The organism is Paenibacillus sp. FSL R10-2788 (genome assembly GCF_038003885.1).
GTDB classification, from domain to species: domain Bacteria; phylum Bacillota; class Bacilli; order Paenibacillales; family Paenibacillaceae; genus Paenibacillus_AQ; species Paenibacillus_AQ odorifer.
The window spans coordinates 3978763-4036433 of sequence record NZ_JBBOQA010000001.1 but is presented as its reverse complement, the minus strand read 5'-3'; the positions used below and the strand labels follow the sequence as shown (position 1 = coordinate 4036433).

48 protein-coding genes and 1 other annotated feature (2 of these 49 only partly in view) are annotated in these 57671 nt (G+C 44.1%); of the genes, 40 read left to right on the top strand and 8 right to left on the bottom strand.

The genetic code is table 11. From position 1 onward, the window contains the following. The 7 genes from NSQ50_RS17830 to NSQ50_RS17800 form a co-directional block, all read left to right on the top strand. Positions 1–168 carry the 3' end of an extracellular solute-binding protein gene (locus NSQ50_RS17830; protein WP_036688263.1) on the top strand. It extends 1419 nt beyond the left edge of the window, so the window shows 168 of its 1587 coding nt (coding positions 1420–1587); its start codon lies beyond the left edge, outside the window; its stop codon occupies positions 166–168. 107 nt (positions 169–275) lie between these two features. Further along, positions 276–1712, top strand: coding sequence for a glycosyl hydrolase family 28 protein (locus NSQ50_RS17825; protein ID WP_076225182.1), 1437 nt, complete (start codon positions 276–278; stop codon positions 1710–1712). Positions 1713–1743: 31 nt separating this feature from the next. Then, a complete protein-coding gene (locus NSQ50_RS17820) occupies positions 1744–7263 on the top strand; it encodes a discoidin domain-containing protein (RefSeq protein ID WP_076225183.1) in 5520 nt (1839 codons plus the stop codon). A gap of 213 nt (positions 7264–7476) precedes the next feature. Beyond that, a complete protein-coding gene (locus tag NSQ50_RS17815) occupies positions 7477–7899 on the top strand; it encodes an SRPBCC family protein (protein WP_076225184.1) in 423 nt (140 codons plus the stop codon). Position 7900: 1 nt separating this feature from the next. Then, on the top strand, positions 7901–8233 hold the full coding sequence (locus NSQ50_RS17810) for an ArsR/SmtB family transcription factor (RefSeq protein WP_036688259.1): 333 nt from the start codon (positions 7901–7903) through the stop codon (positions 8231–8233). Between the two features lie 109 nt (positions 8234–8342). Beyond that, a complete protein-coding gene (locus tag NSQ50_RS17805) occupies positions 8343–9374 on the top strand; it encodes an ATP-binding cassette domain-containing protein (protein WP_076225185.1) in 1032 nt (343 codons plus the stop codon). A gap of 2 nt (positions 9375–9376) precedes the next feature. Further along, positions 9377–10192, top strand: a complete 816-nt coding sequence (locus NSQ50_RS17800) for an ABC transporter permease (protein ID WP_076225198.1) — start codon at positions 9377–9379, stop codon at positions 10190–10192. 134 nt (positions 10193–10326) lie between these two features. Here the strand turns inward: NSQ50_RS17800 and NSQ50_RS17795 are convergent, their stop codons facing one another. Next, positions 10327–10980 (bottom strand): TetR/AcrR family transcriptional regulator, encoded by a 654-nt coding sequence (locus NSQ50_RS17795; protein ID WP_076225186.1) that lies wholly within the window; start codon positions 10978–10980, stop codon positions 10327–10329. A 199-nt stretch (positions 10981–11179) separates the two neighbouring features. On the opposite strand from NSQ50_RS17795, the gene NSQ50_RS17790 reads away from it, so the two are divergent. Continuing rightward, positions 11180–11965 carry an SDR family NAD(P)-dependent oxidoreductase gene (locus NSQ50_RS17790; RefSeq protein ID WP_076225187.1) on the top strand — a complete coding sequence of 262 codons (786 nt, stop codon included), beginning with the start codon at positions 11180–11182 and terminating at the stop codon, positions 11963–11965. Between the two features lie 49 nt (positions 11966–12014). Here NSQ50_RS17790 and NSQ50_RS17785 read toward each other — a convergent pair whose 3' ends face one another. Beyond that, positions 12015–12341: a hypothetical protein gene (locus NSQ50_RS17785; protein ID WP_076225188.1), complete on the bottom strand. Its 327-nt coding sequence runs from the start codon at positions 12339–12341 to the stop codon at positions 12015–12017. Between the two features lie 884 nt (positions 12342–13225). On the opposite strand from NSQ50_RS17785, the gene NSQ50_RS17780 reads away from it, so the two are divergent. The 13 genes from NSQ50_RS17780 (at position 13226) to NSQ50_RS17720 (ending at position 26819) form a co-directional block, all read left to right on the top strand. After that, positions 13226–13552 (top strand): PadR family transcriptional regulator, encoded by a 327-nt coding sequence (locus NSQ50_RS17780; RefSeq protein ID WP_036688249.1) that lies wholly within the window; start codon positions 13226–13228, stop codon positions 13550–13552. A 6-nt stretch (positions 13553–13558) separates the two neighbouring features. After that, the gene (locus tag NSQ50_RS17775; protein WP_076225189.1) at positions 13559–14521 is read left to right on the top strand and encodes a permease prefix domain 1-containing protein; all 963 of its coding nucleotides are present in this window, start codon (positions 13559–13561) and stop codon (positions 14519–14521) included. 250 nt (positions 14522–14771) lie between these two features. Continuing rightward, the gene (locus NSQ50_RS17770) at positions 14772–15530 is read left to right on the top strand and encodes a YveK family protein (protein WP_076098952.1); all 759 of its coding nucleotides are present in this window, start codon (positions 14772–14774) and stop codon (positions 15528–15530) included. Continuing rightward, entirely contained in the window at positions 15478–16185 is a 708-nt protein-coding gene (locus NSQ50_RS17765) for a CpsD/CapB family tyrosine-protein kinase (protein WP_036688243.1), read from the top strand. The genes NSQ50_RS17770 and NSQ50_RS17765 overlap by 53 nt, the downstream gene beginning before the upstream one ends. A 5-nt stretch (positions 16186–16190) precedes the next feature. After that, the gene (locus NSQ50_RS17760) at positions 16191–17426 is read left to right on the top strand and encodes an oligosaccharide flippase family protein (RefSeq protein ID WP_076106248.1); all 1236 of its coding nucleotides are present in this window, start codon (positions 16191–16193) and stop codon (positions 17424–17426) included. Between the two features lie 75 nt (positions 17427–17501). After that, positions 17502–18728 carry an O-antigen ligase family protein gene (locus NSQ50_RS17755; RefSeq protein ID WP_076225190.1) on the top strand — a complete coding sequence of 409 codons (1227 nt, stop codon included), beginning with the start codon at positions 17502–17504 and terminating at the stop codon, positions 18726–18728. Then, the gene (locus tag NSQ50_RS17750) at positions 18676–19986 is read left to right on the top strand and encodes a glycosyltransferase family 4 protein (RefSeq protein WP_081384422.1); all 1311 of its coding nucleotides are present in this window, start codon (positions 18676–18678) and stop codon (positions 19984–19986) included. Before NSQ50_RS17755 ends, NSQ50_RS17750 begins: the two co-directional genes overlap by 53 nt. Before the next feature lie 66 nt (positions 19987–20052). Then, on the top strand, positions 20053–21963 hold the full coding sequence (locus NSQ50_RS17745; protein ID WP_051491571.1) for a polysaccharide biosynthesis protein: 1911 nt from the start codon (positions 20053–20055) through the stop codon (positions 21961–21963). 3 nt (positions 21964–21966) lie between these two features. Beyond that, entirely contained in the window at positions 21967–23085 is a 1119-nt protein-coding gene (locus tag NSQ50_RS17740) for an LCP family protein (RefSeq protein WP_244886348.1), read from the top strand. A gap of 36 nt (positions 23086–23121) precedes the next feature. Then, complete coding sequence (locus NSQ50_RS17735) at positions 23122–23736, top strand: sugar transferase (RefSeq protein WP_036689052.1); 615 nt, start codon at positions 23122–23124, stop codon at positions 23734–23736. Further along, positions 23733–24530, top strand: a complete 798-nt coding sequence (locus tag NSQ50_RS17730; protein WP_076225191.1) for a GNAT family N-acetyltransferase — start codon at positions 23733–23735, stop codon at positions 24528–24530. The genes NSQ50_RS17735 and NSQ50_RS17730 overlap by 4 nt, the downstream gene beginning before the upstream one ends. Continuing rightward, complete coding sequence (locus tag NSQ50_RS17725; protein ID WP_076225192.1) at positions 24523–25656, top strand: GNAT family N-acetyltransferase; 1134 nt, start codon at positions 24523–24525, stop codon at positions 25654–25656. Before NSQ50_RS17730 ends, NSQ50_RS17725 begins: the two co-directional genes overlap by 8 nt. After that, positions 25653–26819 carry a DegT/DnrJ/EryC1/StrS family aminotransferase gene (locus NSQ50_RS17720; protein WP_076225193.1) on the top strand — a complete coding sequence of 389 codons (1167 nt, stop codon included), beginning with the start codon at positions 25653–25655 and terminating at the stop codon, positions 26817–26819. The genes NSQ50_RS17725 and NSQ50_RS17720 overlap by 4 nt, the downstream gene beginning before the upstream one ends. 6 nt (positions 26820–26825) lie before the next feature. Here the strand turns inward: NSQ50_RS17720 and NSQ50_RS17715 are convergent, their stop codons facing one another. Further along, entirely contained in the window at positions 26826–28472 is a 1647-nt protein-coding gene (locus NSQ50_RS17715; RefSeq protein ID WP_340949637.1) for a glycosyl hydrolase family 28-related protein, read from the bottom strand. Between the two features lie 101 nt (positions 28473–28573). Here NSQ50_RS17715 and NSQ50_RS17710 point away from each other — a divergent pair, with 101 nt between their 5' ends. The 6 genes from NSQ50_RS17710 (at position 28574) to NSQ50_RS17685 (ending at position 36052) form a co-directional block, all read left to right on the top strand. After that, a complete protein-coding gene (locus NSQ50_RS17710) occupies positions 28574–29518 on the top strand; it encodes an NAD-dependent epimerase/dehydratase family protein (protein ID WP_076225195.1) in 945 nt (314 codons plus the stop codon). Positions 29519–29546: 28 nt separating this feature from the next. After that, a complete protein-coding gene (locus tag NSQ50_RS17705) occupies positions 29547–30665 on the top strand; it encodes an acyltransferase family protein (RefSeq protein ID WP_051491569.1) in 1119 nt (372 codons plus the stop codon). A gap of 853 nt (positions 30666–31518) precedes the next feature. Next, positions 31519–32574, top strand: coding sequence for an LLM class flavin-dependent oxidoreductase (locus tag NSQ50_RS17700; protein ID WP_076225196.1), 1056 nt, complete (start codon positions 31519–31521; stop codon positions 32572–32574). A gap of 82 nt (positions 32575–32656) precedes the next feature. After that, on the top strand, positions 32657–33340 hold the full coding sequence (locus NSQ50_RS17695; protein ID WP_038571755.1) for a Crp/Fnr family transcriptional regulator: 684 nt from the start codon (positions 32657–32659) through the stop codon (positions 33338–33340). A gap of 108 nt (positions 33341–33448) precedes the next feature. Then, positions 33449–34261 (top strand): DNA alkylation repair protein, encoded by an 813-nt coding sequence (locus NSQ50_RS17690; protein WP_038571752.1) that lies wholly within the window; start codon positions 33449–33451, stop codon positions 34259–34261. A gap of 240 nt (positions 34262–34501) precedes the next feature. Beyond that, a complete protein-coding gene (locus NSQ50_RS17685; protein ID WP_076225197.1) occupies positions 34502–36052 on the top strand; it encodes an acetamidase/formamidase family protein in 1551 nt (516 codons plus the stop codon). A 76-nt stretch (positions 36053–36128) separates the two neighbouring features. Here NSQ50_RS17685 and NSQ50_RS17680 read toward each other — a convergent pair whose 3' ends face one another. Then, a complete protein-coding gene (locus NSQ50_RS17680; protein ID WP_038571749.1) occupies positions 36129–36575 on the bottom strand; it encodes an Lrp/AsnC family transcriptional regulator in 447 nt (148 codons plus the stop codon). Positions 36576–36726: 151 nt separating this feature from the next. Continuing rightward, positions 36727–36957, top strand: a binding site (T-box leader). A gap of 186 nt (positions 36958–37143) precedes the next feature. Here NSQ50_RS17680 and tyrS point away from each other — a divergent pair. From tyrS to NSQ50_RS17665, 3 genes are all read left to right on the top strand, one after another. Then, positions 37144–38403 (top strand): tyrosine--tRNA ligase, encoded by a 1260-nt coding sequence (gene tyrS, locus NSQ50_RS17675; protein ID WP_036688216.1) that lies wholly within the window; start codon positions 37144–37146, stop codon positions 38401–38403. 205 nt (positions 38404–38608) lie between these two features. After that, complete coding sequence (locus tag NSQ50_RS17670; protein WP_036688213.1) at positions 38609–38896, top strand: hypothetical protein; 288 nt, start codon at positions 38609–38611, stop codon at positions 38894–38896. Positions 38897–39120: 224 nt separating this feature from the next. Further along, positions 39121–40365: an anaerobic sulfatase maturase gene (locus NSQ50_RS17665; protein WP_038571746.1), complete on the top strand. Its 1245-nt coding sequence runs from the start codon at positions 39121–39123 to the stop codon at positions 40363–40365. An 86-nt stretch (positions 40366–40451) separates the two neighbouring features. Here the strand turns inward: NSQ50_RS17665 and NSQ50_RS17660 are convergent. Continuing rightward, positions 40452–42010 (bottom strand): IS3 family transposase gene (locus NSQ50_RS17660; RefSeq protein ID WP_094903917.1). Its coding sequence is split into 2 segments (ribosomal slippage): positions 40452–41377 and positions 41377–42010, totalling 1560 coding nucleotides; the frame shifts between segments, so codons are not numbered across the junction. Between the two features lie 93 nt (positions 42011–42103). Beyond that, the gene (locus NSQ50_RS17655) at positions 42104–43303 is read right to left on the bottom strand and encodes an ROK family protein (RefSeq protein ID WP_036688209.1); all 1200 of its coding nucleotides are present in this window, start codon (positions 43301–43303) and stop codon (positions 42104–42106) included. A gap of 186 nt (positions 43304–43489) precedes the next feature. On the opposite strand from NSQ50_RS17655, the gene NSQ50_RS17650 reads away from it, so the two are divergent. The 5 genes from NSQ50_RS17650 (at position 43490) to NSQ50_RS17630 (ending at position 48079) form a co-directional block, all read left to right on the top strand. Next, positions 43490–44152, top strand: coding sequence for a chromate transporter (locus NSQ50_RS17650; protein WP_256717124.1), 663 nt, complete (start codon positions 43490–43492; stop codon positions 44150–44152). Between the two features lie 11 nt (positions 44153–44163). Continuing rightward, a complete protein-coding gene (locus tag NSQ50_RS17645; RefSeq protein ID WP_076141899.1) occupies positions 44164–44697 on the top strand; it encodes a chromate transporter in 534 nt (177 codons plus the stop codon). Positions 44698–44732: 35 nt separating this feature from the next. After that, positions 44733–45710, top strand: a complete 978-nt coding sequence (locus NSQ50_RS17640; RefSeq protein WP_081387006.1) for a formylglycine-generating enzyme family protein — start codon at positions 44733–44735, stop codon at positions 45708–45710. Positions 45711–45749: 39 nt separating this feature from the next. Beyond that, a complete protein-coding gene (locus tag NSQ50_RS17635) occupies positions 45750–46583 on the top strand; it encodes a helix-turn-helix domain-containing protein (protein WP_038571736.1) in 834 nt (277 codons plus the stop codon). 107 nt (positions 46584–46690) lie between these two features. Beyond that, positions 46691–48079 (top strand): sulfatase, encoded by a 1389-nt coding sequence (locus NSQ50_RS17630; RefSeq protein ID WP_076225211.1) that lies wholly within the window; start codon positions 46691–46693, stop codon positions 48077–48079. A gap of 81 nt (positions 48080–48160) precedes the next feature. On the opposite strand, the gene NSQ50_RS17625 is transcribed toward NSQ50_RS17630, so the two are convergent. Both NSQ50_RS17625 and NSQ50_RS17620 read right to left on the bottom strand, forming a co-directional pair. Continuing rightward, positions 48161–49939 carry a cache domain-containing sensor histidine kinase gene (locus tag NSQ50_RS17625; protein ID WP_076225210.1) on the bottom strand — a complete coding sequence of 593 codons (1779 nt, stop codon included), beginning with the start codon at positions 49937–49939 and terminating at the stop codon, positions 48161–48163. Further along, positions 49926–51365 carry a response regulator gene (locus NSQ50_RS17620; RefSeq protein ID WP_076225209.1) on the bottom strand — a complete coding sequence of 480 codons (1440 nt, stop codon included), beginning with the start codon at positions 51363–51365 and terminating at the stop codon, positions 49926–49928. The genes NSQ50_RS17625 and NSQ50_RS17620 overlap by 14 nt, the downstream gene beginning before the upstream one ends. Before the next feature lie 249 nt (positions 51366–51614). Between NSQ50_RS17620 and NSQ50_RS17615 the strand changes: the two genes are divergently transcribed. The 5 genes from NSQ50_RS17615 to NSQ50_RS17595 all read left to right on the top strand — a co-directional run. Then, positions 51615–52583: an ABC transporter permease gene (locus tag NSQ50_RS17615; RefSeq protein WP_038571727.1), complete on the top strand. Its 969-nt coding sequence runs from the start codon at positions 51615–51617 to the stop codon at positions 52581–52583. A 24-nt stretch (positions 52584–52607) separates the two neighbouring features. After that, the gene (locus NSQ50_RS17610) at positions 52608–53507 is read left to right on the top strand and encodes a carbohydrate ABC transporter permease (protein WP_038571724.1); all 900 of its coding nucleotides are present in this window, start codon (positions 52608–52610) and stop codon (positions 53505–53507) included. 57 nt (positions 53508–53564) lie between these two features. Further along, positions 53565–55196, top strand: coding sequence for an extracellular solute-binding protein (locus tag NSQ50_RS17605; protein WP_038571722.1), 1632 nt, complete (start codon positions 53565–53567; stop codon positions 55194–55196). A 121-nt stretch (positions 55197–55317) separates the two neighbouring features. Beyond that, positions 55318–57213: a family 20 glycosylhydrolase gene (locus NSQ50_RS17600; protein WP_076225208.1), complete on the top strand. Its 1896-nt coding sequence runs from the start codon at positions 55318–55320 to the stop codon at positions 57211–57213. Between the two features lie 15 nt (positions 57214–57228). Then, positions 57229–57671, top strand: partial view of an arylsulfatase gene (locus NSQ50_RS17595; protein ID WP_076225207.1) — the start only. It continues 1057 nt past the right edge of the window; only the first 443 of its 1500 coding nucleotides appear in the window; its start codon is at positions 57229–57231; its stop codon lies off the right edge, out of view.

The window sequence follows — 57671 nt, the reverse complement described above, 5'->3', positions numbered from 1 at the left end:
AAGTATTGGGGCAATCTGAAGACGTTACAAGATACGTTTGTTATCAAGGCGATTACAGGAGAAGCGAACACGGGTAAAGATTTTGATAATTTCAAGGATAGCTGGCTAAAAGCCGGAGGTCAGGAAGTAACGGATGAAGTAAATAAAGTGTTGGCGGATCGTAAATAGAGCGGTTGTCCGCTGATTAGTACTGGATGATAGGCTGGAGCAAAAGCTTGCTCCAGCCTATTTATTAAACCCTTAAGAGAGTTGATTCTAAGATAACGGAGGTAGAAATGAGCGAATTAATTATTTATGAGCAGCCGAATGAAGCCCTGGGGAAAGACGATTTTACAGTAAGCGTAAGAGAGCCTGGTGGGGTATGGCAATCTCTGTTTGTTTTTGAAGCAAAGGTGGATATGCATCAGGTTCGGTCGACATCGATGGTTTATTTTGATATGGATGGCACGGTGGAGGTCTCTGTTCATTGTAAAAAACAACAGATTGAACAAGCGGTTATTCGCCCTTTGGCATCCCAAATCTCCTTTCAAATCGAAGAGAATACCCTTTTGTTCACATTGGAGCACCCGTGTAAGCTTTCCATTGAAATCAATGGAGAACGTTTTAGTAACTTGCATCTTTTTGCCAACCCCTTGGAGACAGCCCCTCCTAGACATGACGATGATAATGTAGTGCTTGTCCAACCAGGAATACATCAATTTGCGGCTATCGCAGAACAAGTTCAGCGTTTGTCAGAAAGGGCTAACGGGGAGCGTCAGACGATATATTTTATGCCCGGGCTTCATCAATTCGAGAATCCAATGCTGCATATCCCTTCTGGGACCACCGTTTATATTGCCGGAGGCGCGATCCTTTGTGGATCCATAATGATTGACCATGCTGAGAATGTTGTTGTTCGCGGCAGAGGTGTTCTGTATTTGGCGGATATGGAGAAAACGACTTATTTAAGAGGCGTTCAAATCCAGCATTCTGAACAGATTGAGATCGAAGGGATCATCACGCTTGATCCTCCGCATTACAGTATATATATCGGAGCGTCTAAGCATATTCGCATTCATAACTTCAAAGCTTTCAGTACACGCGGCTGGTGTGATGGAATTGATATGATGGCTAGCTCAAATGTGGATATTAAAGATGTGTTCTTGAGAACTTCTGATGATTGCATTGCCATTTACGGCAGTCGTGGAGAGTATTACGGAGACTCACGCCATATCACGGTTAAAGATTCCATACTCTGGGCGGACGTCGCTCATGCCATACATGTCGGTATTCATGGTGATCACCAACATAATGGCGATTTTATAGAAAATATTTGGTTCGAAAATATCGATGTGCTTGAACATCACGAGCCGCAGGAAAATTATTGGGGCGTTATGGCAATTTGTGCAGGGGACAACAATACCATTCGTAAGGTTACTTTCAAAAATATCCGGGTGGAGGATTTCGAACTAGGTCAGCTGTTTGATGTCCGCGTGGTGTGGAATAAAACCTATAATCCGGTGCCAGGACGCTGTATCGAAAATATTGAATTTAGCGATATCCACTACAATGGAAAGAATACCCATCCTTCCCGTATATTCGGCTATGACGAGGAAAGAGGTGTGAAGGACATTTATTTTTATAATCTCCAGATTAATGGAGAGGTTATTGTCGACCTGAATAACAAACATTTTGTAGTGAATGAATTTGCCAACGGTATTTATTTGCATTAAATCAGAGGATGTAAATGAATGGAGGAGAACAATGAATTCACTTAGAGGGCTACTCTTTGGAAAATCGCTTAAACGTATTTTTAGGATCACAGTTTCCTTAAGTTTGTTGGTAACGCTAGTGCCTTTATCAGCAGAAGGAGCCGCAGTAGAATCGACAGAGCTGTCGATAATTACGGATTACCAACCTGCCATTAATGAGGTTATAGATGAAAGCGGATTCAAACATCCGGGTGTTGGCCTGACCAAGGATATTCTTGAGAATATTAGGACACAGGTACGGGCGCAAAAAGAACCCTGGATCACTTATTATAATCAGATGCTTCTCTCTCCGGCAGCTTCAAGAACGGTCACTTCCAACAATCAGAGTGGTGCGAATCCGTTGAAACCAGCGAGCGATGCTTTTAATAGCCAAGGCTTTAATTCAAGATTTATAGCGGATGGGTTGAAGGCTTATACACAAGCTCTATTGTATGTAATATCAGGTGATGAGGTTTACAGAGCTAATGCCATGCATATTATCCGGATTTGGTCACAGATGGACCCTGAGAAATACGTGTATTTTAATGATGCACATATTCATACAGGAATTCCGCTTAATCGAATGGTTACTGCGGCGGAAATCTTAAGGTACACAAGTACTCAAACTGAAGAGCTGAAATGGACGGAACAAGATGTCGCTGATTTTACGAATAATCTTATTAATCCGGTTATTGAAACATTCCAACACACCAATGATCGTTTTATGAACCAGCATCTTTATCCGCTGCTTGGAGCTATGTCAGGTTATATTTTTACAGGAAATAAAGATAGGTACAATGAGGGAGTTGAATGGTTTACCGTCAATAAAACTGCTGTCGATCAGGGGCAAAATGGCGCGATAAAAGCATTATTCAGATGGGTTGATACAAATATTGTAACAGGGGAAAAAGTTAATCCTCCCGTAGTTCAGCATGTTGAAATGGGCAGAGATCAGGCGCATGGCGCTGGGGATATAACGAATGTAGAGATTTTATCACGTTTATTATTGGCTCAGGAAACAAAGGTAGATCCGGTAGAGGGGACTGTTTCTAATACGCCAAATGCGGTGGGTCCGTATGAGTTTCTAGATCAACGGATTTTAAAAGCTGCCGACTACTTTGCGCAGTATATGATTGGCTATGATACACCATGGATTCCAGTGGCGGCACATACAGATGTAAATGGAAATCCAACGATTATCTATAAACACTTGGCTGGCGGTTACAGGGGGAGAATTGGCGGTAATGTCTATGACCTTTATTATTATTATAAATATTCAGCTGGAATAAATATGGAGGTTGAAGCTCCTTACTTTAGCGAGATGTTTACTAAGAGATTGCCTTTCTATTGGGAGTCTCCGGATGGAGGCGGGGATTATTGGCTGTACATCCCTAAAGAAGCAGAGGGCGAGGGTACGCTCAATCTGCCGAAGGGGATAACGAATCCAGATTTGAGAGAACTAGAAGACCGGTATACGAAGCTTGATAGTCACTCCACCACAAAACAAGAAGGAGACACTACTTACGTTGAGATTACCGCAACAGATGAGGGCAGTAAAATTGCTTATGTGGGTGCAAGCAGCGGCGAACGAACCATTGCTTTTAAGATTCGGACTACTGGCATAGCAACCATGGAGGTGTTTGGCGATACCGTTACGCTGCCTGATACAAAGGGGCAATGGAGGTATATTCAGTATGCGTTCAATGAGTTCCAAGGCTTCAGCGATCTTGTCTATTTTAATGTGAAAGGAAATGGGACAACAGTCGATATTGACCATATTAATTTAAAAGCTGGGGCACAGCTTACCCCTCCAGTATTTACATCAGGGAAGGCACCGGTATCTTTATTTACCTATGAGGGTTCTACAGCGGCAATTCAATTTGATTTCTCTGCGACAGACGCAGGTGCAACGGATGTTGTTGCCTATCAAGCGGATCAATTACCTGAGGGCGCACTGTTCAATGAAACTTCAGGTGTGTTCTCTTGGTCTGGAGCACATGCGGGAACGTATTCCTTTGTAGTGAGTGCCTCAGACGGAACTTCGGTTACAACCAAGGATGTTACTGTTGTAGTAGCGAATGATCGGCAATCTGCCGTCAACGCTGTCATTTCTCCTTATCATGCTGATGTGCCTTACATTTCGGCAACGTTAGCTCACTATAAGCAAGTGCATGCTGAGGTAATGGATGTAATTACTAATGTCACTGACGAGGTCTTCTATCAGAAGTTATTTGACCTGAATCTTGCAGTGCAAAGTCTTAAAGAATTGACGCCTTTAATGAAAGATGGAAGTGTTAATTTTACGAATATGTTTGTCAGCTCAACCTTTGGTAATGCAGTCCCGAACCTGCTGGACAACACAAATGATAGTTTTGTGGGGTATTATACAGCGCAGGATCGGGCGCATTACATGGATTTAGGACCGGATTTTCAAATATCAGCAGAAAGCTTTGAGCTTCAGGTAAGAGCTAGTTTTCCGGAGAGAATTGGCGGCGTTGCAATGTTCGGATCGAATGACAAAGAAAATTGGACCCGCTTAACTCCCGGTTTGACAACAGTTACTGAAGAGATGCAGAGACTAGAGGTTCAAGCAGGCCTGGAGCATGAAAAATTCCGATTTTTGAAAATGGAAATGATAAAGCCTTCGAGTACTATGCTGGAAATTGCTGAATTTAGAATCTTTGGCCAGCGGTATGAGACAGTAAATCAATTAGAGTCCGTGTCCATTCACTCAGATCAAAGCTTAAAAAATCGGATTATTCCAGGGGATACGATTCAATTATCCTTTAAGTCTACAGAAATGATCCATAATGTCACAGCCAATATACAGGGTCAACCTGTTGCAGTCAGTTCTGTGGACAATATCAACTGGACAGCTAAGCTTGTGGTGAATGAAAATGTTCCATCAGGTACTGTGAAATTTAAGATCAATTATAAAACGGCAGCTGGAGAGGATGCTGTAGAGACTATTTTTACAACAGATGGTTCTACTTTATTCATTGCAGATCAGACAGGGCTTGTCGCTAATGTGCTTGAGATAGCAAATCTAATCGATTCCAGTGGAAGGAATCCGGCTGATCTTTTGGCAACAGCAAAAGTTTTATTTGATAATCATTTAGGTTCTATCACGGATTTTCGTTTAAATGGCAGTGGTTATGGTGCCTATCTAACCTTTGACTTTAAAGAAGGTGGCCAGGCATTGCTGTCTAGGGTAGAAGTAATCGGAAGGCAAGATAATTATGCGGGCAGAATTAATGGAACAGTGGTGCAAGGCTCCAACGACAATGTGACGTGGACTACGATCTCTAATGCAGCCTGGAATACGCCGGAATGGCAGACGTTGACGATTAACAGCACAGAACCCTATCGTTATATCCGCATCACCAATGGAAACAACTGGTATGGAAACATGGCTGAACTACGTTTGTATGGTGATGTTAAAATCAATTCAAAGCTTGATGCGGTGTCCATTAGCTCCGACCAAAGTATCCAGAAACGAATTGTGTCTGGGAACACGGTGAAATTGTCTTTTAAAGCAAGCGATGCAATAAACCAAGTGAATGTCAATATTCAGGGTCAAGTCGCAACCATTGCTACTGTCGATAAGATCAATTGGACGGCTGAAGCGGTGATGGGCAATAACGTACAACCTGGACCTGTGAACTTTAGTATTAAATACAAGACAAAGGAGGGAATCGAGGGGCCGGAAAAAACATCAACTACAGATGGTTCATCTCTGTACATTCCCGATGAGACCGAGTTGATTAGTAATGTGCTTGCGATTACTAATTTAAGTGATTCCAGTGGGAGAACATCCACTGATCTCAGGAATGTTGCGGGATCATTATTCGATGGAAATGCAGGCTCAATTACGGATTTTCGGGTAAATGGCAGTGGATATGGAGGATTTATAACGTTTGATTTTAAAGAAGGGAATAGGGTTCAGCTGTCCAAGGCAGAGGTGCTTTCCAGGCAAGATAATTATTTTACACGAATCAATGGGACTGTGGTTCAGGGTTCGAATGATAATACAAGCTGGACGACAATCTCCTCTCCTGCAGGAAAAACGATGGATTGGCAGACCTTAAGTATTAGTAATGCAGAAGCCTATCGTTATATCCGGATCTATAATAGTAGTAATTGGTTTGGAAACATGGCAGAATTACGCTTTTATGGTGTAGTAAAAGGGGCAGATCATACAGCTCCGGTGACAATGGATGATGCGCCACAAGGTTGGACTAACAAGGATACGTTGGTAACCTTCACAGCTACAGATGCGGGCTCTGGTGTTGCGGTAACCTATTTCACAGTAAACGATGGCGAACAGCAAACCGGGAATTCAGTTATTTTGTCCAATGAAGGAACACATAAGTTAGTTTATTGGAGCGTTGATAGAGAGGGTAATGTGGAACAGCCGCAGAAGACTGCTGTGGTGAAGATTGATCGGACCGCACCACAGGTGGTAATTAACGGAGAGATTTCCTATACCATAGAGCAGACATTAAACATCACCTGTAGTGCAGCTGATACTGTATCAGGCATCACTTATTCGCCATGTGATTCAACGCTCGCAGATGTAAAGGCGTATACGCTGGAACCGGGAACTCATAGTGTAACTGCGAAAGCCGAGGATGCGGCGGGCAATGTCGGGTTGGCAGAGCATTCGTTTAGTGTATATGCGACATTTGACAGCTTGTCGGCATTAACCGAAACTTTTGCAGCTGAGACGGGTGCTCCAGATTTAGAAAACGTAACCAACTCACTTTTGCAGCAGCTGGCTAACGCAAAAGAAAAAGCTGAGCAGTATGCTGGCGCAGAAGTTCACAGCTTGCTGGAAGCTTTTAATAGTGAAGTGAACCTCCAGAGCAATCAGGTGTTCACTTCTGAGCAGGCAGAGGTTCTAGTCCGTTGGTCACAATGGCTCCAGAATACAACTCCGCTTGCTGGTGGAGCCCCTGGAAAGCCAGTGTTGTCTGACAATAATGGGCACGACACCGGGCTTCGAGATGGCAGATATACCGTCACCATGAATCTTTGGTGGGGGAACAACGGTACCGAATTTAAGCTCTATGAAAACGATGTGCTGATCAGTAACCAGATGCTGACGGACAGCTCACCGAATGCGCAAGCCATGAGTACGGATATTGTGGGCAAATCAAATGGAACCTACACGTACACGTGCGAGCTGGTCAACAGCTTCGGTTCGACAACCTGCGATCCGCTTATCCTTACTGTTACCGATGCAGTGCCGGGCAAACCATTAGTATCCCACGACAACTGGAGCGGGGATGGAACTTATGACGTTGTGATGAATATGTGGTGGGGAACCAATGGTACTGAGTACCGTTTGTATGAGAATGGAGAAGTGATCGACACCCAGACACTAAACACGGCTACCCCTGCGGCTCAGATGACAGTTACGAAACTTAAAGATAAAGCACCAGGTGTATATGAATATTACGCAGTATTAGTCAATGCATCAGGCGAGACATCTAGTGAGAAAATCACAGTAACTGTCAAGCCAAGAAACTGATCATAGAGCTGATGAAATAGGAAGGCCCTTTCTTCGGGATGACCGAGGGAGGGGCTTTTTTATAGCTGTAAAGGATACTATTGAGGGATTGAGACGTTGAATAACGAACGGAGAATTAGGGAATTCTGTAAATTGACATAACACCTATAGGTGTTATAATCAAAAGTGAACCCAAAAGGTGTTATATTAATTGAATGCTGGAGGCTATTTATTATGCAAACTCAAGAACCCTTACAAGAAATTCGTCAAACGATTTTACTAGATGTGCCAATAGAAAAGGTTTGGAAAGCTGTTGCCACGGCAGAAGGAATGGCAGCCTGGTGGATGCCTAGTACATTCGAGCCTGTTGTTGGGCATGAATCCATCCTGCATGCTGGACAATTCGGAGATTCTCCTTGTAAAGTAACCGAAGTTGATCCTCCGAATCGTGTTGGTTTTAATTGGGGGAAGGATTGGCATCTTGCTTTTGAACTGAAAGAAATCGAAGGGAAAACTGAATTTACCTTGATTCATTCTGGATGGGACCCTGAAAAAGTTACTGAATTTGGACAACCACATCCAATCGTACGCGGCTTTATGAACAGCGGCTGGGAAAAAATCGTCCAAGAAAAACTTCCTGCTTATATCGAGGCTTAATATGCCGGTTGCTGAAGCAGGACATGATGTATTTCAGGCGATAGCAGATCCTACCCGCCGCAGTCTGCTAAAGCTGCTCGCTAATAAGGAAATGTCTATAGCATCTATTACGGATTGCTACCCGATCAGCCGAACCGCTGTTAATAAGCATTTACAGGTATTGTCCGATGCGCAGCTTGTTAGCAGTCAGAAAGTCGGACGGGAGACCCGGTATAAGCTTCAGCCAGAACCTTTGCTGGAGCTGCAAGATTGGCTTGCCTTTTTTGAAGGTTATTGGGCTAATAAATTGTTTGCGCTTAAAGAATATGTTGAGGCTGACTCAGAGGAGAAGTAATAAACCGGGAGGCGTGAGATCGCGCTCCCCGGTTTTTTGTGTTGTTTAAATTCAGTTTATAAAAGGGAGTTACCATCACAATACAAACTAAAACGTTGGAGGAATTGTAATGGTAAATGAACGCAAAAAAATAATTGAGCCCAACCCTGGAGATTGGGCCGTCGAAGCGCGTGGGCTCGTCAAAACGTTTGGTGACAATCGCGCAGTTGATGAAGTAAATCTAAACGTTAAGGCAGGCACAATTTACGGTGTTCTTGGTCCCAATGGGGCTGGAAAGACGACGGTAATTCGGATGCTGGCTACGTTACTTCGTCCGGATGCGGGGTCGGCGCGAATCTTCGGGCATGATGTGGTAAAGGAGTCGCAGATTGTTCGGCAATTGATAGGGGTTACGGGACAATATGCTTCTGTGGATGAGTCACTTAGTGCTACAGAGAATCTGATTATCTTTTCACGTCTTTTAGGGTTAGGGCGGGTAGAGGCGCGGCAAAAGGCAGCGGAGTTGTTAGAAGAGTTTGGTCTGACGGAGGCGGCGAAACGGCCACTTCGAAATTTCTCTGGCGGTATGCGCCGACGTCTGGATCTTGCAGCGAGTCTGATTGCCCAGCCTCCGCTTATCTTTTTGGATGAACCAACAACAGGCCTGGACCCACGGACACGTTCGCAAATGTGGGATACCATTCGTTGGTTGGTGAACACAGGATCAACAGTGCTGTTAACTACACAGTATCTTGAAGAAGCCGATCAGCTGGCAGATCGCATTGCAGTTATTGATCATGGCCATGTCGTTGCAGAAGGCACCGTGGATGAGCTAAAAGCTTCAGTGGGCACCACCTCGCTGCACTTAAAAGTCCAAAATCTTAAAGATATCGCTCAAGCGCGCCGGATTGTGGAACATGTGCTGCATATCCAGTCTATAGTGCCGAATGAGGCTGGGAAAATTACTGCACCGATGGCGAACGCTGATTTAGTCACTGATTTGCTTATTGCACTCCGCGAAGCGGGGATTCCACTTGCGGAGATGAGTGTGCAGAAACCGACGCTTGATGAAGTGTTTTTGACGATCACTGGCCATGGAGTTACGGATGAGGCGTCCCAAGCGTCACAAGAATCAATTAATAAGGAGGCAGCAAGAGCATGAGTATGAGAACATCTACTATTAGTCCAGGTGCGACCCGACAATTGAAAAACCATACGAGCTTCAAACAATCTGTTCGTAACTCGTTAACGATGGCTTATCGCGGGATATTGAAAATCCGTCGCACACCTGAGCAATTGTTCGACGTAACGCTGCAGCCAATTATTTTCACACTAATGTTTACTTATATTTTTGGTGGAGCCATATCAGGAAATGTAGTGAGCTATTTACCCGTTATTATTCCTGGTATTCTAGTGCAGACTGTAATCACGACCTCCATCGTCACTGGTGTCCAACTGCGGGAAGACATGGATAAAGGGGTGTTTGACCGCTTTAAGTCATTGCCGATTGCCCGAATAGCCCCATTAGCCGGAGCTTTGTTGGCAGATACAATTCGATATACGATCGCAACTGTGCTTACTTTTGTCATGGGCTATATTATGGGTTACCGACCTGATGGCGGTCTGGAGCATGTCGCAATTGCTGCGCTTTTGGTTATCGTCTGCTCCTGGTCGATTAGCTGGATTTTCGCTTTCTTTGGTGTGATTGCCCGAACCGCTTCCAGCGTACAAGGGATATCAATGATTGTGCTGTTCCCACTCACTTTTCTATCCAACGCCTTCGTGCCTGTAGATACGATGCCTAACTGGCTGCAATGGTTTGTCAAAGTAAATCCAATCTCGCATCTTGTGTCAGCTGTCCGTCAGCTTGCTAACTCTGGAACCGTAGGCTGGGATTTCGCTATCTCACTTATCGGAGCCGCTGTGATTGTTGCGATTTTTGCACCTATTACTGTGCGTGCATATATGCGCCGGACATAATTAGAGATGAAGAAACGGCAGAAATGCCGTTTTTTTTGTGTTTATTATTATGTTGAAAAAGCCGTGATCAAAGGATATCCCAAGATTACGGCTTAAATTTGTTGAGGAGGGACTTGCAAAGAGGCTTTTTAGAATTACTTATCTTTTTTAAAGAAGGTATGAATTAAATTGGAGACCGATCTATCATACAATATTTTAGCAGTTTCCTCATTTTGAATATGTCCACCCAAATGCAGATGAATGACGCCATGCAATGACGCCCATACCAGGTTAACAACAAGGAGAGGGTCTTTCTCATTAATAAACCCTTGTTCGATCGCTTCTGTAATAAGGGCTATCACTTGTTGTAGTGCCGTAAAGATAGCATGTAAGCTTTCCTCCTCCGGTTTGAATTCACTAAAGGCCCCTCCGAACATAACCATATAATAGCTGGTATGATTCCGTGAGAAATCCCAATAAGCTTGTCCAAGCCCGCGAAGATATAAATTTAGATTATCTTGTTTTGGAACCGCTTGAAAGGCAGCAGCTAATAATTTACACCCTTGCAAAAAAAGCTCCTTCGCTAAACCTTCCTTGTTTCCAAACAAGTTATAAATGATCTTTGTGGGACATTCCATTTTTTCAGCAACCTTGCGAATAGTTACACCTTCGGGTCCGAATTCATGCATGATGGCCGCAGCGGCTTCGATAATGTTCAGTCTTAATGTTTCCGCATGCTGTTGTTTTGCTTTTGGGTAGGTTGTAACAGATTGAGCATCTATAGAAGATATTTCGGACGATTTTTGCATGTAGTTTCACTTCCTTAGAACTTTACTTTAGCTTTTTTTAGATAGCTGTTATTTCTAAACCTTATTTTACTGATGTAGAAGAGAAATAGCCAATATTTAAATGTGTAGAACTTTATTTGACAACGCAACCTCACTTGGATACAATGATTCTTATTGAAACAGTGTTTCTAGATGGTCATTAAAGGGAGAGATGATAGCAATGATTACAATTCAAAATAAATGGACGTTGATTACCGGAGCTTCTTCGGGTATAGGTGAAGCGTTTGCTCGAGAACTTGCAGCCAAAGGAAGTCACTTAATTTTAGTCGCCCGTTCTGAAGATAAATTGATTGCTTTAGCGGAAAAATTACAACGAGAATTTCAAATTCAAGCGGAGGTTCTAGTTGCTGATTTATCTCAAGAAGGTTCCCCTGACAGGCTCCATCAACAATGTGTAGAACGTGGCTTGAACGTTGATATTCTTATTAATAATGCAGGTTTTGCTACGCATGGGCTTTTTGAACAACTATCTGGTTCGAGACAACATGAAGAAGTGATGCTAAATGTATTGGCGGTTGTAGATCTGACCCATTTGTTTTTGCCAGAGATGTTAAAAAGAAAAAGCGGAGTGATTATAAACGTTGCATCAACAGCAGCATTTCAACCTCTCCCTAATATGGCTGTATATGGAGCGACAAAAGCTTTTGTATTATCATTTACACAAGCGCTATGGGAGGAAAATCGGAAACGGGGCGTACAATTTCTTGCGTTATGTCCGGGGTCTACGGAAACAGAATTTTTTAATGTCGTGGGAGCCGATGAAGCTTCGGTAGGGAAACGAGACACGCCAGAAAATGTCGTTCAAGTGGCTCTTCGGTCGCTTCAGGCAAAAAAAGTGTTTGCTGTCCCAGGATTTACAAACTATATTTCAGCTCAAATGTCACGTTTTTTCACACGTAAACAAATGCTTTATTTTGTTGGACGCATGCTCCGTACGCGACATTAATGGGTCAACGTATTCAAGCTGGTGTATTCCTTAGCAATGATTAACTATTTTAATTATAAAAAAACAACAAAACAGCGGTTCTCCCCAATATGGGAGAACCGCTGTTTTGTGTTTTGACTTGCTGACTTTGACTCCGTTCGCTTGAATTTACATCAACATCAGTAACATCACCAACATCACCAACACCAACAACAACATCAACGTCAACGTCAACATCAACGTCACCATCACCATCACCATCAACGTCAACGTCAACATCAACGTCACCATCACCATCAACATCAACATCACCATCAACGTCACCATCACCATCACCAACATCACCAACATCACCAACATCTACAACAACAACATCAACAAAATTACCAATCGACATCTAAATCACATCGCTGACTCATAATCGTCCACTGTGGTACGGACCCCAATGACGCTATTAGTATGTTTTTCGCAGTTCCAGCGTAGTTTCGGACTCCAGTGCAGCTATTCCCTAGAAGGGGTTCTAAATATGATGTTTTGTGCGCCAATAGGTGCATTGAGGTCCCATAGGATCAGAAAAGTGGGGGATTTCTGCGAATAAGGTCAACTGAGTCCGATTGTACCTCGTTCGTCAAAGTAAGGCGAGGTAAACACTTATGTTCTTGCAGTCAACCTTATTGTATTAAGGTTCAATAAAAAGGACAAAAAACCAGCGTTGGTTGCTTCAACAAAAATTTAGGCAAGCAAGGCTGGCTAACGGACCCCAATGACGTTATTAGCATATTTTTCGCAGTTCCAGCGCAGTTTCGGACTCCAGTGCAGCTATTCCCTAGAAAGGGTTCTAAATATGGTGATTTGTGCGCCAATAGGTGCATTGAGGTCCGATAGGATCAGAAAAGTGGGGAAGTTCTACGAATAAGGTCAACTGAGTCCGATAGTACCTCGTCCGCCAAAGTAAGGGGAGGTAAACACCCTCGCCCTCGCAAATAGCCTACTAGTAATTATCTAAGTCTACGCAAATAGCCTACTAGTAAACACCCCCGTCCTCGCAAACAACCTACTAGTAAACACCATCGTCCCCGCAAATACTACTGGCATGAACCTTCGTACACGTAACTCCGTATTGGAAGCTACGTCATGCGCAGAAAGCAATTGGATTTAATCAAAGAAGGTTCGGTCCTCAAATTATTTTGGCCTATTTTTCCATTAACTACTTCATCTGTCGTAGTAATTATGCTATACTGCAACTACTACGACAGATGAAGTAATCATGGGGGGATATTCTTGATCAGCAGTGATGTTATACGCGGCTACAATGATACGATGATCCTCTACATGCTGCTGGACGGGGAATCTTACGGGTACGAGATTTCCAAAAATATCAGGCAGTTAACGCAGGAGAAATATGTCATGAAGGAGACAACGTTATATTCTGCCTTCACCCGACTGGAGAAAAACGGATATATAGAATCCTTTTATCTGGATGAGAGTCTTGGCAAGCGGCGTACGTATTACCGGATTACCTCGTTGGGTCTCGCCTATTACCGAGAAAAATGTGAGGAATGGAAGGTTACGCAGCAAGTTGTAAACCAATTTATCAAGGAGTGGTGATAGAGCATGGAGACGATCATAGTATATCTGGATAATATGTTTGCGGGTCTGCCAAAGACTCAGGAACTGGAACATCTGAAGCAAGAGCTGCTATCCGGGATGGAGGAGAAGTACCTAGAGCTGAAGCTTGCTGGCAAGTCGGAGAATGAGGCGATTGGTATCGTCATATCGGAATTCGGCAATATTGAAGAGCTGACAGCGGAGCTTGGCATCGATCCAGTTGCGCCGGAACAGGCTATTCCGGTGCTGACGGAAGAAGAGGTTTACGCTTATGCGGCGGCCAGACGAAGCGCTGGATTATGGACGGGTATCGGCGTTTTTCTCTGCGCATGCGGAGTGGCGTTTTTGATCACCCTGGATACAATATTTGAAAATAAGGCTGTTATGAGTGATAAAGGTTCTATGCTGGGGCTGGTCGGAATGTTCGTGCTGGTCGCTATCGCGGTCGGGATGTTTATACACAGCGGAATGAAGCTTGATCGCTTTAAGAGTCTGGAGCAAGGTTTTCAGCTGCCTTACGCTCTAAAGATGGCGCTTCAACGGAGCCAAAGTCTTTATGCTCCGACTTACCGTCTTTCTCTGATTACAGGAGTCTGCCTGTGTGTGCTGTCGCCGGCTTTTATCTTCACCACTAGCTATGTCAACGATGACTATGCTCCCTATGGAGTCGCTGCTTTTCTGTTTATTGCGGCTGTAGCGGTGTTTCTGTTCATCTATTACGGGAATATCCAGGGTACTTATACGAAGTTGCTGGAGGAGCCGAATATCATTGCAGAGAAGCAGGAAGAGAACCGATTTGTTGGAGTTGTTGGGGCTGTGTTATGGCCTTTGGCGACGGCGATTTTTCTGTTCACGGGTTTTGTCTATGGTCGCTGGGACATCAATTGGGCAGTATTCCCAATTGCGGGTATCCTGTCCGGCATGTTAAGCAATGTTAATCATGTTCTGAACCGTAAAGATATCTCCTGATGGTGTTGACTACACTTGTACATTCCTGAACTAGATAGATTATATGTAAGGTATTCTACCAGTAGATTTGGCTGGAGAATACCTTTTTTTGTTGGATTTTAACAGGTGAGCTAAATGAGCTCTTTAATATTTTGACATTTAAATTTTAAGTACGGACTTGGACATATGTTGAGAGAAAGAGAATATGAATATACAACAATAATCTTGTTAAAGAGGCGACAATACATTAACTAGTTAGGAGAAATGATCGATGGAATTCGAACTGGGCAGCATTTTGAAACTAGTAAAACGTAGGCTGCTGTTCATAATTGTATTATGTATCGCTGCAGTCGGGCTCGCTGGTAGTGTTAGCTATTACGTTTTACAGCCGAAATACGAAGCGACAGCTTCTATACTTATTCAAGGGGACAGGCAGCAGAAAGCAATTAATGACATTATGGCCGGACAAAAGCTGGTCACTACTTACGGGGAGATCATTCGAAGCAGCAGGATAGCGGAAGAGGTCGTCAGAAAGCTGCAGCTAAAAATGACAGCAGAAGAGTTACTCAAAAATGTTAAGACAAGAACCAATAGCGAGTCACTCGTAACAACGGTAATTGTGACTGATTCAAAAGCTCAACGGGCAACAGATATCGCGAATGGCTTCGGAGAGGCCTTTAATGCGAATATTCAATCGATTATGGGAGTGGAGAATGTTGTATTTCTCGACCGTGCCAAGGTTCCTTCTGATCCTGTCTCACCTAAGCCCGTCTTCAATATGGCTGTTGCCTTCGGATTGGCGCTGATTACCGGGATTGCAATCTCTATCCTCCGGGAATTGATGGAGAAACCCGTGAGAAGTGCCAAAGATATTCAGCTTGATTTGCAGCTTCCGCTTCTGGGAACCGTGGGCAAATTAAAGCCACGCAAACGGCGGAATAAAGCGAAAACCAAATCAGCAGAAGGAGCCATCAGTTATGAAGAAGAAAACGCCAAAATTATATTGCCTGGAACAACCGAAGTCATCTAGCGGAGATCAATTCCGAAGCATACGCTCCAATATTCGTTATACCCGCGTTGGTGGAGAGATCCGCTCTTTATTAGTCACAAGCTCGCTTCCGGATGAAGGAAAATCAACGGTAGCCATAAACCTGGCGATTGCCATGGCGGAAGCTGGTAAGACAGTTCTACTCATTGATGGGGATCTACGTACGCCAACGGTGCATAAGGCATTTGATCTGCCTAATTGGATCGGGCTTAGCAGTATCTTAGTGGATCATACCCGCTTAGAGGATTGCATTATTTCTATTGAGGAAGCAGAAGGTTTGTCTGTATTGACCTCTGGTCCGATTTCACCAAATCCCGCTGAATTACTAGGCTCTGAAGGAATGAAGCGATTGTTTGCAGAGCTGAGCGTGCGTTTTGATACGATTGTTATCGACTCATCCTCTGTATTAATGCCATTTTCGGATGCCCTTATTTTGGCAACGATGACTGAGGGGGTATTGCTAGTTGTGAAATCCGGAAAAGTGCTCTTAAAGCACACGAGTTCTGCCAAGCACTTGCTAGAGCAGCAGGGAGCACATTTGCTGGGAGCCGTATTGAATTATCGGAAAAAGAGCAGGCGTTCCAAGATTCGTGGTGAAGATTTTGCCGAGTGGGCCTCTTCTTCTGGAATGGTCTGACGTCTATGTCATTTGCTTCTCTTCGTTATTTGCTCGGGAATATCACTTACGCTGGTGCTCAGTTTGTGATTGTGATCCTGCTGAATAAATTCGGGTCATCGGCAATCGTGGGGCAATATTCGCTAGGGCTTGCAGTTACTGCTCCGATCTTTATGCTGTCGCATCTACATCTTCGTTCCGTATTAATCGTTGATTCATCGGGGAAATACAGTTTTGGAGACTTTCTGGGCTTACGGCTGATAACAACCGCCCTTGCGTTTACGATTACCGCAGGTTTTTGCATAATAAGTGGTTTGGATTGGAATACAGTATTGGTTATTTTCTTCATCGGTCTGTATAGAATCGTTGAATCAATCAGTGATATTTTATTAGGCATCGTTCAAAAGGAGGAGAGATTAGATCAAATCTCAATCTCCAGAATGGCAAAAGGGTTATTCTCCATTCTAATCTTCATCCTCGTATTTATCCCTACACAGAGCCTTGTTCTTGCCTTGTTAGTCATGATAATCGGATGGTTAGCGATAACGATTGGATATGATGCTCGTAAAGCGAGAATCTACACTTCTCTCAGGCCACTCTTCAACAAAAGAAGCCTATGGAGTTTACTGATCGTCAGTTCACCGCTAGGCGTGGTATTGGCGTTGATGTCGTTAAATACGAATATCCCATTATATGCGATTTCCTATTTTAAAGGGGAGCATGACTTAGGTATTTATGCTTCACTCTCATATATGATTGTTGCCTGCAATGTTGTCGTCACCGCACTTGGTGAAGCCATAACACCACGTCTTGCCAGGTGGCACGCAGGCGGGAGACACAAGGAGTTTGTCACTTTACTCAGCCGAATGATAGCGATGGGTTTGGGGTTTAGTGCGGTCGCTTGTTTGATAGGGTGGTTGTTTGGCCACAAGCTGTTAACCGTATTATTCAGTTCAGACGTGGCAGGAGAGTTAGGGTTGTTTCATTGGCTGCTGGCGTCCACCATGCTGGTATTTATTTCATCCTACCTGTGGTACGCCATAACGGCTACCGGAAGGTACAAAGCTCAGATTCCATTGTTTCTGTGCACAGCATTCACTAATGGCTTGTGTTGTCTGATCTTCGTACCTCATTACGGGGTAGTAGGTGCTGCAATGGGGGCAAGTTCGTCGTTATTTGTACAGATGATTGGCAGTGTAGTTGTGCTGTATCGTGTCATCGGAAAGGCAAGAAATCGGGAACAGTCGGAAGCGGCAGCATAAGTTCTTGTTTTATAGGAAAGTAGGAAAGTAGGGACTTGTATGACATCTGTATCTGTTGTAGGGAAGCCCTACACCATGCACAAATTATTTCTGTTTGCGGTCATGGGGTACATCATATGCCTTCCGGCGCAGATTGATTTTGGGGGAGCCTTCCGTATCGCCCCGTCGGATCTCTTCTTAATGTTAGGTTTATTTGCCGCTGGATTCCATCTCAAATTGGACCGGAGGATATTCAGTTCATGGCATTGGGGCATGCTGTTCATTTTTGTTTTAGCTTCCTTTGTATCCATTTGGCGCAACGGCTTCATTACTCAATACGCCCTGCTGCAAAAAGATATTGGATTTATTCTCCTTTTGTTGACCTACATCATGCTTGTGCAAGCAGCAGATAGCTGGGAACGGTTATATAAAATGCTCCGATTTTTCCTGATCAGTGTGCTGCTCTTAAATGGTGTTGCCCTATTCGCTTTTTTCAGCGGAGTAAAGGTTCCGTTCATGGTGCAAGACGGGCGGTTGTCCGGCATGTTAATTGATCCCAATGCATACGGGGGATTGCTGGTGACGGCTTTTGCCATTCATATCATGACGAGTGGGGAGAAGATAAAGCTGCTGCGGGGATGGGTCAGCGTACTAGCGACGATAAGCTTAGCCGGGGGCATTATAATGACCTTCTCGCGCTCGTCTTGGATTGGTCTGTTCCTAGTATTACTTACACTTCTGATTACCAAACCGTCCAGACTGATCAAGATCGGTATGGGGTTTGGGGTGGCTTTTATAGCTCTGCTGCTGTATAAAGGCACCGCTTATCTAAATGTGCTGGAGTCTATGTCCAGCAGACCTTCCCAGATCCAGTCGCGTCTTGACATCATTGACAAAGCGGTGGATTGGATCGCACAAAGTCCGTTATTAGGCATTGGGCTTGGTTCCTATAATTACGAACTGCGCATTATTATCCACAACACCCCTATATGGTTTTTGACTGAATTCGGCTTATTGGGCTTGATTGTATATGGCGGATTTATGATTTGGTTCTTTATTGTTGGTATCCGTTCTTATCGTGCAGCAGATCCGATTCATAGACCAATTATTATGGCATTGCTGCTGTCCCATGCGGCGATGATTGGGTTATCGATGGGCATTGAGGCGTTATTCCAGCGGTATTGGTGGTTCATGATGGCGATGAACGGAGCTTGCATCCGGTTAACAGACAAAAACCTGAAAGGAGAGATGCCCTATCGAACCCAACACGTTGAAAGGTCAGCTGGGCGCAAGCTTCGACAACGAGCAGAGCAACCTCAATAAAAGCTCAAGTAAGGACATCGGGAGTATCCCAGCTGAGGGCGGCTTACAAGCAAAGGTTGCTTTTGTAGCCTCCATATATGGGCATTTCGAGAGTTTTCATTTACCTTACATGGCGTTATTGCAGCAAAAAGGGTGTGAAGTCCATGCTTACGCTCAGCCGGGCGAAGCCAGACAGTGCTTGGAACAGCGGGGAATTGTATGTCACGACGTACCTATACAACGAAGTCCTTTACAGTTGAAGAATTGGACGGCTCTGCGGATCTTAACTAAAAGCTTCCAAGCGGAAAAATTTCAGTTCGTCCATGTACATACACCAGTGGCTTCGATTCTCGGACGGATTGCAGCCCATAGAGCAGGTGTCCCTAGCGTATTGTATACAGCTCATGGTTTTCATTTTTTTAAAGGTGCTCCTTTTCTGAACTGGATGCTTTATTATCCGTTGGAGTATTTAATGGCCCGTTGGACGGATGTACTGATCACTATTAATAGAGAAGATTATGAGCGTGCTCAGAAATTCCCTGTGCGAAAAAAAGTAACTTATGTGAGTGGAGTCGGGCTTGATCTTCAGGTATACGGTAGCGGTGAGAGGGATAATGAAGTTGCAAAAATGAAGGGGGAAAGTCGTCGCCAGCTATTTGATTTACCTAAGAGATACAATGATAATCCTTCATTCGTTGTTCTCTGCGTCGCTGAGTTAAATGCTAACAAGAACCAAAAACAGTTGATCCAAGCACTACATCATTTGGGTGATCAAGCAAGCGATATTCATCTAGTATTCGCAGGTACAGGTCCTTTCGAGCAAACTCTTATAGAACTTGCTACTCGGTTAGGGGTTAGGGATCAGGTGCATTTTCTGGGGTTTCGAAGAGATATACCGGATTTGCTACAAGCGTGTGATGTTGCGGCACTCGTGTCCTATCGCGAGGGGTTACCCCGGGCGATTATGGAGGCGATGGCAGCAGGTAATCCCGTGATCGGCACACATATTCGGGGCATTCGCGATTTGATTGAGCATGAGTCAACGGGCATGTTGGTTCCAGTAGATGATATTGCTGCTACGGCAAAAGCACTGGTTCAACTGCGAGCGGACGCAGCTTTGACCGCAGCAATGGGGAAAGCGAATAAGGACAGGATTATTCGCTATGGATTGCCTGCGGTGCTTTGTGAAATGGACTCGATTTATATAGAAGCGCTGAAAGAACCAGGGATAAAGGCATTTCCGACTGAATTGCAACCGGGTCTGACAGCAGATAGATAATTCATTCTCGCATATACGACAACATACGAATAAACGAATAATTAGTTAATTAGGGAGAAAGAAGTGATGAAAATGCGGATCGTACGTTTAGTCATGTTGGATGCGGGAATTATAGCGGCTTCAGTGTGGCTTGTGTTTTTACTTCGGTTTGATTTTCAAATCCCTGAGCAGTATATGTGGATGCTTCCGTGGGCGATACTCATTCACATTATGGTATACGCAACGTTCTCATTTGGATTCAAGGTGTATAACAATATCTGGCGATACACCGGTATAGGTGAGTTATTGCAGCTGCTAAAAGTGAGTGCTTTAACACTCTGTGGAGTGGTCGCTGTCAATGTATCTACGCATGTATTCGTCCCTTCTTATCGATTGCCGATTTCGATTTATTTTGCAGCGGGATACGTATTTCTCGGCATTGCTGGCTTACGTTTAGTAAACCGTCTCATCAACGATAGATTTGAAACAGCGGGGGCAAAGGGTTCATCCGAAGGCAATCTGCTAATCGTAGGGGCAGGGAAAGCAGGCATCCTCGTTACCAAAGATATCAAGCATTCAAGATTTAAATTCATGAACCCAGTCGCCTTCATAGATGATGATATCTCAAAGCGCAAGCTGGAGCTTATGGGGTTGCCGATTGTCGGTAACCGTAACTTCATTCCCCAGGCAGTCGAGCAGCTGGATATTTCGTTCATTATCATCGCTTTGCCTACGGCTCCACAAAAGGAATTACTGGAGATCATCGAAATCTGCAAATCTACCAAAGCTCAGATCAAGTTAATGCCCAGTATGACCGATATTTTGGACGGGAAAATGGCCATTAACATGATTCGTGAAGTATCCGTAAATGATTTGCTGGGGAGAAGCCCAATAGAAATTAATACGGAAGAGATTCGTGAGAATTTGGGAAGCGAGTGTATTCTCATCACCGGTGCAGGCGGTTCAATTGGTTCGGAGTTATGCCGGCAATTGGCTGCGTACCGTCCGAAGGAAATGCTGCTTTTGGGGCATGGAGAAAATAGCATTTATCTTATTGAACAAGAATTGCGGCAGTTATATCCCGATCAGATCATTCATCCCATTATAGCGGACATTCAGGATGTATCGCGGATTGATAACGTTTTTCAAAAATTCCGCCCCTCCATTGTGTATCATGCCGCTGCTCACAAGCATGTTCCTCTTATGGAGATGAATCCAGTAGAGGCAGTTAAAAATAATGTGATCGGCACAAGGAATGTAGCGGAAGCGAGTGCTAAATATGGCGCTAAACGGTTCATCCTCATCTCATCGGATAAGGCGGTTAATCCTACCAGTGTTATGGGTGCCACGAAACGAGCCGCGGAAATGATCATTAATGATCAGAATTCCTTAAGCAAGACGGTTTTTGCTGCTGTACGTTTTGGTAATGTGCTGGGCAGTAGGGGAAGTGTCATTCCGTTATTCAAAAGACAAATCGAAAACGGCGGCCCGGTGACGGTTACACATATGGATATGGTGCGTTACTTCATGACGATACCCGAAGCGGTACAGTTGGTTATTCAAGCAAGTGTGCTGGCACAAGGGGGAGAAGTGTTTGTGCTGGATATGGGTAAGCCAGTTCGTATATACGATCTAGCGAGGGATTTAATCCGCTTGTCGGGTCTCGAGCCTGACAAAGATATTCCCATTGTGGTCACTGGCATTCGTCCTGGAGAAAAATTGTTTGAGGAGCTTTTGACTGAAGAAGAAGGGTTATTGGTCACTAACAACTACCGTATTATGATTAGCCGCCCGCAAAGTGTCTCCAGATCTGAACTGAATTTGGTGTTGGGGGTTCTGGAGAACTTGTGCAAACGGTATGAACTGATGCCAAGCAGTCATCAGATCAAAAAACTGCTAAAGCAGCTAATTCCAAGCTATTCGGGTTTTCAGGAAGAAACGCAGGTGGGCACACATGATCTTGAACGCATTAAATCCGAAGTTCATGCGGGAATCTGACCTATGAAGTCGACTAAGTATTCATGGATGACAAGATTATGGGGCAAGCGCGACAAGCCAATTACAGGTAAACGTTCACGCATGCGGCGGGTGGGACGATACAGCCTGATTGTTATTCTTGTTGTGGTTGTAGTTGGGGGGATCTGGATTGGAGGGATATTGAATCCAGAGCATCGTTTTAACAAGGCGATTCTTAACCCCTTGACGATCCCTAGCTCTAATGTGGTTACGGACAATGAAGAGATGGTACAGTCGCTCAGCACACCAGCCCCACAAGCGCAAACGGATGAGCTTATCCTAACAACGCCTACACAAACTCCAGCTGCGGCGATATCCCCAGCAGACAAGAAAAGCTCATCCTTTAATGTAGTGCTAATTGGAACAGACACTTGGGGCGGAGAAAGCTCGCGGGCAGATACGATCATGGTTGCCCATGTGATGCCGGATCAACGGAAGGTGAATATCGTATCTGTGCCGCGGGACACGCGGGTTTATGTGCAGAATGTCGGCTATACCAAGATCAATCATGCACATATCGTTGGTGAGACAAAGGGTGGGAATCAGCAGGGTACGCTGACACTGATTCAAGCCGTTAGTGATTTTATGAATATTCCTATTCATTACTACATCAAGACGAACTTCTCCGGTGTTCGTGATTTCATCGATTCGATTGGCGGGATCGATATGCTAATTGATCAGGATGTGACCATCACTCCGGAGATCACCATCAAGAAAGGTGAGCAGCATCTGGATGGTGCCCACACGCTTTATTTAGCAAGGGAGCGCTACTCGACTCCGGAGGGTGACTTTAGCCGCCAACGGGAGCAATTCAATATCGTTCGGGCTGTAGCCAAAAAGCTATTAAGTCCGGAGCATATTCCTGATCTAGCTGGACTGCTACTGCGTGAAAAGAAAGACATTATTGATACGAGTTTTAGTGACAGTGATTTGATGAGCTTAGCTTGGCTATTCAAGGGAATGGATTCCGCGGATTTTGCTTACGAACAGATTCCTGGCCATAACAGCTCTGCTCTAGATCCGCTCGTCCGAACTAAAGTGTATTACTGGAGTGCTAATTCGGAAGAGGTAAAGTCACTCACAGAACGTCTTTTTACGGAATAAGAGAAAGGCGGGGGGATGACTACCATGTATCGCCATATGAAGCGGGGCTTCGATTTGGTGGGAGCGATCTTTATGTTAGGTGTGTTTAGTCCGGTCATGGCTGTAGTGGCGTTGCTGATTCGGATAAAGTTGGGAAGTCCTATTTTGTTCAAGCAGCAGCGGCCGGGCATGGGAGAAAGACCCTTCTACATCTACAAGTTTCGAACCATGGCTGAAATGTATGATGCGCAGGGCCAGCCGTTATCGGATGCTCGGCGTTATATCAAATTCGGCGGATTGATTCGAAAGCTGAGTCTGGATGAGCTGCCGCAATTAGTGAATGTTGTGAAGGGAGAAATGAGCCTGATCGGACCAAGACCTTTGCTCATCCGTTACAGCCCGCATTACTCTGAACGGGAGCGGCTGCGATTCACTGTAAGACCCGGAATCACGGGATTGGCGCAGGTATCTGGACGTAATACTTCGGAATGGAAACAGCGGCTTTCCTATGACGTTACCTATGTTGAGAAGCTGAGCTTTAGATTAGATGCGTTGATCTTATGTAAAACTGTGCTGAAGGTTATCCGCCAAGATGACGTTGTGGCCAATCCGGGTGAGCATAGTCTGCCGCTCGATGAGTACAGAATGAACCAAAAGGAGGGGTCGGCATGAATTTGCGGTTTAGTCCGCTTCAGGAAGATGATATTCACCTTGCATGCCGGCTCTTACAGAGCAACTTGCCAGAGTCAGTCTACAATCAAACCATATTCGCCTGTGGCGGTTATCCCGAATATTTGAAAGCAGCATGTAAATGCGGAAGCCATTCAGCAACACTGCTGATTGGTGCCTATTCTGAAGATCTTCTTATTGGATTCGCTGAATGGAGAAGAATGGAGCAGATGCTGGTTCTGAATAACTTGAATGTGGACGCAGCTTATCGAAAAGACGGCATCGGCGGCAAGCTTATGGCCTACGGGGAGACGTTAGCCCAAAAGGATGGCATTTCGAAGCTGGCACTTGATGTATTTTCGTGGAATGAGCAAGCTCATGCTTGGTATTTGCGGCTTGGTTTTGCAGAGGAAGGCCGGACTTACTGGTATGTAAGAGATTTGGCTCCATCGATTGATAGGGATAGAGAAGTATTGGCGTACATCATAGATGATTACCCGATGGCAGAGGCACATCATCAAAAGTATGGATTCTCTGCTCTTAGGATTAGAACAAAAAAAGAGACTTCAGTAGTGGGCCGGCTAGGTGAACAGTATTATCGTATCCAACTGCAAAATGGAGGGTGGAGTGGCTGCAATCTTTTGACAGACGTATTAATGGATTTAGACCGGGAGAAAAGGCTGCTGTTGCTTTCTTCAGATGCTTATTTGCGTGAGCGAGACCCCGAGCTAATCTTAAGCACTGAAAGTATACGTATGATCAAAATATTGGAGAATCAAGAGGTGTTGTATGAGTAACTTTATCGTGCTAGGCAGCTCTAGTTCAGAGGAATGGGATGCCTATTTGAACCAGTTAGAGACGAAGGATATCTATTTCTCCTCAGCGTTTTTTCGGCTGTTTGAGGACGGAGAGCACCAGCAGGCAGAGCTGTTTGTATTCAAGCAAGGAGACCAGCTCATAATGTATCCTTACTTGCTTCGCTCCATAAGCCATCTTCCTGCCGTAATCCAACTGGGGCTTGATGGTGATTGGTACGATATTAGTACACCTTATGGATACGGGGGACCGATATCGAATCTCCCTCCAGGAGCCGAACGAAGTGAGCTGTACCGGCAATTCAGTGAAACGTTCACGGATTACTGTAGAGAGAAAAAGATCATGACCGAGTTTGTAAGATTTCATCCCTTGATTGGCAACGCTACGGAATATCAAAGCGGTCTGACCACCGAGTGGAATAGAAATACAATATATATTGATTTGACTGTGGGTTCGGAGGCAGAGCTCATCCGGCATTATGGCAGCAATCATAAACGGAATATTCACAAAATAAAGTCTGCGCCCTTTACAATTCGGAATTCCAATCTGAAAGATCGTATTGAGTCCTTCAGTGAATTGTATTACGGAACACTAAATGATTTACAGGCGGATTCTTTTTATTATTTCCCCAAAAAATTTATAGAAGATACTAGTTATCTACTTGAAGGGAGAGTAGAGCTATTCGAAGCTATGGTTGGGGAGAAAACGGTGGCAACCAGCATCGTGTTACATGAACGACCGTGGATGCATTATCACCTATGTGGTTGGGATCGCGCCTATCTGCAGTGGTCACCTACCAAATTGCTAATTCACGCAGCAGCCAAGTGGGGGATGGAAAATGGCTTTGAACGTTTTCATCTTGGCGGGGGATATAAGGGGAATGACGACTTATTTCAATTCAAGCATAGATTCGCGACACAACTGGAACCCCTTGACTATTACTTAGGTAAACGAATTTTTTTTCCAGAGTTGTATGAGCGGATCATATCCTTTTGTGACACTAGAGTATCAGGAAGTTACTTTCCGCTCTATCGGCATCCAGATCTCGATATGATATGTATTCCATCTGGAGAAATCGGTCCAAATGGAGAAAGGAGCTTCGCATGAGCATTCGTCAAACAAGCATTCTGCCACGAATCTTGTTATCCCCGCCGCATATTAGTGGACGTGAGCAGGTCTACATGGAGGAGGCGATACACTCTGGTTGGATTGCTCCTATTGGTCCGCAAGTCGATGCGTTCGAGCGGGAGATGGCCGCCTACACAGGATCAAAGGGTGCACTAGCGTTAAGCTCTGGCACGGCGGCGATTCATCTCGCACTTCGTCTAGCCGGTGTCACACAAGGAGATTACGTGATCTGTTCAACGCTCACGTTCGTTGCTAGCGCCAATCCTATTTTATATTTGGGGGCCACCCCCGTATTTGTCGATTCAGAGCCTGAGACCTGGAACATGTGTCCGCTAGCTTTTCAGCGGGCCTGCCAAGATTTGAATGACAAAGGACTGCTGCCAAAAGCGGCTGTTGTCGTCAATTTATACGGACAAAGCGCAGATATGGAGCCCATTGTAGAAATAGCTGACCGATATGGAATTACCTTGATTGAAGATGCTGCCGAATCATTAGGTGCTTTCTATCAAGGCAAGGCCAGCGGAACCTGGGGCCAATTCGGAATCTATTCTTTCAACGGAAATAAGATTATTACAACCTCAGGTGGGGGCATGCTCGTATCCGACGATACCGAAGCCCTAGAGCAAGCGCGCTTCTGGTCTACGCAAGCCCGAGACACTGCCCCTCATTATCAACATTCCGAAATGGGATACAACTATCGGTTAAGCAACCTGTTGGCAGCTATAGGACGCGGTCAATTAGAACTGCTTGAAGAGCGGGTTGAACGGCGCAGATCTATTGGCCGGCGATATAGGGAACGTTTAGGTTCCATACCGGGTCTTCATTTTATGCCGGAAGCACGCAATTGTCGCAGCACGCACTGGTTGAGTGCGCTGACCATTGATGAAGAAGTGGCAGGGTTCTCTTCACAACAACTTCTGTCATGTCTGGAACATCACAATATAGAAGCTAGACCTGTATGGAAACCGCTGCATTTACAACCGTTGTTCGAGAGCAATTACTACTATCCTTACAGTGAGGAATACAGTGTATCGGATAAATTATTTTCAACAGGTGTCTGTCTGCCTTCTGGAAGCTCTTTATCGGATGAGGATTTGGAACGTGTCATTTATGCGATAGAGACATGTAACCAATACCGTTGATTCATCTTATTTAGCCTTCCATCCACTCGCAGCTGATCCGCTTTCCTTCACATACAAAGTGGCTTGTGCGGTGCCATCCGTTCGCATAGCCAGACTGCCAACTGGGGCGGTTACGACTCCCTCGGGCGAACCTTCCACTATGAACACTGCGGGCAACACTGCCCCGCCAGTGAGGCGAATGGCCCGTTTGAAGTTACCGTAGGTCGAGAACCATTCAAGAAGCGAATAAGGATTATACAAGGTGCCTAGTGATGTGCCTTGCATGCCGATTAGTGTTTCGAATTCTAGAATTCGCTTTACCTTCACTGCTCGGGTATCAAACACCGCTACATTATTGAGGCGCAGAGACGGTTTAGCTGCACCGTAAGAAGAGACTAGCACTACCTGATTGGTTCCGCTATTGCGGACGATCATATTGTCGACAGTAGCCATTGCGTCAGACTCCGTTGTGAATAAATGCAAGGTATTGCCCGTTAAATCCTGTGCATCTATCGTCCCCACATAAAGATCTCCTCCGTCGATTCGGACACCACTTGCTAAGGTGGAACCCGAGCCGTACATTCCTAACGAACCGATATGCAATCTTGGTTTACCTCCGGCAGCATTAAACGCTGCATAGATCGCAGGGCCTCCGATGCCATCGAACTTGGCGCTAGCGATATCAATAAATTGTGAATAGATCGTCTGTAGGCCGAAGCTAGCTTTGTGATCGGTGGAGCGGATAGCCAAATGATTGATTTTCAGCGTCAATCCATAGGACAGTAAGGCTGGACTTACCGATCCGCTTACACGCATATCTAGTGAACCGATGTCGAGTGTCCAGAGTCTAGTGATAGCATCTGTAAGCCCTGCTGATAGATCGTTACCGAAACCAATGGTTGTCAAGGAGTCGAATCGCTGATAAAAGCTGCGCGTTCCTTTAAAGACATCGGGTTCAAGATCGAGAGAGTTAGCACCAGTAAATCCAGGCGCGCCACCGCGGCTATTATTCAGAACCGCTCTGTTGACATGAAGCTGGTCTACAAAATGGACCACAAAGTTCTTTCGTCCAGCAGTCTCACAGCGGGTATATCCGATGTGCACATTAACGGAGGGGATTTCTTCTGTCCCTCCAATGAAGATATTATCCCCATAGCAATCGTGAGAGTACACTGACTCTATCGTTATATTTTGCGAAGAAGAAATGAACAGGCCGTGAAGCTGATCGTTGACGGCTGTTTTAACAGTCGATGCACTTCCATCAATTTCAAGGGTGCCCGCGATTGTGATATTTGAGGCATTTAAGATGACTAGAACCCTAGTGTCTGAGGGTGGATTCGGGGCAAGCACAAGTTTGGAGCCGGCTTCAAAGCTTAAATTAGTTTTGGCTGGAATTCGAAGACACCACCAGTCGAGGACGGAGGGGTTACGCATGCGTCCCGAAGATACCTTATATATACCAGGAGGAAAGATTACTACTTTGTTTTTGGCGTTTCCCGCATTGATAGCATTTTGAATCGCTACTGTATCGTCCTTGATACCGTTTCCTACAGCGCCGTACGATCGGACGTTCACATAACCGTTAGTCTCAGGGTCTAATTTAATAGATGTGACCGCACCGTCAGAAAGGATGGACGTAGTCACCGAGCTGTCTGGAATAGGGGCAGTAGCCATATACTTCACTCCTTTATACTTTGATTTTGTATTTTATGTGAATTTTTCGGGGAATGCACGGTACAAAGATCACTCTTAGCGGGCGAAAGGAGTTTTTTATTTTGAAGGTATTGGTAACTGGGGGGTTAGGCTTTATTGGGTCCCATGTGGTTGATCGGCTAATAAAAAAGGGCATAGAAACTGTGATTGTTGATAATGTATCCGGAGCCTCCGGTCTGACTTATATGAATCCTGCTGCGGTTTTGTATAAGTACGATATTCGGGATGAGACTTTGCATGAGGTTTTTAGCCTTGAAAAGCCAAATGCAGTCATTCATCTGGCTGCACAGATCGACGTCAGAGAATCACAGCGGAACCCGTTATTTGATGCAAATGTGAATATTGTTGGCACGCTGAATGTACTGCGCATGTGCGAGATCCATCAGGTTCAAAAGCTAGTTTATGCCTCGTCGGCAGCGGTTTATGGGAACCCGGAATATTTGAGCATTGATGAGCAGCATCCCATAAATCCCGAGTCCTGCTATGGTCTATCCAAAAGTGTACCAGAGTCATATATTCGGATGTTTGCCAGCTTACATGGGCTTAAATATACGATTTTGCGTCTCGCTAATGTATATGGGCCAAGGCAAAGTTCGCATGGAGAAGCTGGCGTTGTTTCCGTTTTTCTGGATCGTATAAAGCAAGGGAAGGATCTCGTTATCTATGGGGACGGTGAGCAGACAAGAGATTTCGTCTATGTGGAGGATGTGGCGCAGGCGTTCGTTGATGCGGTTCAGACCGACGGCAGAGTGAATAATGAGACGATGAATATTAGCTGTGGAATACCAACCTCGATAAATACGATGGTTCGGATGTTAGGGGACATCACAGGTCGGGATTTCCTGACAACCTATGCGGAGCCTCGTCCGGGGGATATTCTCCATAGCTATTTAAATAATCAAAAAGCCCAGGAATTATTGTCTTGGTTCCCTAACCATAACTTTCATACCGGGCTCGAAAAAACAATTACTGTCCGCTTAAGTGTAGGAAGTGCAGTAGATCATTAAAAGCACCCATTGAAAGGGGGCACTCCGCATGGAACGCAAAATGAACTCGGAAATGTTCGTTCTTCGTAGTGTAGCCTGCTTAAGTATAGCCCTGCTGCATGCTCTTTATCGGGTTTATGACGATGGAAATACACCCTGGGTAGAGTCGGTGGGTTTACTGCTAACGTTTGGCACACCTGTATTCGTATTTATCTCTCAATTCGTGTTGTCATTTGCCTATCCCAATGAAATTCCAGCGAGATTTTGGGAGAAAAGAATCAAGTATATTTTATTGCCTTACTTTTTTTTCGGGACCTTGTATGCAGGACTAAAAGGATTGGAGATGTCGGGTAGTGACGGCATTCCTTTGCTGCAGGCTTTTTGGTATTACCTCTGGCGTCATTTGCTGATTGGAGATTTCCATGGCTATTTTATACTGATTATCTTTCAGTTTTATGCTTTATTCCTCTGGTTTCAGACGTATGCGAAGCGGCTTAACCCCCGCACTATTCTAATCGTATCGTTCCTTATTAACGTTATCTATTTGGGTTTCTTCAACTTTACTACGCCCGCAGATACGGCTGCCGCCCATTATTTCTGGGATAAAATGTACTGGATTTTCGCACCAGGTTGGATTTTTTACTTTACAGTAGCCTATTACTTGGGACGAAATGAGCTGTGGTTCCGGGAAAAATTAAAAAAGTTCCGCATAGCGGTATACACGCTCCCGGTTCTGACAGGTGCGCTTGTGCTGTTCGTGAATAGTCAAGGCTGGATAACGGCGCATAGCTCCAAAAGAATTGATATGCTTCTATTCGCCTTAAGCATGATTTTGCTGCTCTTCTCCGTGGCATCGAAAATGAAGAAAGTGCCACGTGTACTGGAATGGAGCAGCAGATACTCTTTTGGCATATACTTGCTTCATCCTTTGCTATTGGCTATATTCGTCAAGCTTCCAGCTTCATTTGGGTTGCAAAACCTTGGACTATTTAGTGTTCTGCTGCAATTTGTCGGTTGTGTGGTAGGCTCGGCACTTATAATGAATTTAGCGAATCGAATTCCTGGCGGAGCGTATGTATTCGGTCGGATCGGCATTGGGATAAGCCCAAGCAAACCACCGAAATCGCTGGATAAGCCGATAATTCCGAGTATTGGGAATGCAAACTAGCTTGGATTTGACCGGCCGCTAATCGTCTGTGTTTAGGTGATTAGTGGTCTTTTTTTTGTTTTTGTGTTAATTGCGATTCCTTCGCTAATTACATTGCTAATTACATTGCTAATTACATTGCTATTACATCGCGATTACATCGCACTAGCAGCATCCTCTCAATTCTCATTAAAAAAGCAAAATAGTTGTAAAAAGTACAATTAAGCTCTTATGCTCGCAGCTTTGGGGCAGTTTAATTGTATATTTTACAACTATTATTCTGGAATCCCGCCATATTGAGGCAAATGCTCGTATTTAAGTGTACAGAGTGCAACTAAATCCACAAAGGCTACCTTCAAAGCGTATATAGTTGCACAAAATACAATTAAACAAACTTCGTCGTAACCTCGCATTAGCTACACTGTGCGTTTGCGGTAGAGGCAATTAAACAAACTTCGTCATTACCTAACATTAGCTGTACTCTGGCACATTGGCGGCAAAGTCCCAGTATAATTGTTGTATTGTAGTCAGTTCACACGAGGTTTTGTTTGTTCGGACCGTATTGCAGCTATTTTCACTTTTTAGTTGATTTTACGATAGTTTCGGACTGTATTGCGCTTATTTCCATAAAAACACACATTATGGAAGCTACTTTACACGAATAGCTGCATCTAAGTCCGATAATTTAGCAAAATGAATGAAATTATTAAAATAACGGCTCCTCAGTCCGATCTATAGTGAGGGGGATCTAATTAGATGAACTTCGATTATAGTCGAAGGGAACTAAATTAGTTAGAATAATTAGGTAGTCCCTTTATGGTTTTTTACATCCAGAGAATAATACATCGTGCAGAATATTAGGAGGAAATGAATAGTGGAACTTGGAGTAAGCACATTTGTCGAGACCACACCGGATGTCCAAACGGGTGAGACAATAAGTCATGCAGAACGACTACGTGAAGTAGTGGAGGAAATTGTACTTGCCGAAGAGGTGGGATTAGATGTTTACGGAGTAGGTGAGCATCATCGGCATGATTATGCGGCATCTTCACCTGCGGTTGTACTGGCTGCAGCTGCTTCGTTGACTACTAAGATCCGGTTGAGCAGTGCTGTAATGATCCTGTCTTCAGCCGATCCGGTGCGTGTGTTTCAGGACTTTGCAACGCTGGACGGAATTTCGAACGGACGTGCGGAGATTATGATCGGCCGGGGTTCGTTTACAGAGTCTTTTCCTCTATTCGGATATGATCTGAAGGATTATGAAGAACTGTTCAATGAGAAGCTGGAATTGTTATTAGCCATCCAAAAGTCAGAAAAAGTGACCTGGAAAGGTAAACACCGAGCAGCTATAGAAAATTTGGGGATTTACCCGCGTCCGGTTCAAGATCCTTTACCGATTTGGATCGGGAGTGCAGGAAGTCCAGAGTCTGCGATCCGCACAGGATCACTAGGTTTGCCTTTTGTTTTAGCGATTATAGGGAATGTTCTACCGCTGGATTATGCGTCACATGTGCAGCTTTACAAAAAAGCAGCAGCTGAAGCCGGGCGTGATATTTCAAAATTTCCAATCGCTTCGCATTCACACGGGTTTATAGCGGAGACTAATCAGTTAGCGCTGGAGGAATTTTTCCCTTCAACGCATGCCCGGACCAATGTGCGGGCGAAGGAAAAAGGAACACCTCCGTACCATCGTGCAGATTATGATGCAGCGTGCAGCTTAGATGGCGCCCTTTACGTAGGTGATCCAGAAACTGTTGCTAATAAAATCATTCATCTGCGCAAGCATGTGGGAATTACGCGATTCTTTTTACATGTGCCGCACGGCACGATGCCTCATGAGGATGTTATGCAGGCGATTAGACTGCTGGGCACCGAAGTAGCCCCACGTGTGCGGGAAGAAGTAGCGCGCTGGGAAGCAAGTAATCGGTAATTTAGTAAGCTGCGTCCTTAGGACGTGGCTTTTTTTGTAAGGTATACTGAAGAAATGAATAACGTTTTATACAGGAGGGGCAATGGATAAAATTCATTATTTATCTCAATTCAATTTGCTTCAATCGTTAGGACTGGAAGATCTAATTGAAATGGAAGAATTAACGCGAATAACAGTAGTCCCCAAAAATACATATATCCAAACACCGTCAACCTTTTCTGAAGGACTGTTTTTTGTGAAAAAAGGGAAGGTTCGTTTATACCAATTAAATGCAAACGGTAAGCAATTTACATCGGATATCCTTAATGAAGGCAATGTTTTTGGTGAAATGGGTGTGATTTCTTTTGGAACGAAGGAACATTATATTGAAACGATTGAGGAAAGCCATATCTGCACAATTGATCCTGGAAGGTTTGAAGAATTCATCTCTCACCGGCCTAGGTTTATGATGTCATTATTGCAAGTATTGAGCGACCGCATAAAAAGTATGAGTCAGTTAACTCAAAATCTAGCCATTGGAAATCTGCATGATAAAATATTGTGTGTTCTTTTAAAGCTGGCGGATCAGCATGGGGTTGAGCATAAGGATAATTGTTACAAAATTAATGTTCCTCTATCGCATCAAGAAATCGCTAATTTAATTGGAGCCAGCAGAGAAGCTGTAACAGTGGCATTACAAGAATTGGTGAAAGCGGAAGTTATTCGGACAGGGTTCAGAACTATCTATATCCAGCGAGACAAGATTTTGGAAAGAAATATAACATAGCTATCGAGTTGTAAACGAGATTACAGCTTCATTTTTAGAAACAACGGTATCCTAGCTATGACATGAAGGTGATTTAAGCTTTCAAATCATAGTGAAGGGACGATTTCCATGGAACGCAGGAAGGGCGCTCGGAAGGTTACTGAAATTCCCGTTGAGATTGTAGAACTGCTGAATAAAGGATATTTACAGAGCGTGAATTTAACGGAATGGCTTGCTGTGGATCATCTTATATTGCTGGAAAATGTACTGAATGAGCTAGGTTTTGAACAGGAAGCTAAACCAATTTTACAAAGGCTGAATGCGTTATCGGAAAAGAAAATCATGAAGCTCATCCCGGTGATTTCACGTGAGTGGCAGCTTCTATTTGACTGTAAATCAGAGCTGGAACGTTCCCGACTATTTGCTGTGTTAGCTCATCATAACTCCGATAGTGTTCGCTGCTGGGCTGCTTATATCGTGGGGCAGAATCATCAATGGAGTCTAGTTCAAAAACTAACAGCAATCCGTCCTTTTGCAGCGGATGGTCATTTTGGGGTGCGTGAGATTTCTTGGATGGCTTTGAGGGAATCAGTCATTGCCGAGCTGGAAGCGTCCATTGAATCGTTAAAGGCTTGGGTTCATGACCAGGACGCGAATATTAGGAGATTTGCGGTCGAATTGACGCGCCCACATGGGGTATGGGCAAAGCATATTACAGCGCTCAAAGAAAATCCAGCGATTGCCCTACCGCTATTAGAACCGCTTAACTCTGATCCGGCAAAATACGTTCAGGATTCTGTAAGCAATTGGTTAAATGATGCTAGCAAAATCAATCCGGCATGGGTACAGCAAATTTGTGATGAATGGTTGAACCTATCAGGTACCAAGGAAACAAAGCGGATTGTAACCCGGGCTACAAGAAGTATTACTGATCAAAAATAAAATTAGTGCATCACTTTAGACTGGATAATCAAACGTCAAACACTATGGGCTAATAAGTGTTGGCGTTTTTTTATTATGGAGTTAACTTGGATAATTCAAGAGAAAGACTACTTCCTATTTATTATTTAAACCAAACTTCGTGAAAATATTTATATTGTTAATCCTCAGGTCATCTGTTATACTCAGAAACACCGAATGTTACAAAAACTAACACTAATTAAAGGAATGGAGGATTTTCGTATGAAAAAACAAATAATTCGTAATGTAGGCGTCACGTTATCCATGTTTTTAGTGGTGAATTCGTTATCCAGTGTCATGTATGCTAACACAACGAATGATGCGTATAAGCCAAAAACCCATGTTCTGAAGGCGAATTCGGAGACTGTTCGATGGGGGAATATTGGTAAGGGAGATCCAGCTCTGACTGTACATTCGGGAGACATCGTAACGGTTGAGGCTATTACACATCACTCTGGTGATGATTACGAGCGGATGATTAAAGGAGATGCGGGAGTGGAGGATATTTTCCACTGGATTGAAGGGGAGAAGAACGAAGCGCTCCGCGGGCCAGGCGTACATATTATGACGGGTCCCATCGCAGTAGAAGGTGCTGAACCAGGGGATGTGCTGGAAGTGAAGATTCTGGACATGAAGCTGAGACCTAATGGAAATGAACAATACGCTGGAAAAACATATGGCGTGAATGCCGCGGCGAACTGGGGTTATCTATACGGAGATATGGTGGAGGAGCCGAAAAAGCGTGAGGTAGTAACCATCTATGAGATGGATACGGAGGGTGGAACAGATTATGCAACAGCTGTATATAACTACAAATGGTCTGTGCAAACCGATCCGGATGGTCAAGTGCACCCGACAATTGACTACCCGGGTGTTATCGTTGACCATAAAACGATTGATAAGAATTTCGATGTGCTAAAAGGTGTGAAAATTCCGGTGCGTCTCCACTTTGGTACAATGGGTGTGGCGCCGAAAGAAGCGGATGTTGTTGACTCCGTTCCACCTTCTTACAACGGCGGTAACGTAGATGATTGGCGGATTACCGAAGGTGCAACGATGTATTATCCTGTATCCGTAGCTGGTGCACTACTGTCGATCGGTGACCCGCATGCCGGTCAAGGCGATTCGGAGATTAACGGTACTGCGATTGAGACATCGGTCACTGGGGATATACAAGTTATTCTTCATAAAAAAACATCGCTTAACAACAAGCTGAAAGGTTTAAACTTCCCATTACTTGAAAATGAGAACGAGTGGGTCGTGCATGGATTCAGCTACGCTAATTATTTGGAGGAGCTGGGGGCTAGTGCTCAGACGGATATCTTCAACAACTCATCCATCGACAAAGCAATGAAGGATGCCGCTCATAAAACAAAAGATTTTTTAATGGCTGGAATGGAATTGAGCGAAGATGAAGCATACTCTCTGATGTCGGTGTCAGCTGATTTTGGAATTACACAAGTGGTGGATGGAAACTGGGGCGTTCACGCCTTAATTGATAAAGGTCAATTCGGCGATTCCGAGCGCAAGCCCGTGGTTTTACGGAGCAGCTTTGAGAACTATGGAGCAAAGGTTGGCTGGCAGCCTGCCACTAAGACAGTTACGCTAAGCTACAATGGCAATGTTCTGGTGATGAAGGTTGGAGCGACAACGGGAATTTACAACGGAGAGACAGTGAAGCTTGTAGCCCCAATAAGTGTTGTGAACGGGCAGGTTGTGGTCAGCGAATATTTCGTGAACTTTTATAAAGCTAAGCTGGCTAAGACAGAGTAGGACGAAATAGCAATTATTTGATAATTCTAATAAAAATCCAGATGAGAAAAGAACCGTCTATAGGCGGTTCTTTTTCTTATATATTTAAGCCGTCTTGATTTTTGTGGCGTTTCAATAAAATTTGGTTTTCTACACGTACCAGTCCATCCAGACAATAGATTGATTCATGCATAAACCGTTCCATCTCTTCAAGATTCTCAACTAAGATGTGAATATGCAGAATACAAGGTCCTGTCATTTCGTATAATACAGCTACACGTTCGTTTTCTTTTAATACGTCGACGATATGATTCAAATGAGCAGGTTCTACTTCAAGTTCCAGGTAGGCGGAGATTTTCTTTCCTAGCTTTTCAGCACTGATGACAATCGAGAACTGTTCAATAATCCCTTGATTGACTAGCCGATCAATACGGTCTTTCACCGCGACACTTGATAAACTGACTTCTTTAGCTAGATCAGTATAGGAAATTCTGCTGTTTTGGGCCAGCCGCATCAAAATATGGTTATCGATAGGATCTAGCATTGGATTCGTTCACCTCTTTTTTCGTAATTGTATCAGAAAAAAAGTGGAAATGCCTAGTAGCGCTTTACAGTAGAAGTGTGTGACGGCATTCTCTGCTGAAGATAGTTGACATAAAAGAATTATTTCACTATACTGGCTGTAATCTTATATACGATATACGTTGAAGGAGCCCAGTAGTAACTTAGTCCCTGTTCCAGAAAGCCGGGGGTTGATGAAACCCGGTACACACTAAGCTTGCGAATTACACTTTGGAGTATCTCGGGTAACACCGAGCGGAATGGCGAACGATATCTCGTCAAGAGTGGTATCAATGGTATGCTTGAGCATAAGCGTTTCATGGGTGCAATCTGGGTGGTAACACGGTTATTCAATCGTCCCTATGTCTACAATAGACAAGGGGACGATTTTTTTGTTTTTAAATATAAGGATTTATAGGGTTCACTTCATCAATGATCCTTATATTTCTCGCTGAAACGGTACCGTCCTAATCAGGAGGGCAAAGCCGTTTCCGCTTGGCGGACTGATGTTTCATTATAGGATAACTACTAATTTTGAGGGGTGTAAGGCAATGAATATTATCGACGAACTAGAATGGCGCGATGCCATCAATCAACAAACAGATGCCGAAGGGCTTAGAGAACTGACCAATCAAAAATCGGTATCCCTGTACTGCGGTGTAGATCCAACTGGTGACAGTATGCATATTGGCCACTTGATTCCGTTCATGGTGCTCAAAAGATTCCAGCTGGCAGGACATCGTCCGGTTATTCTAATTGGTGGGGCTACGGGAACGATCGGTGATCCAAGTGGACGTCAATCCGAGCGCTCTTTGCAAACGCTGGAGCAAGTCCAAGCCAACGTTGATGCACTTACAGCACAAATGAAAAAATTGTTCGTGACTGATGGCGACAATCAAATCCGCATGGTGAACAACTACGATTGGACGCATAAAATCAATGTTATCGAATTTTTGCGTGACTATGGTAAAAACTTCAGTATCAATTCGATGCTTGCCAAGGATGTTGTAGCGAGCAGATTGGACAGCGGAATTTCCTTTACGGAATTCTCCTACCAAATCCTGCAATCCCTGGACTACCTGCACCTGTTCCAGCATGAAGATGTGCAGCTGCAAATCGGTGGTTCTGACCAATGGGGGAACATCACAAGTGGCTTAGATCTGATTCGTAAAAAAGAAGGTTCTGAAGCGGTGGCATTCGGACTTACCATCCCGCTTATGCTGAAAGCCGATGGTACAAAATTCGGTAAAACAGCTGGTGGAGCCATTTGGTTGGATCCGAACAAAACGACAGCTTTTGAATTCTACCAGTTCTGGGCAAATACAGATGACCGTGATGTTGTGAAATACCTGAAGTACTTTACATTCCTCTCTAAAGAGCAAATTGATGCACTAGCAGAAAAGGTGCAAACCGAACCGCATAAACGTGAAGCGCAAATAACACTGGCTGAAGAAATGACCAGATTCGTGCATGGTGAGGAATTGCTGGAGCAGGCTAAACGCATTACTGCCGCTCTGTTCAGTGGAGATATTAAATCTCTGACCGCTGACGAGATCGAGCAAGGCTTCAAGGAAATGCCGACCTACGAAACGACATTGGAGTCCAAAAATATCGTGGAGTGGCTGGTAGATCTAGGAATTGAGCCATCCAAACGTCAAGCGCGTGAAGACATCACCAAAGGCGCAATTTCCATGAACGGTGAAAAAGTTAGCGATGTAGCATTTGAAGTTACAGCCAGCGAAGCCATCGGCGGACGTTTTATCATTATCCGTAAGGGTAAGAAAAACTACAGCCTGGTGAAATTGTCCTAATAATAAGAAGCCTTCCTTATGAATAAGGAAGGTTTTTTGTTGTATTTTAAGTATAGAGGCAGACTATTTGCATATTAAGTGAAATTTGAAAGGTGAAATCGTCAAAATTATGGTAAGCTTAGGATTCGTGTGATTTATGGATTAACATGATATTCTACAACTATAACAGAAAATTAGGAGTGGTAATTTGAGAAGACAAAAACCAATGACCATGGAAGAATTGATGAATGAGTTACAAGGACAGAAAACGTATCAAGAAGATCCCAATCACATCTCTTTCGAGAAATTGTTTAATGAAGCGTTTATGAGTAAGTATTCCAATTACAAAAGTTTCGATGAGTTTGTAACCAAAGGGAACTTTCAAGTAAAGACAGAAGAAGATGTTGCTGACATACCTGATGAACTCTTTGATCGTCATGTTGTTAGGGAGACGAAGTTTGCGGATTGGAAATCCATGTTGGAAACAGCAAATAGAGAATACGTCCGTAATTAATAAGACTTAGTCTCTAACTACCGTTAGTTAGACTCATCCACAAAGAAACTGCACACCCTTATTGCTTTGTTCCAACGGACAATGGGGAGTGCAGCTTTTTTATGCCCAGTTATTCGACCAGCTATGATGTTTTACTCATCGTTGACTTGCAGATCTATGATTTAATTGAACAAATAGGAATTAGGTTCTACAAAGATAGTATTACATAGGAGGGGCAGAATCGTATGACTGCATGTATACAAACCTCTAAGCAGGAGACCCTTCATGTCATGTGGAAAACCGTCTCAGAGGATTGTAATCTAGCCTGTGATTATTGCTATTACAGTACAGCCGGGGGACATCCTCAGCAACCGATCCGGGTGATGGATACGGAGCTTCTGGAGCGGTTTATCGCTCAGTACATGAAAAGATCATCAGGGATAGCGACTTTCTCTTGGCAGGGTGGGGAGCCATTATTGGCCGGACTTTCGTATTTTGAACAAGTGATTTCATTTCAAGCTAAGTACGCTCCGCCTCATACGATGATCAGTAATGCACTGCAGACCAATGGAACGCTTATCCATGAGAAATGGGCGAAATTTTTTAAACGGTATAACTTTTTGGTTGGGATTAGTCTGGATGGCCCAGAGCCTATTCATGATGCTCATCGTGTAACGGGTTCGGGGAAAGGCAGTTATAGTCTAGTTATGCGTGGGATTCGTCATTTACAGAATGAGGGTGTGGAGTATAGTATTCTGACGGTGATTCATGAAGATAACGTGACGAAACCAGAGGAGTTGATGGCATTTTATCTAGAACATACCTTTCCGAATATTCAGTTTATCCCCTGCATGGATTTTGTTTCTCAGAAAAGTGATGTAGCGGGACGTTTCCGAATTACACCTGAACAATACGGAGTCTTTTTATGCCGTACATTTGACCTTTGGTACAACGGTGGGTATCCAGAGCTTCCTATTCGTATTTTTGAGAATATGCTTCTTGTATTCATGCATCGTGAGGCAGAGTTATGCGTTCACAACTCATGTTGCCCGAAGATGATGGTGCTTGAAACGAACGGGGATGCCTACCCTTGCGATTTCTTTATTGATGAAGAGCATAGGTTAGGAAATATCGGCCAAACTGACCTGAAAGCGCTGCTAACCAGCCCAGTATATGATGATTTTTTGTTAATGAAGCCCAATATGAATGAATCATGCTATAAGTGTGAGTACCTTAGCTTTTGCAATGGGGGATGTCCGCGCAACCGGAATTGGCTTGATGTTAATGATCGGACTGAGGTTGATTATTTCTGCCATAGTTACAAAATGTTCTACTCACACGCCTATGAACGCATGTTATTACTGGCGAACCGACTTAGATCGGAGCGGATGCTGGAGTACAGGAAAAGTGCAAAACCACTTCCAGGTCGAAATGATCCATGTCTCTGCGGAAGCGGGAAGAAATTCAAAAATTGCTGTCAGGCATTATAGCTTTGACTAGATAAGGTTGTCCCAACAGTCATGCAAAGGATTGAACTGCACCCCGTCAAGTAGACAGCACAAAAAATAAAAGTAGTTTAAGCGGCCTTAGTCCTAAATTCAATGGGACTGAGGCCGTTTAGTTTTGCCTGTAACCGTTCGTTATTATAAAAGTGAATGTAGGTATCAATATCTGTTTGGAGTTCTTCAAAGGTCTGGTAGGTATGTAAGTAGTACTTCTCACATTTCAATGTTCCCCAGAAGGATTCCATCGGCGAATTGTCAATGCAGCAGCCTACTCGGGACATGCTTTGCTTCAGTTCTGCATCGTCCAGCATCTTCTTAAAATGCAGAGAGGTATACTGGAAACCACGGTCACTATGGAGTAAGGTTCGGCTCTCCGGTGCTGCCTGCAAAGCTAATTCCAGTGTGTTAAAAACTAGCGAATTATTATTGGAATGACCCAGAACGTAAGCAACAATGGACTTGTCATACAGATCTTTTATTGCACTTAAATACGCCTTCTTGCCGTTGCCGTATTTGAATTCCGTTACATCCGTTACCCATTTTTGGTTTGGAGCTTCAGCCTCAAAATTACGGTTCAGCACATTCTCTGCAACCTGCTGAGGCGTGGAGCCTACATACTTCTTTCTCTTTCTGCGGATGACTGACTGGATACCTTGGCATCTCATCAGCCGGTACACTCGCTTTGCGTTAATAGATTTATCCATTTGTCTGCGCAAATGCAGGGTCAATTGGCGATACCCAAAGGTTCGTTCCACCTTCTCATACAAGAGGAGCATGGCCTCTGTCAGTTTCTCGTTGTCAGCCTCTCGAAAACTGGGTTTGCGATTCAACCATTTGTAATAACTTGACCGTGAAATCCCTGCGATGTCACACAAAAGCCGAATGGAGCAAGACTGTTCCTGCTGAACAGCCTGAATGGCCAGGTAGATATTCACCTGGCGAATGGTTCTTAACGCCTCCTCTTTTCGAGTTCCTCTAACTTTTTTAGAAAAGCATTCTCCGCACGCAGGCGTGCATTCTCGTATTCCAGCTTTTGCATCGCGAGTTTGTGGCGATCTGCTTCCGTAAGTTCTTCAGGCGCTTTGGTGCGTCCTCTACCGTCTCGTAATGCCTCTTCACCACCTGCTTCGTACTTCTTTACCCAGCTATATACTTGTTGGTAAGACACGTGAAAATGGCTTGCCGCCTTCGCATAGTCTTCTCCGTTCGAAAGGCAGTACAGCACGATATTTATCCGTTCCTGCCAAGTGGTTACGCGTCCTTTGGTCATAGCTTTAGTTCCTCCTGAATGAGCTGTTAAGCTGTTGCTATGACCATTATACTTCCTAATCCAGTTGGCGAGTTGGGTTGCACTTGCAATCTTATACTTGCAGATGATTTGGTTTTGCGACAATCCTCCCTCGAGATAATCCTTAACGGCATAGAGTTTAAGTTCTGCAGAATACGTACGATTGTAGCTTCGGACTTCCAGCCCTTCGTATCCATACAATTGATAACGTTGCCGCCACTTCACTATAGAGTTTTTGGATATTCCATACTTCCGGGCCGCAGCTTTCAAACCAATGTCGCCCCGTTCAATTTCTTGGAGAATCGTTAACTTTTCCAGTGCTGTATACTTCTTTTGTTCCATAAAAATGCTCCCCATACAGCGACAGGTTTTTATTATTTCACCTGTCTACTATATGGGGAGCATATCAGGATTGGGAACAACCTTTTTGTTATGCTATAGAACCATATGATTTCTCGCCATTATTGCCGCACCAGTCACCACAGCTTCTTCTTTTAATATACCTAGGGAGAAGTGAGGTTGGTATTCAGGATAACGGTAAGTGTTTCTCTGTGCCACCTCCACCGCTGTTTGGAAAAACAACTCGTGAGAGTGAATGAGCGCACCGCCTAGAATGATGGTCTCTGGATGAAACAGGTTGATAACGTTAGCGAGCCCGATCCCGAAATGGCTGGCAGCTTGGGTAAATAATTCACGCGCATGTGGATTACCGTCTCTAAAGGCTTGTACCAATACATCATAAGTCAGCTTCTCAGGCGCCACTTTATATCTTTGGAGGATCAGATCGTTGTCCATTTTCGCCTCCGAGCGTGCACTTTGTTCTATGGCCTGCACAGATACAAATGCTTCCAGAGCCCCGTAGTTCCCGTCATGATTTAATCGGGGTCCATCTGTCTGGATGATCATTTGACCAATGGCATCTTCCATATCCATTGTGCCATGAACAATACTTCCATGCGACATCATCGCATAGCGGAGTCCTGCTCCGGCATGTACATAAAGCATATGCTGAATGTTTGCGTGACGGATAGACCATCGTTCCCCAAGCAATGCGGAATTGGCACCGTTGTCCAACCAAGCTTTGAACCCCGTCCGTTCCTCCACCAATTTGCAAATCGGAAGATTGTTCCAGCCCGAAGAAGGGAAGTGCAGCGGCTTTAGGATCAAGCCATGTTCCCGATCAAGTGGCCCCACAGCCCCTATTCCTATCCCGATGATTTGACTGTCCACTAACTGATGGTCCCGAAGGAAAGCGCGTATTTGATTACTGATATGATCTATAAATCTTTCAGGTGTGAATGCCTGATCCATTCGCCAGTGAACAATTGATTTTGGGTTCATTTGCATATCAAATAAACCAAGAGAAGAATACACCCTGGAAATCTCTAAACCGATTATATAACCGTAGAAAGGATTGATCTGGTATAAAATAGGTCTTCTGCCTCCGCTAGATTCTCCAAATCCGCTTTCTATCAGCAAGCTTTCTTCGGTCATCTCATCCAATATCCGCGTCATTGTGCTTTTGGTAAGTGAAAATGTCTGTAGAAGATCCAACTTGGAAACAGTGCCTTGTTCGGCGATTCGGTCGTATAGAAGTTTTTTTGGTGATGGAATTTGTGTCGAGCGCTTTTCCACGATATACCTCCAAGCTATATATAGGATGAACTTGTAAGATCGTTTTTTATATAGTTTGTATTTATTAACATGAATATAGTATAACTCATAAACCCTTGGTTGTATTTTACCGTTCAAAAAACTTAATTCCATTTTGGGAAAAAGTGATATAATGAAATTACGACAGATTATAAAAGGGTGGATTCCATGAGAACAACTATGAAAACAAATATGATACCGAATACAGACCTGAGGATAAGTCTACTGTTTCAGTTGTTTTGGGTATTTGTTCGAATTGGTCCAGTAACCTTCGGGGGAGGTTATGCGATGATCCCTATGATCGAACGGGAAATTTCCGCTAAACGAAAATGGCTGGGTGAAGAAGAGATGGATGAAATTCTATCTTTAGCTGGTGCTGCACCTGGTGGTGTAGGTGTAAATGCAGCGGCATTCATTGGTTATCGTCTTGCTGGTGTGACGGGGGCGATTGCTGCAATCGCAGGGATAACGATTCCGACCTTTATCATTGTTTGTTTGCTTAGCGCCGTGTACTCCCAACTGGCCGACCAACCAAAAGTCATTGCCGCTATGAAAGGGATTAATGGTGCAGTTATTGCTTTGATCCTAGTAGCTGCATATCGAATGGCCAAGAACGCTATAATTGACAAGACTACCGCAGTTACGGCGTTAGTTATACCGGTTGTTTTACTGGTTTTCGGAATTAATCCCATTTACGTGATTGCAGTTGGTTTATGTATTGGGTTTGTATATCTGCAAATTAAACAGCTCTTAGGGCTCCAAGTTCGAACGGAGAAGGAGTCCTTGAAAGCTTCTGATGAAGAATCGAATTATCCGGAGTATTACATCTAGGGGGAAGCGATGTGATTTGGAATTTATTTTTCACTTTTATAAAAATAGGTCTTCTGTCTTTTGGAGGAGGGTACGCCATCATTCCGATGATTCAGCATGAAGCCATGGCTGGGGGTTGGTTATCCGAAGGGGAATTTCAAGAGGTAGTTTCCATCGCAGGGATGTCACCTGGTCCTGTTGCGACGAACAGTGCAACCTTAATCGGATATCGTATAGCCGGAATGGAAGGAGCGATTGTGTCAACATTAGGCATGGTTCTGCCCTCATTTTTAATCATCATTGTTATTTCTGTCTTCTTTTATCGGGTGAGGGATAGTCAATGGATTAAAACGTTATTTTATGGTTTGCGGCCAGTGATTACAGGCTTGATTGCCTATGCTGTGATTCGTTTTGGCTTAAATAGCGTGGAACATGCTTTTATTACTTGGCAGACCCTTGGCATGTTGATCATTGTATTCGCTGCACTTTATGGTTTAATGAAATATAAGCTGCATCCGCTCACCATTATCGTTGCTTCTGGCATTCTTGGGGTAGCTTTTTTTTAGACAGAGCCGGGACGATCCCAGATTGGAGGTAAATCATGTCAGAGAATATAAGGGCATGTTGTTCAGCTAGTCGAAATCAAGTCGCGAAACAAGAATCTATTGATGTTTGTAAGGAGAACACAACGGTTCAAGGAGTAACAGGGGAAAAAGATTTCTCGGACATGATCCTTATCCCTGGAGGCACTTTTCTTATGGGGACGGATGATAAGGAAGGGTTCCCCGCAGATGGAGAAGGGCCGACTAGGAAGGTTACCTTATCTTCCTTTTTGATGGATGCAACGGCGGTTACGAACAAGCAGTTTGCTGCTTTTATCCAGGAAACAAACTACGTTACAGATGCGGAACGTTTTGGATGGTCTTACGTGTTTCATTCTTTTGTATCCATGGAAACTGGGAAAAAGGTGACCCAAGTAGCCACTCAAACCCCCTGGTGGTGGGTGGTGGAGGGAGCGGATTGGTGTCATCCTGAAGGTCCGGATTCCCATGTAGATGAACGACTTGATCATCCGGCTATTCACCTATCATGGCATGATGCGGATGCATATTGTCGCTGGGCTGGTAAACGTCTGCCTACGGAAGCGGAGTGGGAGTATGCCGCACGAGGAGGACTGGTTCAGAAACGGTATCCTTGGGGGGATGAATTAAAACCAGGCGGAGAGCATCGCTGTAATATATGGCAGGGAAAGTTTCCCGATAAAAATCATGCCAGTGATGGTTTTGCAGGTACCGCACCTGTAAGTTCCTATCTGCCTAACGGCTATGGTCTTTATAATATGTCAGGAAACGTGTGGGAATGGTGCGCGGATTGGTTTACTAAGGACTATCATTTATCTTCCGAATCCGTGAATCCGAAAGGTCCAGTAAGTGGTGTCGCAAGATCGATGCGCGGAGGATCATATTTGTGCCATAAATCTTACTGCAACCGTTATCGGGTGGCGGCTAGAAGCAAAAATACTCCAGACAGCTCTGCCGGAAATATTGGCTTTCGATGTACGGCTGATTATACAAGTTAAAGCACTTTTACGACTACTACATAAGAAGGAGGAACTTCCTTGTCCTCTATCATCCATAGTCAGTTTGACATCAACGTGCTGGACGTCCTAAAGATTCAATATCAGAAGCGGATCCTGTTCGATTATGTCCAGTCTTGTTATACCGTCTCTTATATCCAAAAAGGTGAGGTATTGACGACATCCTCCGAAGGAGAATATGTTGCTTCTGCCGGAGATGTGATGATCCACCGTCCTAACGAGCCTTTTAATGTGATCTCCAAAACGGATGGCGTACATTATCTGTTTAATATTAACGCTAAAGTTAAAGACGGAGATGACTTCTTTAAGTTATTCCCTTTAGGCAAGGTGATTCGGGTCCGGGATCGAAGCGAATATGAGCGGAGGTTTGACGAGTTGCGAAGCCTGTGGTTGCAGGAGGAAGATGATTTCAGGAATGTTCAGGTCGGTTCATTGGCATTTTTTCTTCTTTATGAAATTATGGAGAGTACCAAGCTTGGCGGGCGACGTTCTTCACGAGATCCCTTTATCACGGACCGCTTTAATGAAGCGTTGCAATATATGGAGGAGAGGCTTGATCAGGAGATTAGTAGAGAGGAGCTTTCCAAGCTCTATCATATGAATCCTGTTTATTTTAGCCGGGCATTTCAGAAAATATATAAACTGACACCCATGCAAATGCTGCGAAAATTGCGGCTGCAGCAAGCTAAACAAATGCTGGAATATACGGATTTTACAATCGAGCATATCTCCCAGAGATGTGGTTATTATGATGCTTCACACTTCAGCAAGGTATTTCGTGGCGAATACGGCAAGGGGCCGGCAGAGTACCGGAAAAGTATCGAATTTACAAAAACAAACATCGCTACTCCATAGCGGAGCTTTCCATATTCATTTACTCTTATGAGCATGAGCAGATCATTCTAAGCTGCCCGAATCGAGCGTAACCATTTCGATGAAAAGGAAAGGCAGGGAATAAACTCATGAGAATCTTGTATTTGGATTTGGATTCGCTTCGCCCGGACCATCTGGGATGTTATGGCTATCATCGGAATACCTCCCCGAATATCGATTCAATCGCAAAAGAAGGTGTCACCTTTACCAACTACTATTGTTCAGATGCTCCTTGCCTGCCGTCTCGTTCTGCTTTAATGTCGGGGCGATTTGGCATTCATAATGGGATTATAGGGCATGGCGGAACCGCTGCTGATATGCGTAGAGAAGGAGCAAAACGTGAATTCAATGACCGGTTGGGGAGGGAGAGCCTTCCGGCTATATTAAGGCAAGCTGCGATGAAAACTGCATCGATCAGCACCTTCTCCGAACGACACTCGGCTTGGACCTTTAACGCCGGGTTCCAAGAAGTGTTTAATGTTGGTGGCAGAGGGCATGAGACGGCAGAGCAGGTGCTTCCAGTGGCACTTAAATGGCTTGAGGATAATGGGGAGTCCGAAAATTGGTTTCTGCATCTGAATTTCTGGGATCCGCATACACCTTATCGTACACCTGAGAGCTACGGTAATCCGTTCGAGAAGGAGCCTTTACCCGATTGGATCACGGAAGACGTGTTTGAGCTTCACCGAAATAAGAAGGGGCAGCATAGTATTGAAGATATGAATGTGCTCGCGAAATCGCATTATCAGCTGCATTTCAGGCATCAGCAGGAGATAGAGAACCGTGATGACCTGCGTGTTATCTTTGACAACTATGATGCTGGAGTTAAGTATCTGGACGAGCATCTCGGAAAAGTTTTTTCTAAGCTGAGAGAACTTGGCGTGATGGAAGATACGGCTATCTTGATCTCTGCGGATCATGGAGAGAGTCTGGGTGAACTAGGAATTTACTCCGAACATGGCACAGCAGACGAGGCGACTTGCCGTATTCCGATGATTGTTCGCTGGCCAGGGGGCAAGAAGGGAATCGTGGAGGAGGGGCTACATTATCACCTTGATCTAGGACCTACATTAGCAAGCCTTTTGAATTTGAAAGCGGCTGCTTCTTGGGATGGTGAAAGTTATGCAGGTACCATTCTGGAGGGGGATTTGGGAGGGCGTGAGTATCTCGTAATCTCACAATGTGCGCATGTGTGTCAACGCAGTGTTCGGTTTGCGGATTGGTTATATATACGTACCTATCATGACGGACACCATGGATTCCCGCAAGAAATGCTGTTTGATTTGAAGCATGATCCTTATGAACAACATAATCTTGCCGAAGTGCGTAAAGACGTTTGTATGGAGGCTGTCTATCTGTTGAATGAATGGCATGATAATATGATGGGCTCCATGGATTGTGATATCGATCCATTATGGACGGTACTTATGGAAGGTGGACCCTACCATGCCAAAGAGTATCTGAGCTCATCCTTATAGGATGCTTAATAATATCCTAGTAAATGCGGCGAATGAAAGACATATGAAATGGAGGTTGCCCTGAATGGGCAACCTCCCTATTTATGTTCTCGCTTTTTGTGGATCTATTAAAGATCCGGGAAGCCTCAAAACGGTCTTCGTCCCGCTACCCTCCTTACTATACAGCAGAACGCCGCAAGGATCGCCATACTTAAGATTTAGACGATTATTGACATTTAGGAGACCGATATGATCTCCTGATTCTATATTCTTACCAGCCAGCAACTCCGTAAGTTGTTCCAGTCTTGTTGTATCGATGCCTACACCATTATCTTCTACCACGATTTCAAGTAGCCCCGCTTCGTTTTTCTCTACGGAGATCAGCAAAATTCCTTGTCCTTGTGCCTCAAGCCCATGACCAAGCGCATTTTCAACAATAGGTTGAAGGATCATTTTAGGCACGGGAATGTGTAACCATTCATGGGGACACAATAGCTTGTAAGTAAATTTGTCCGGGAAACGGCCTTGGTAAATCCTCACACAAGATTCCGCGATTTTCAGCTCTTCCCCAAGAGTTACCTCCTCTTTGCCTTTGATGCTGTACTTGAGCATTGTGCTTAAGGCGGTAGTCATCTCGAAGATATCCCGATTTCCTTTTACGATCGCAACGCCCTTGATTGTATCTAAAGTATTGCTTAAGAAATGCGGATTAATTTGACTTTGTAAATACGAATATTCCGCCCGCTGCTTTTCCAGATCGGTCAGATAAAGTTGAGTTGAAGCATCGATTAATTGGTCCGTCAAATCGTGGATCCGTGTGGTCATATCGTTGAACTGTCGAGAGATGATTTCAATCTCAGCATAGCCCTTTAAATCGACCTTGTTGTTCAATATCCCCAGACTTCCGCCCTTTAATTGATTCATATAGCGCATAAGCCTAGACAACGGTCTTAAGAGATTCATCATAAGCACAGAATAGGGGATAGAGACGACCAGCAAGATTAAGGCCAGAAGAGCATAGCTGACCTTCTTTAATTTCTCCAGTTCTTTCATTAAATTATGGACAGGAACAGCGGTTATGATTTTTCCAGAGATCTCCGGTAAGCTAAAGGACTGAATTGCATATTTCTTTCCATGAACGGTCTCGACGATGGACTCTCCATCCCTTCCAGTTGCCCGAGTTTGAAACTGCTGGAGCATATCCTCCGGCTCATTGCTATTAGAGTAGATCATGCCTTTATCATCCATCATAAAAAAGCTGGTTCCGACCAATCGGGGATACTCAGAAATTTCAGTTTGAATGGCCTTCATATCTACAATAACTGCGAGATAGCCAATTTTTTCACCATATAGGGACGTGTCACCTGAAGCGAAGATGTTCATCCCGAAAAGCAGTTTTCTCTTGTCGATGACTTTGTCTGGAGGACTGTATTCGCGATAATGAACGATTCCATCCTCCTCAGCTGTTTTCATAAGATCGATAGCATATTTTGTTCTTCCTGCTAAGGAAATACGTGTGTTTGAGCTGCCGATAACAATAATATCTAAGATGTCCGTGTTCATATTTCGGGCGATGCTCAACAATCCTTCAACTTTTTGGGATAGATCGTAGACTCGAAGCTTATCATTCTCGACTAGGAATTTTTGGACGGTCGAATCGTAACCCACATTCATCATCATGGAAGAAACGTTGGCATAGTTGTCAGAAATCCGTTGCTTGAGGAGGGAGACCAGCTCTGTATTGTATTGCGTATTTTGATTAATGATAGTTTCGCTTGATAGTTGGTAGACTCGTGAAACGATGATTGGGATAATGGCAACAATAAATAACCCGAATAGCAAAACCTGAGTACGGATGGATAGTCTCTTAAATGTCTTCATTGTTTTGTTCCCTATATTGTGTAGGTGTCATTTTGAGATGCCGTTTAAAAATTCGTGTGAAATAGAAATAATCCTGAAAACCGCATTTCTCACCGATTTGGTAAATGGAAAGGTTGGTTTCGATCAGCGTTTTACAAGCGTATTCAATTCGTAAACGACTGATATGTTCGATGATGGTCTCGCCGACCTCTTTTTTGAATAATTGGCATAAGTAATTTGGACTTAAAAAAAACTGATTGGCTAAATGCTGGATCGAAATTTCTTGATTGAAATGGTTGTGGATGTATAACATGATTTCTTTGACTTTGTGGTTTGAGATTCGTGAAATATCAGTTTCGTTTCTGTTCATAAAAATATCAAGTGTCATAAGAATCAGATCATCAATCATAGCTTCAGCCGTGCCGTACCGATAATAGAGCTGTTCATATCCTTCAAAAAAACGGCCGCTAACCCGAGTCCCTTCCCGAGGAAATAAGTAGAGGATCGATGTATAGAGCAAATAGGCTTCTTTAATGGTGAACGTTCCCTCTTTGAATAATTTCTTTATTGATTCCATGGCTGCTATGAAACCGAGCCGGTCTTTATTATGAAGAATCCGGGAAATCTCTTTGAGTTTCTCGTCGACCGGTATTTCCTGTTGTGGATTCACCCGGTAACATCCGGGCATCCCCGTTGCGAACATACTGAAAGCAGCATGAGAGGCGGACTCTAAAGACGCATCCAATTGTTGTATATCCGAAATAGGAGGACCGATCCCGACTCCGCACTCTTGTACAACTTCTGTTTGTTCAAGACCCTGGAGGAAGACTTCGTATTGGCACTCTTCCAATAAGTAACCATACCGACGGCGGCTCATTGGGAAACACAGGGAAGAGAACTGCCTGACATCTACAGGTGAACTTAACCCTTGGATAACAATGGGGATATGAGGGGTATCTTTCGACAAGGGTATTTTCTTCTCATCCAACCATAAGTTAATTCGTTCAAGATCTCCGGAACAAACCGCTTCATAAAGTTCGAAGTCGTGGATAGGTTGTTCTTTAACTGTCTTGGAATCGTGTTGCTGGGCTATTCGGTTGAGCATACCTTCAATTTCTTCGATTTCAAAGGGTTTGAGACAATATCCGAAAGTACCATAATTCATTGCTTTTTGTGCATAAGCGAACTCGGCATGTCCGCTGAGTACGATAAAGATCGTATCAGGCGCGATGGCCTTGCCACGTTGAATGAGCTCTAGTCCATTCATAACAGGCATCTTGATATCTGTTAGAACAAGGGTGGGGCGAAGCGATTGAATTAATTGAAGGGCTTCTTGCCCGTTTTCGGCATCGTCGATCACTTCAAAGCCGTATTTCTTCCAATTCACTCCTGCTTTAATTCCTTCTACAATCCACTTCTCATCATCTGCAATAATTACTGAACGCATAAGTGAATCCCCCTCTCTTTATAGAGCTCTTAGATTTATCCTAGCGATTGTGGACCATGGGGGGTATGGACTATCTTACGCTCACTATGTCCGATATTACGTGCTACAGGAAGGTCTCCCGCAAAGGTGTGAAAAATCCACATGACCGGAGTTGTATTCTCTATACAAGAGAATTTACACTCCCGATATAATTTACCATATAAATCGCTTACAAGCATAACAATCTCATACAGAAAGGTGGGGAGAAGATTGGCTGATTCTGTAACCACTCGAACGCCTAAGCGAAGCTTAAAAACTCTTGCTCCAAAGCAAAGTTTAGGGAAAACGATTTTACAGTACAAGTATTTTTACCTTATGGTTCTACCGGTGTTAATCTGGTACGCCCTCTTCAGCTATGCTCCCATGTACGGTGTAACGCTAGCGTTCAAAACATTTAATTACAGTGAGGGGATTCTGGGCAGTCCTTGGGTTGGATTGGAGAATTTTCAAACGCTGCTGACCGACCCCGATTTTCGCAAGGCGTTTTGGAATACGGTCATTATCAGCTTGATGAAGCTGGTCACTCATTTCCCGATGCCCATTATCCTGGCGATTGTTTTATATGAGTTTTCCAGGACAAAAATGAAGCGGTTTTTTCAGACGATCCTGACGTTCCCGCATTTTATATCGTGGGTTGTACTGTCGGGGATTATTATCAATATTTTAAGCAAAGACGGGATTTATAACCAGATCATCATGCTGTTTGGTGGAGATCCGAATTCTCCTCTTGTCGATGAAAGTGCATTCAGACCCGTTCTGTATATCACGCATGTGTGGCGAGAGATCGGTTGGGATTCAATCATTTACCTGGCGGCTCTGGCAGGGATCAATCCTGAGCTGTTTGAAGCGGCTGAAGTAGACGGAGCGAACCGGTTTCGCCGTTTGCTAAACATCGCATGGCCGGGTTTGAAAAGTACAGTCGCAGTCCTGCTAATCCTTCAAGTTGGACAACTACTAACCCAAGGTTCGAGCTTCGAGCAAATTTTCAACCTGTATAGTTCGCCGGTATATTCGGTTGCCGACACGATCGATACTTACATTTATCGGACTTCATTCACGATTGGAGGAGACTTTGGATATATGACCGCCGTGGGTGTCGTAAAGTCCATTATCAGCCTAATCCTTTTATGGGCGGCCAATACGTTCGCTAAGAAGATGGGCGAGGAAGGACTGTATTAATCTGCAGGAAAAGGGGAGAAGCAAGTGACCGACACAACGTTTAAAAAGAGAAAAAAGTGGAGTGTTTTCGATATCGCCGCATTCGTGGTGCTGGGGCTCCTAGCAATAGTAACATTTTTTCCCTTCTATAATGTTCTTATTATCTCTGTGGCAAAGTTCGAAGCGATTAGTAAAAGCGACTTTTATATTTTTCCGCTTTCGTTTGACCTGTCCGCTTACAAGCTTTTGCTTCAGGATATGAAGTTTTGGACTTCCATCTTTAATTCTGTCATCGTAACAGTGGTTGGCGTGTTGTTCAGCATGACAATCTCTGTGGCGGGAGCTTATGCATTATCCAAGCGGGGTATGCCCGGCAGAAACATAATGCTTAGCTTGATCTTGTTCACTATGTTTTTCAATGGCGGTTTAATTCCTTTTTACTTAGTCGTTAAGGATCTAGGATTCGTAAACAATATACTCGTCATGATCATCCCTGCGGGTCTCAATACGTTTTATCTAATCATTATGAAAAACTATTTCAATACCATTCCAGAAAGCTTGGAAGAATCGGCTAAGCTGGATGGGGCGAATGATCTGTACATTCTTTTCAAAATCATTATTCCAATATCTGCTCCATTCATGGCGACTTTTGCTTTGTTCTATGCTGTGGAAAGATGGAATGAATGGTGGTATGCATTAATTTTTATCAGTGACGCGGCAAAAGCACCCCTTCAGATTTATCTACGGGAGACACTTATTACTTCGAATTCCTTGCTAAGCCAAATGGCACAAACGATGGCCGAGCAGGAGCAGACGGGGAAGGTCTACACACCTGCACTTCAAATGGCAGCGATTGTAGTTTCGAGTATTCCGATTATTGTTGTTTATCCGTTCCTGCAGAAGCATTTTAATAAAGGCATTATGGTGGGTTCAATAAAAGGATAAGAAAGATTTTAAATAGATTAATTCTATCCTAAAATAGTATAAAGGGAGGTTTCAAGCATGCATAGAAAGAAAATAATGACATTGGCATTATGTATAACTTTGTTCGCTTCAGTACTCACGGCTTGCGGTGGAGGCAATAACGGCAAAGGGCAGGCTGGTTCAAACGGTGAAACATCTCCGAATTCTTCTAACTCTACGGATAATCCTTACAAGGATCCAATGACTATTTCTCTTGGGTTTTGGGATGCGGATGCCGAGATTGCTAACCTCGAAAAGGACCCGATCGCTAAACAAGTGTTGGAGAAATTCAACATCACACTAAAACCTGTCAATTTGTCTTGGGATGACTATACCCAGAAGATTCAAATGTGGGCCGCCTCCGGCCAATTGCCAGACATTTTCGCGATCGACGCCGTCGGTACACAATATCAGCGCAAATGGGTGAATCAAGGCGTTGTTAAAGCGCTCCCGGATCTTTCAAAGTATCCGAATCTTGCAAAATACTTCGAATCGCCAGATATTAAAGGATTAGGAGTAGATGGAAAGTATTATACTGTACCTCGCCGGATGTTCCCGAGTGTCGATTGGAGTGCACTGGACCGTATGGTTTTCTATCGTTGGGATCTTGCTCAAAAGGCTGGGATCACCAAAGAACCAGAGACATGGCAAGAGTTTGAAGCCATGCTTGATGCAATCGTAAAGTCGGATCCGGAAGGCAAGCATGTTACTGGTCTTACGACGACAACTACCAAGATGCTGGGCGGATTCTTCTGGTTGTATGGCAACCCGGTTGCTACTAGTGATGGAAGCGGCAGTGATTTTAAATGGATCAAAGAGGATGGAAAGTTTATCCCTGCTGTATTCTCTAAAAATGCGCTGCCAGCGCTGCAAAACATGAAGAATATGTACGAAAAAGGATTGATCGATCCAGACATCGCGCTTGTTAAACCAGCAGAGTCCTATGACAATTTCGTAGCAGGCAAAGCAGCTGCTCTCCTGAGCGGTGGAGGTTTCATAAATTTAAATAGCGATATGTATGAAAAACGCTGGAAAACAGCTTATCCGGATAAGGATATGACGGAGAGCGTGAAGGCGCTCAAGCCGCTTATCGGTCCTGATGGTGAACGTTCACATTCCATCTTTAAAACATACTGGTCAGAAAGCTATTTCAGCAATAAGATTGACGATAAAAAGATGGATCGCATCATGGCACTCTATGATTATGTGTTGTCTCCTGAAGGCAAGGATCTGTTGACTTATGGCATCGAAGGTGTAGATTATAAGCTCGAAAATGGGCAGAAGGTTGTCATTGAAAAGGGTTCGTTAAATGAGAAGTATCCAGCTAGCAGATTTCTGAAGAATTTGGTAGCTTATGAAACTTCAGATAGCTATAACATGGATAACCCGACGATTGCTAACGAAGGAATCCGCAAAGAAGCTGTCGATTACATCGACTGGATTCAGAACAATACAAAGGTGCCAGAATACGACATTCGGTTAACTTATATGTCCACCCCAACAAAGGATAAATTTACTGTGCTTGACCATGATGATTTGCTTAAGATCATGCTTTCTAAAGAACCCGTTGAGAGTTACTGGAATAGCATTGTGAACGATTATAAGGCTAAAGGCCTTGATAAAATGATAGAGGAAGTAAATGAGAAGGCCAAGGAACAAGGTATTGAATAATGGATGGATAGAGAAGATCCGGGCGGAAGTAGCCCGGATCTTCCGTTTAATTATTTGAAGTATGGTTTAGACTGTGCGGCGCTACTAACCGCATACTTATAAGATTGGGAGGGTAAAGTTTATGAAACTTAGCATTCACTTGACCGGGTTAACCGAGAAACAGTTAGCAGCAGTTTCAGAAGTAGCGGGAATATTGAGTATACGAATGGAACGCTCAGGGATACCAGTGAATTGTATTAAGCAAGGGAAGGGCTTTCGAATATCTTACGATGAGGCTCAAGTCATCATTGCGTATGGACAGGAACATCAGTTGATCCGGGCACTCAGCCGATTTCTTGAGAACGTACGCCGTGGAGAACGAGTTGAAATTAATGAACGGCCGGTTTATGAACAGTTAGGCTTCATGGTAGACTGTTCGCGAAATGCGGTTCTTAACTATCAAGGATATAAGGAATTGATCCGGCGTTTAGCGCTTATGGGATATTCAACGGTTCAGTTGTATTCGGAAGACACCTACGAACTGGAGGGATACCCTTATTTCGGCTATTTGCGAGGCCGATATACTGGAGATCAAATTCGGGAGCTGGATCAGTATGCCGCGTTATTTGGCATAGAACTGGTTCCTTGTATTCAGACCCTGGCCCATCTCGGCCAAGCATTGAAATGGCAGGCACATGCACCGCTTGTGGATTTCCAGGATATTCTCCTTATTGATGATCCCAGAACTTATGAGTTAATTGATCGAATGTTTGCTTTTATGTCGGCTCATGTAAGCAGTCGCCGCATAAATATCGGGATGGACGAAGCTCATATGATGGGACTTGGTAAATACCTGGATAAGCATGGGTATCAGGATCGATCTTCATTAATGTTAAAACACTTTAGCACTGTTATGGAGATCGCCAGAAAATATGCTTTCCAGACGATGATGTGGAGCGACATGTTTTTCCGTCTGGCCAGTTCCGGAGAATATTACGATGCTGAAAGTCCAATTAGCCCTGATATTGTAAAGCTGATTCCTGAAGATGTTACCTTGATCTACTGGGATTATTATTCGGAAACGCAGGAGAAATACGACGGGATGTTAAGCAAACATAAGCAGCTGAATGATCATATTGGATTTGCAGGTGGTGCTTGGAAATGGATGGGCTTCGCTCCAAACAATGAATTCAGTCGCCATGTCAGTCTGCTGGCTCATGATAGCTGTGTTAAGCATGGAATTCAAGTAGTGTTGATTACCGCATGGGGAGATAATGGCGCTGAAGCTTCCGTTTTCTCGGTTCTTCCTACCCTTCAACTTTGGGCGGAGCTGAGCTACACGGGATGTTTCGTGGAGAACCATGTCAAAGAAAGATTCAGCAGCTGTGTGCAAGGCAATTATGATGACTTTATGGCACTTGATGCGGCCAACCTGGTTCCGGGTAATTCGGCTCCGGGGGGATGTTCTATCAATCCGGCTAAATACTTGCTTTATCAAGATATTTTGTGTGGTTTGTTTGATCGACATGTTATTCCTAACGCGTATTCGAAGCATTATCAGCAAAGTGCAGAAAAGCTCGAACAGGCGATCACTCGCAATTCGTCTTGGCAATCCTTATTCTCTGTACAAGCCAGCTTGTGTCGCTTGCTCGAAATAAAGAGCGAAATCGGGATTTCTATACGCGACGCTTATCATCGGGGGAATTTAGAGGAATTGGCTCACTTTGCCAAGGTGACTTTGCCACAATTATCTGATTTGGCCAGACAATTCATGGACGACTATCGAGTGCAATGGGAGCTGGAAAATAAGGTATTTGGTCTTGATGTTTTTGATCTTCGTATGGGAGGAATGCTTGAGAGAATCAGAACGGCGATTCATCGAATCAATCGTTATGTCGAAGGGAACGTGGAGCAGATTGCTGAATTAGAAGAGGAGCTTCTGACGTTCGACGGTCTTGTTGACGAGGGCGACCCCAGGACGATAAGTGCGAATTTATGGCACACGATTGCAACACCATCCGTGATCGCTGGGGTTTAAGGAGGGGGTGAGGTTATGATTGATACTAATCTGGACCATCAAAAGGGCACAAAGCAGCCCAACCTTTTGCTTATCACCGTAGATCAGATGCGTTTTGATTGCCTGAGCATTATGGGACATCCCGTCGTTGAGACACCCAACCTGGACGCTCTGGCATCAAGGGGGATCTTATTTGAGCACGCTTACTCGGCTACCCCCAGTTGTATTCCCGCCAGGGCTGCTATCATGACAGGAATGGGGCAAAGATCACATGGGCGGGTTGGTTATCGGGATAAGGTTGAATGGAATTACGCCCATACGATTGCCGGAGAGCTTGCTCAAGCTGGTTATCATACGCAGTGTGTTGGCAAGATGCATGTGTATCCTGCACGTAATCTATGTGGATTCCATAATGTGGTGCTTCATGATGGATATCTTCACTACAATCGGGATAAGAGCAAAACGTTACAGGATGAACA

Bases quoted from the DNA above. Each gene is read 5' to 3' on its own strand.
- NSQ50_RS17825 (WP_076225182.1), top strand. From the start codon at position 276: ATGAGCGAATTAATTATTTATGAGCAGCCGAATGAAGCCCTGGGGAAA.
- NSQ50_RS17820 (WP_076225183.1), top strand. From the start codon at position 1,744: ATGAATTCACTTAGAGGGCTACTCTTTGGAAAATCGCTTAAACGTATT.
- NSQ50_RS17815 (WP_076225184.1), top strand. From the start codon at position 7,477: ATGCAAACTCAAGAACCCTTACAAGAAATTCGTCAAACGATTTTACTA.
- NSQ50_RS17810 (WP_036688259.1), top strand. From the start codon at position 7,901: ATGCCGGTTGCTGAAGCAGGACATGATGTATTTCAGGCGATAGCAGAT.
- NSQ50_RS17805 (WP_076225185.1), top strand. From the start codon at position 8,343: ATGGTAAATGAACGCAAAAAAATAATTGAGCCCAACCCTGGAGATTGG.
- NSQ50_RS17800 (WP_076225198.1), top strand. From the start codon at position 9,377: ATGAGAACATCTACTATTAGTCCAGGTGCGACCCGACAATTGAAAAAC.
- NSQ50_RS17795 (WP_076225186.1), bottom strand. From the start codon at position 10,980: ATGCAAAAATCGTCCGAAATATCTTCTATAGATGCTCAATCTGTTACA.
- NSQ50_RS17790 (WP_076225187.1), top strand. From the start codon at position 11,180: ATGATTACAATTCAAAATAAATGGACGTTGATTACCGGAGCTTCTTCG.
- NSQ50_RS17785 (WP_076225188.1), bottom strand. From the start codon at position 12,341: ATGTCGATTGGTAATTTTGTTGATGTTGTTGTTGTAGATGTTGGTGAT.
- NSQ50_RS17775 (WP_076225189.1), top strand. From the start codon at position 13,559: ATGGAGACGATCATAGTATATCTGGATAATATGTTTGCGGGTCTGCCA.
- NSQ50_RS17770 (WP_076098952.1), top strand. From the start codon at position 14,772: ATGGAATTCGAACTGGGCAGCATTTTGAAACTAGTAAAACGTAGGCTG.
- NSQ50_RS17765 (WP_036688243.1), top strand. From the start codon at position 15,478: ATGAAGAAGAAAACGCCAAAATTATATTGCCTGGAACAACCGAAGTCA.
- NSQ50_RS17760 (WP_076106248.1), top strand. From the start codon at position 16,191: ATGTCATTTGCTTCTCTTCGTTATTTGCTCGGGAATATCACTTACGCT.
- NSQ50_RS17755 (WP_076225190.1), top strand. From the start codon at position 17,502: ATGCACAAATTATTTCTGTTTGCGGTCATGGGGTACATCATATGCCTT.
- NSQ50_RS17745 (WP_051491571.1), top strand. From the start codon at position 20,053: ATGAAAATGCGGATCGTACGTTTAGTCATGTTGGATGCGGGAATTATA.
- NSQ50_RS17740 (WP_244886348.1), top strand. From the start codon at position 21,967: ATGAAGTCGACTAAGTATTCATGGATGACAAGATTATGGGGCAAGCGC.
- NSQ50_RS17735 (WP_036689052.1), top strand. From the start codon at position 23,122: ATGAAGCGGGGCTTCGATTTGGTGGGAGCGATCTTTATGTTAGGTGTG.
- NSQ50_RS17730 (WP_076225191.1), top strand. From the start codon at position 23,733: ATGAATTTGCGGTTTAGTCCGCTTCAGGAAGATGATATTCACCTTGCA.
- NSQ50_RS17725 (WP_076225192.1), top strand. From the start codon at position 24,523: ATGAGTAACTTTATCGTGCTAGGCAGCTCTAGTTCAGAGGAATGGGAT.
- NSQ50_RS17720 (WP_076225193.1), top strand. From the start codon at position 25,653: ATGAGCATTCGTCAAACAAGCATTCTGCCACGAATCTTGTTATCCCCG.
- NSQ50_RS17715 (WP_340949637.1), bottom strand. From the start codon at position 28,472: ATGGCTACTGCCCCTATTCCAGACAGCTCGGTGACTACGTCCATCCTT.
- NSQ50_RS17705 (WP_051491569.1), top strand. From the start codon at position 29,547: ATGGAACGCAAAATGAACTCGGAAATGTTCGTTCTTCGTAGTGTAGCC.
- NSQ50_RS17695 (WP_038571755.1), top strand. From the start codon at position 32,657: ATGGATAAAATTCATTATTTATCTCAATTCAATTTGCTTCAATCGTTA.
- NSQ50_RS17690 (WP_038571752.1), top strand. From the start codon at position 33,449: ATGGAACGCAGGAAGGGCGCTCGGAAGGTTACTGAAATTCCCGTTGAG.
- NSQ50_RS17685 (WP_076225197.1), top strand. From the start codon at position 34,502: ATGAAAAAACAAATAATTCGTAATGTAGGCGTCACGTTATCCATGTTT.
- NSQ50_RS17680 (WP_038571749.1), bottom strand. From the start codon at position 36,575: ATGCTAGATCCTATCGATAACCATATTTTGATGCGGCTGGCCCAAAAC.
- tyrS (WP_036688216.1), top strand. From the start codon at position 37,144: ATGAATATTATCGACGAACTAGAATGGCGCGATGCCATCAATCAACAA.
- NSQ50_RS17670 (WP_036688213.1), top strand. From the start codon at position 38,609: ATGACCATGGAAGAATTGATGAATGAGTTACAAGGACAGAAAACGTAT.
- NSQ50_RS17665 (WP_038571746.1), top strand. From the start codon at position 39,121: ATGACTGCATGTATACAAACCTCTAAGCAGGAGACCCTTCATGTCATG.
- NSQ50_RS17650 (WP_256717124.1), top strand. From the start codon at position 43,490: ATGAGAACAACTATGAAAACAAATATGATACCGAATACAGACCTGAGG.
- NSQ50_RS17640 (WP_081387006.1), top strand. From the start codon at position 44,733: ATGTCAGAGAATATAAGGGCATGTTGTTCAGCTAGTCGAAATCAAGTC.
- NSQ50_RS17630 (WP_076225211.1), top strand. From the start codon at position 46,691: ATGAGAATCTTGTATTTGGATTTGGATTCGCTTCGCCCGGACCATCTG.
- NSQ50_RS17625 (WP_076225210.1), bottom strand. From the start codon at position 49,939: ATGAAGACATTTAAGAGACTATCCATCCGTACTCAGGTTTTGCTATTC.
- NSQ50_RS17620 (WP_076225209.1), bottom strand. From the start codon at position 51,365: ATGCGTTCAGTAATTATTGCAGATGATGAGAAGTGGATTGTAGAAGGA.
- NSQ50_RS17605 (WP_038571722.1), top strand. From the start codon at position 53,565: ATGCATAGAAAGAAAATAATGACATTGGCATTATGTATAACTTTGTTC.
- NSQ50_RS17600 (WP_076225208.1), top strand. From the start codon at position 55,318: ATGAAACTTAGCATTCACTTGACCGGGTTAACCGAGAAACAGTTAGCA.